This is a genomic window from Citrobacter sp. Igbk 14 (genome assembly GCF_028069825.1).
In the GTDB taxonomy this organism is placed as follows: Bacteria; Pseudomonadota; Gammaproteobacteria; order Enterobacterales; family Enterobacteriaceae; genus Citrobacter.
This window is the reverse complement of record NZ_JANEWM010000010.1, coordinates 1-57,671: the sequence shown is the minus strand read 5'-3', so window position 1 is coordinate 57,671 and position 57,671 is coordinate 1. Positions and strand designations below refer to the sequence as shown.

55 protein-coding genes, 1 other RNA gene and 1 other annotated feature (1 of these 57 running past the window's edge) are annotated in these 57,671 nt (G+C 51.0%); of the genes, 28 read left to right on the top strand and 28 right to left on the bottom strand.

Annotated features, from left to right (window positions below; translation table 11 throughout):
- From NNN64_RS05970 to lpp, 4 genes are all read left to right on the top strand, one after another.
- Positions 1 to 1,062 carry the 3' portion of an APC family permease gene (locus NNN64_RS05970; protein ID WP_271440787.1) on the top strand. It extends 282 nt beyond the left edge of the window, so 1,062 of the gene's 1,344 nt are visible here — the last part of the coding sequence; its start codon lies off the left edge, out of view; its stop codon occupies positions 1,060 to 1,062.
- Positions 1,063 to 1,276: 214 nt separating this feature from the next.
- Positions 1,277 to 1,471, top strand: coding sequence for a protein YnhH (gene ynhH / locus NNN64_RS05965; RefSeq protein ID WP_245163452.1), 195 nt, complete (start codon positions 1,277 to 1,279; stop codon positions 1,469 to 1,471).
- 7 nt (positions 1,472 to 1,478) lie between these two features.
- Positions 1,479 to 2,891 (top strand): pyruvate kinase PykF, encoded by a 1,413-nt coding sequence (gene pykF, locus NNN64_RS05960; protein WP_137383325.1) that lies wholly within the window; start codon positions 1,479 to 1,481, stop codon positions 2,889 to 2,891.
- A 308-nt stretch (positions 2,892 to 3,199) separates the two neighbouring features.
- Entirely contained in the window at positions 3,200 to 3,436 is a 237-nt protein-coding gene (gene lpp / locus NNN64_RS05955) for a murein lipoprotein Lpp (RefSeq protein ID WP_003029373.1), read from the top strand.
- A gap of 67 nt (positions 3,437 to 3,503) precedes the next feature.
- Here the strand turns inward: lpp and ldtE are convergent, their stop codons facing one another.
- From ldtE to NNN64_RS05915, 8 genes are all read right to left on the bottom strand, one after another.
- Complete coding sequence (ldtE, locus tag NNN64_RS05950; RefSeq protein WP_271440814.1) at positions 3,504 to 4,508, bottom strand: L,D-transpeptidase LdtE; 1,005 nt, start codon at positions 4,506 to 4,508, stop codon at positions 3,504 to 3,506.
- 123 nt (positions 4,509 to 4,631) lie between these two features.
- The gene (gene sufE / locus NNN64_RS05945; protein ID WP_271440786.1) at positions 4,632 to 5,048 is read right to left on the bottom strand and encodes a cysteine desulfuration protein SufE; all 417 of its coding nucleotides are present in this window, start codon (positions 5,046 to 5,048) and stop codon (positions 4,632 to 4,634) included.
- Positions 5,049 to 5,060: 12 nt separating this feature from the next.
- The gene (gene sufS, locus NNN64_RS05940; RefSeq protein WP_271440785.1) at positions 5,061 to 6,281 is read right to left on the bottom strand and encodes a cysteine desulfurase SufS; all 1,221 of its coding nucleotides are present in this window, start codon (positions 6,279 to 6,281) and stop codon (positions 5,061 to 5,063) included.
- On the bottom strand, positions 6,278 to 7,549 hold the full coding sequence (gene sufD / locus NNN64_RS05935) for a Fe-S cluster assembly protein SufD (protein ID WP_271440784.1): 1,272 nt from the start codon (positions 7,547 to 7,549) through the stop codon (positions 6,278 to 6,280). Before sufD ends, sufS begins: the two co-directional genes overlap by 4 nt.
- Positions 7,524 to 8,270, bottom strand: coding sequence for a Fe-S cluster assembly ATPase SufC (sufC, locus tag NNN64_RS05930; RefSeq protein ID WP_271440783.1), 747 nt, complete (start codon positions 8,268 to 8,270; stop codon positions 7,524 to 7,526). Before sufC ends, sufD begins: the two co-directional genes overlap by 26 nt.
- A 16-nt stretch (positions 8,271 to 8,286) precedes the next feature.
- Positions 8,287 to 9,774, bottom strand: a complete 1,488-nt coding sequence (sufB, locus tag NNN64_RS05925) for a Fe-S cluster assembly protein SufB (protein ID WP_271440782.1) — start codon at positions 9,772 to 9,774, stop codon at positions 8,287 to 8,289.
- 8 nt (positions 9,775 to 9,782) lie between these two features.
- Positions 9,783 to 10,151: a Fe-S cluster assembly scaffold SufA gene (gene sufA / locus NNN64_RS05920; protein WP_005120243.1), complete on the bottom strand. Its 369-nt coding sequence runs from the start codon at positions 10,149 to 10,151 to the stop codon at positions 9,783 to 9,785.
- A 491-nt stretch (positions 10,152 to 10,642) separates the two neighbouring features.
- Positions 10,643 to 11,518, bottom strand: a complete 876-nt coding sequence (locus NNN64_RS05915) for a LysR family transcriptional regulator (RefSeq protein WP_271440781.1) — start codon at positions 11,516 to 11,518, stop codon at positions 10,643 to 10,645.
- A gap of 122 nt (positions 11,519 to 11,640) precedes the next feature.
- Here NNN64_RS05915 and NNN64_RS05910 point away from each other — a divergent pair, with 122 nt between their 5' ends.
- Positions 11,641 to 12,492, top strand: coding sequence for a Vmh family MBL fold metallo-hydrolase (locus NNN64_RS05910; RefSeq protein ID WP_271440780.1), 852 nt, complete (start codon positions 11,641 to 11,643; stop codon positions 12,490 to 12,492).
- Between the two features lie 70 nt (positions 12,493 to 12,562).
- On the opposite strand, the gene NNN64_RS05905 is transcribed toward NNN64_RS05910, so the two are convergent.
- The 3 genes from NNN64_RS05905 to ydiJ all read right to left on the bottom strand — a co-directional run bounded on the left by NNN64_RS05905 (position 12,563) and on the right by ydiJ (position 16,292).
- On the bottom strand, positions 12,563 to 12,751 hold the full coding sequence (locus tag NNN64_RS05905) for a YdiH family protein (RefSeq protein ID WP_005120249.1): 189 nt from the start codon (positions 12,749 to 12,751) through the stop codon (positions 12,563 to 12,565).
- A gap of 77 nt (positions 12,752 to 12,828) precedes the next feature.
- Positions 12,829 to 13,239, bottom strand: a complete 411-nt coding sequence (gene menI / locus NNN64_RS05900) for a 1,4-dihydroxy-2-naphthoyl-CoA hydrolase (RefSeq protein WP_137383333.1) — start codon at positions 13,237 to 13,239, stop codon at positions 12,829 to 12,831.
- Positions 13,236 to 16,292, bottom strand: coding sequence for a D-2-hydroxyglutarate dehydrogenase YdiJ (gene ydiJ / locus NNN64_RS05895; protein WP_271440779.1), 3,057 nt, complete (start codon positions 16,290 to 16,292; stop codon positions 13,236 to 13,238). The genes menI and ydiJ overlap by 4 nt, the downstream gene beginning before the upstream one ends.
- Positions 16,293 to 16,505: 213 nt before the next feature.
- Here ydiJ and ydiK point away from each other — a divergent pair, with 213 nt between their 5' ends.
- From ydiK to NNN64_RS05850, 9 genes are all read left to right on the top strand, one after another.
- Positions 16,506 to 17,615: an AI-2E family transporter YdiK gene (ydiK, locus tag NNN64_RS05890; protein WP_271440778.1), complete on the top strand. Its 1,110-nt coding sequence runs from the start codon at positions 16,506 to 16,508 to the stop codon at positions 17,613 to 17,615.
- A 188-nt stretch (positions 17,616 to 17,803) separates the two neighbouring features.
- Positions 17,804 to 17,911, top strand: an RNA gene (gene rprA, locus NNN64_RS05885) — antisense sRNA RprA.
- Between the two features lie 192 nt (positions 17,912 to 18,103).
- Entirely contained in the window at positions 18,104 to 18,460 is a 357-nt protein-coding gene (locus NNN64_RS05880; protein ID WP_271440777.1) for a YdiL family protein, read from the top strand.
- Positions 18,461 to 18,606: 146 nt separating this feature from the next.
- The gene (locus tag NNN64_RS05875; RefSeq protein WP_271440776.1) at positions 18,607 to 19,827 is read left to right on the top strand and encodes an MFS transporter; all 1,221 of its coding nucleotides are present in this window, start codon (positions 18,607 to 18,609) and stop codon (positions 19,825 to 19,827) included.
- 242 nt (positions 19,828 to 20,069) lie between these two features.
- Positions 20,070 to 21,305 carry an MFS transporter gene (locus NNN64_RS05870; protein ID WP_202038793.1) on the top strand — a complete coding sequence of 412 codons (1,236 nt, stop codon included), beginning with the start codon at positions 20,070 to 20,072 and terminating at the stop codon, positions 21,303 to 21,305.
- Positions 21,306 to 21,325: 20 nt separating this feature from the next.
- Positions 21,326 to 22,192 (top strand): quinate/shikimate dehydrogenase, encoded by an 867-nt coding sequence (gene ydiB / locus NNN64_RS05865; protein ID WP_271440775.1) that lies wholly within the window; start codon positions 21,326 to 21,328, stop codon positions 22,190 to 22,192.
- A gap of 34 nt (positions 22,193 to 22,226) precedes the next feature.
- Positions 22,227 to 22,985, top strand: coding sequence for a type I 3-dehydroquinate dehydratase (aroD, locus tag NNN64_RS05860; protein WP_005120262.1), 759 nt, complete (start codon positions 22,227 to 22,229; stop codon positions 22,983 to 22,985).
- 156 nt (positions 22,986 to 23,141) lie between these two features.
- A complete protein-coding gene (locus NNN64_RS05855; RefSeq protein WP_271440774.1) occupies positions 23,142 to 24,737 on the top strand; it encodes an acyl CoA:acetate/3-ketoacid CoA transferase in 1,596 nt (531 codons plus the stop codon).
- 13 nt (positions 24,738 to 24,750) lie between these two features.
- Complete coding sequence (locus NNN64_RS05850) at positions 24,751 to 25,902, top strand: acyl-CoA dehydrogenase (RefSeq protein ID WP_271440773.1); 1,152 nt, start codon at positions 24,751 to 24,753, stop codon at positions 25,900 to 25,902.
- Between the two features lie 54 nt (positions 25,903 to 25,956).
- On the opposite strand, the gene NNN64_RS05845 is transcribed toward NNN64_RS05850, so the two are convergent.
- Positions 25,957 to 26,847, bottom strand: a complete 891-nt coding sequence (locus NNN64_RS05845) for an AraC family transcriptional regulator (protein ID WP_271440772.1) — start codon at positions 26,845 to 26,847, stop codon at positions 25,957 to 25,959.
- A gap of 509 nt (positions 26,848 to 27,356) precedes the next feature.
- Here NNN64_RS05845 and NNN64_RS05840 point away from each other — a divergent pair.
- From NNN64_RS05840 to fadK, 5 genes are all read left to right on the top strand, one after another.
- Entirely contained in the window at positions 27,357 to 28,121 is a 765-nt protein-coding gene (locus NNN64_RS05840) for an electron transfer flavoprotein (protein ID WP_271440771.1), read from the top strand.
- Between the two features lie 21 nt (positions 28,122 to 28,142).
- Positions 28,143 to 29,078: an electron transfer flavoprotein subunit alpha gene (locus NNN64_RS05835; protein WP_271440770.1), complete on the top strand. Its 936-nt coding sequence runs from the start codon at positions 28,143 to 28,145 to the stop codon at positions 29,076 to 29,078.
- Positions 29,079 to 29,135: 57 nt separating this feature from the next.
- The gene (locus NNN64_RS05830) at positions 29,136 to 30,425 is read left to right on the top strand and encodes an FAD-dependent oxidoreductase (protein ID WP_271440769.1); all 1,290 of its coding nucleotides are present in this window, start codon (positions 29,136 to 29,138) and stop codon (positions 30,423 to 30,425) included.
- Positions 30,422 to 30,715, top strand: coding sequence for a ferredoxin family protein (locus NNN64_RS05825; RefSeq protein ID WP_271440768.1), 294 nt, complete (start codon positions 30,422 to 30,424; stop codon positions 30,713 to 30,715). The genes NNN64_RS05830 and NNN64_RS05825 overlap by 4 nt, the downstream gene beginning before the upstream one ends.
- A gap of 81 nt (positions 30,716 to 30,796) precedes the next feature.
- Complete coding sequence (gene fadK / locus NNN64_RS05820; RefSeq protein ID WP_271440767.1) at positions 30,797 to 32,434, top strand: medium-chain fatty-acid--CoA ligase; 1,638 nt, start codon at positions 30,797 to 30,799, stop codon at positions 32,432 to 32,434.
- Between the two features lie 67 nt (positions 32,435 to 32,501).
- Here the strand turns inward: fadK and ppsA are convergent, their stop codons facing one another.
- The gene (ppsA, locus tag NNN64_RS05815; RefSeq protein ID WP_271440766.1) at positions 32,502 to 34,880 is read right to left on the bottom strand and encodes a phosphoenolpyruvate synthase; all 2,379 of its coding nucleotides are present in this window, start codon (positions 34,878 to 34,880) and stop codon (positions 32,502 to 32,504) included.
- A 329-nt stretch (positions 34,881 to 35,209) separates the two neighbouring features.
- Between ppsA and ppsR the strand changes: the two genes are divergently transcribed.
- The 8 genes from ppsR to NNN64_RS05775 all read left to right on the top strand — a co-directional run bounded on the left by ppsR (position 35,210) and on the right by NNN64_RS05775 (position 43,329).
- On the top strand, positions 35,210 to 36,043 hold the full coding sequence (ppsR, locus tag NNN64_RS05810; RefSeq protein ID WP_137383349.1) for a posphoenolpyruvate synthetase regulatory kinase/phosphorylase PpsR: 834 nt from the start codon (positions 35,210 to 35,212) through the stop codon (positions 36,041 to 36,043).
- 126 nt (positions 36,044 to 36,169) lie between these two features.
- The gene (gene aroH, locus NNN64_RS05805; protein ID WP_005120291.1) at positions 36,170 to 37,216 is read left to right on the top strand and encodes a 3-deoxy-7-phosphoheptulonate synthase AroH; all 1,047 of its coding nucleotides are present in this window, start codon (positions 36,170 to 36,172) and stop codon (positions 37,214 to 37,216) included.
- A 208-nt stretch (positions 37,217 to 37,424) separates the two neighbouring features.
- Positions 37,425 to 37,613: a hemin uptake protein HemP gene (hemP, locus tag NNN64_RS05800; protein ID WP_271440813.1), complete on the top strand. Its 189-nt coding sequence runs from the start codon at positions 37,425 to 37,427 to the stop codon at positions 37,611 to 37,613.
- A 72-nt stretch (positions 37,614 to 37,685) separates the two neighbouring features.
- Complete coding sequence (locus NNN64_RS05795; RefSeq protein WP_271440765.1) at positions 37,686 to 39,671, top strand: TonB-dependent hemoglobin/transferrin/lactoferrin family receptor; 1,986 nt, start codon at positions 37,686 to 37,688, stop codon at positions 39,669 to 39,671.
- Positions 39,672 to 39,718: 47 nt separating this feature from the next.
- Entirely contained in the window at positions 39,719 to 40,747 is a 1,029-nt protein-coding gene (gene chuS, locus NNN64_RS05790) for a hematinate-forming heme oxygenase ChuS (protein ID WP_271440764.1), read from the top strand.
- Positions 40,744 to 41,565 (top strand): heme/hemin ABC transporter substrate-binding protein, encoded by an 822-nt coding sequence (locus NNN64_RS05785; protein ID WP_271440763.1) that lies wholly within the window; start codon positions 40,744 to 40,746, stop codon positions 41,563 to 41,565. Before chuS ends, NNN64_RS05785 begins: the two co-directional genes overlap by 4 nt.
- On the top strand, positions 41,565 to 42,557 hold the full coding sequence (locus tag NNN64_RS05780) for a FecCD family ABC transporter permease (RefSeq protein ID WP_271440762.1): 993 nt from the start codon (positions 41,565 to 41,567) through the stop codon (positions 42,555 to 42,557). The genes NNN64_RS05785 and NNN64_RS05780 overlap by 1 nt, the downstream gene beginning before the upstream one ends.
- Positions 42,550 to 43,329, top strand: coding sequence for a heme ABC transporter ATP-binding protein (locus tag NNN64_RS05775; RefSeq protein WP_271440761.1), 780 nt, complete (start codon positions 42,550 to 42,552; stop codon positions 43,327 to 43,329). The genes NNN64_RS05780 and NNN64_RS05775 overlap by 8 nt, the downstream gene beginning before the upstream one ends.
- Here the strand turns inward: NNN64_RS05775 and selO are convergent.
- The 14 genes from selO to thrS all read right to left on the bottom strand — a co-directional run bounded on the left by selO (position 43,326) and on the right by thrS (position 56,118).
- Positions 43,326 to 44,768, bottom strand: coding sequence for a protein adenylyltransferase SelO (gene selO, locus NNN64_RS05770; RefSeq protein ID WP_271440760.1), 1,443 nt, complete (start codon positions 44,766 to 44,768; stop codon positions 43,326 to 43,328). The two genes, NNN64_RS05775 and selO, sit on opposite strands and share 4 nt — an antisense overlap.
- A 64-nt stretch (positions 44,769 to 44,832) precedes the next feature.
- Positions 44,833 to 45,543 (bottom strand): EAL domain-containing protein, encoded by a 711-nt coding sequence (locus NNN64_RS05765; RefSeq protein WP_271440759.1) that lies wholly within the window; start codon positions 45,541 to 45,543, stop codon positions 44,833 to 44,835.
- Positions 45,544 to 45,859: 316 nt separating this feature from the next.
- Complete coding sequence (locus NNN64_RS05760; protein ID WP_005120307.1) at positions 45,860 to 46,324, bottom strand: NlpC/P60 family protein; 465 nt, start codon at positions 46,322 to 46,324, stop codon at positions 45,860 to 45,862.
- 77 nt (positions 46,325 to 46,401) lie between these two features.
- Positions 46,402 to 47,151, bottom strand: a complete 750-nt coding sequence (btuD, locus tag NNN64_RS05755) for a vitamin B12 ABC transporter ATP-binding protein BtuD (protein ID WP_271440758.1) — start codon at positions 47,149 to 47,151, stop codon at positions 46,402 to 46,404.
- The gene (locus NNN64_RS05750; RefSeq protein WP_271440757.1) at positions 47,151 to 47,702 is read right to left on the bottom strand and encodes a glutathione peroxidase; all 552 of its coding nucleotides are present in this window, start codon (positions 47,700 to 47,702) and stop codon (positions 47,151 to 47,153) included. Before NNN64_RS05750 ends, btuD begins: the two co-directional genes overlap by 1 nt.
- A gap of 74 nt (positions 47,703 to 47,776) precedes the next feature.
- Entirely contained in the window at positions 47,777 to 48,757 is a 981-nt protein-coding gene (gene btuC / locus NNN64_RS05745; protein WP_271440756.1) for a vitamin B12 ABC transporter permease BtuC, read from the bottom strand.
- Positions 48,758 to 48,877: 120 nt separating this feature from the next.
- The gene (gene ihfA / locus NNN64_RS05740; protein ID WP_003030571.1) at positions 48,878 to 49,177 is read right to left on the bottom strand and encodes an integration host factor subunit alpha; all 300 of its coding nucleotides are present in this window, start codon (positions 49,175 to 49,177) and stop codon (positions 48,878 to 48,880) included.
- A gap of 4 nt (positions 49,178 to 49,181) precedes the next feature.
- Positions 49,182 to 51,569: a phenylalanine--tRNA ligase subunit beta gene (pheT, locus tag NNN64_RS05735; protein ID WP_271440755.1), complete on the bottom strand. Its 2,388-nt coding sequence runs from the start codon at positions 51,567 to 51,569 to the stop codon at positions 49,182 to 49,184.
- 15 nt (positions 51,570 to 51,584) lie between these two features.
- Positions 51,585 to 52,568, bottom strand: a complete 984-nt coding sequence (gene pheS, locus NNN64_RS05730) for a phenylalanine--tRNA ligase subunit alpha (protein ID WP_137383362.1) — start codon at positions 52,566 to 52,568, stop codon at positions 51,585 to 51,587.
- Positions 52,569 to 52,692: 124 nt separating this feature from the next.
- Positions 52,693 to 52,817: a sequence feature (Phe leader region), on the bottom strand.
- Positions 52,768 to 52,812, bottom strand: a complete 45-nt coding sequence (pheM, locus tag NNN64_RS05725; protein WP_001386830.1) for a pheST operon leader peptide PheM — start codon at positions 52,810 to 52,812, stop codon at positions 52,768 to 52,770. (Overlaps the previous feature by 45 nt.)
- A gap of 120 nt (positions 52,818 to 52,937) precedes the next feature.
- Positions 52,938 to 53,294, bottom strand: a complete 357-nt coding sequence (gene rplT / locus NNN64_RS05720; protein WP_003030578.1) for a 50S ribosomal protein L20 — start codon at positions 53,292 to 53,294, stop codon at positions 52,938 to 52,940.
- Positions 53,295 to 53,349: 55 nt separating this feature from the next.
- Positions 53,350 to 53,547, bottom strand: coding sequence for a 50S ribosomal protein L35 (gene rpmI / locus NNN64_RS05715; RefSeq protein ID WP_003030583.1), 198 nt, complete (start codon positions 53,545 to 53,547; stop codon positions 53,350 to 53,352).
- A gap of 96 nt (positions 53,548 to 53,643) precedes the next feature.
- Positions 53,644 to 54,186, bottom strand: a complete 543-nt coding sequence (infC, locus tag NNN64_RS05710; protein WP_048997935.1) for a translation initiation factor IF-3 — start codon at positions 54,184 to 54,186, stop codon at positions 53,644 to 53,646.
- 3 nt (positions 54,187 to 54,189) lie between these two features.
- A complete protein-coding gene (thrS, locus tag NNN64_RS05705; protein ID WP_271440754.1) occupies positions 54,190 to 56,118 on the bottom strand; it encodes a threonine--tRNA ligase in 1,929 nt (642 codons plus the stop codon).
- A 303-nt stretch (positions 56,119 to 56,421) separates the two neighbouring features.
- Between thrS and yniD the strand changes: the two genes are divergently transcribed.
- Positions 56,422 to 56,529: a small membrane protein YniD gene (gene yniD, locus NNN64_RS05700; RefSeq protein ID WP_003030590.1), complete on the top strand. Its 108-nt coding sequence runs from the start codon at positions 56,422 to 56,424 to the stop codon at positions 56,527 to 56,529.
- Between the two features lie 236 nt (positions 56,530 to 56,765).
- On the opposite strand, the gene NNN64_RS05695 is transcribed toward yniD, so the two are convergent.
- The gene (locus tag NNN64_RS05695; RefSeq protein ID WP_137383363.1) at positions 56,766 to 57,524 is read right to left on the bottom strand and encodes a DUF481 domain-containing protein; all 759 of its coding nucleotides are present in this window, start codon (positions 57,522 to 57,524) and stop codon (positions 56,766 to 56,768) included.
- Between the last annotated feature and the right edge of the window lie 147 nt (positions 57,525 to 57,671).

The window sequence follows — 57,671 nt, the reverse complement described above, 5'->3', positions numbered from 1 at the left end:
TATCTGTTATTCCCTACGCTGGTTGCCGTGCTGGGCGGTGTTGCTGTTCATGCCATACTTCCGCAAATACCGATTTGGGTGTGGCCGTTAATTTATGTGGCCATAGGAACGGGCATAAACTATTTGGGAATACAACAAACGGCTAAATTCGACAAGCTGCTGGTCTTTATTCAACTCGGTATTCTGGCCATTTTTGTGGTGCTGATTTTGCGTCTGCTGATGCTCGATAGCAGCCATGTGTCATTCTCTTTCAAACCCTTTTTTGACTCTCAGTGGTTTACGCCTGGCTTAATTGCTACCGCTATCTCTGTTGCGGCACTCAACTTCCTCGGGTTTGATGCCATCAGTACCTTAAGCGAAGAAAGCGAAGGCGGCGGAAAAGCGGTCAGTAAGGCAACTCTTCTCGCCCTGATCCTGGCCACCGTACTGTTTATTATTGTGGTGACGTTTGCCGCATTCGCCACCGGCAAAATAGACAGCTTTGCCGACGGCACTGAAACAAACGAAGCCTTCTTCACAATTGCAGGTGATGTTGGCGGTATCTGGCTTAAAGTCGCATTTTCTATCATCGTGGCGTTCGTTTGCGCGGTCGGCAATATCATTACGGCACAAACCGCCGTATCCCGCGTTCTGTTCTCTATGGGGCGCGACAAAATGTTGCCCACATTCCTGGCGCACGTACACAATAAAAGAAAAACACCTGACTATGCCATTCTGTTCACCGGGGCTGTGACACTCTTTCTTAGCTACCTGTTTTCCGGGAAAATTGAATCCATATCCACCCTTGTTAACTTCGGCGCGCTTTTCGCCTTCTTTGTGGTAAACCTGTGTGTCTTTGTGCTCTACAACGTAAAGATGAAAGAACATCGTCGCCTTTTCCCTCACGTGATCTCTCCTGTGCTGGGCATGGTCGTCATCGGTTATGTCTGTATGAATATGAACATTCACGCGCTGACGCTGGGGGGCATCTGGTCTGTAATCGGTCTGGCGATTCTGTGGTATCGGAAAGCGCATAAGCAGGACATCAATATCGATCTTGAGGGGCGAAAGCTGCTCGACTAAGTCGTCTGAATACTGAGTTTGCAACAGGTTATTTTTTCTTGTTGCGCAACACCGCCTGACGTTGGGCGGTGTTTTGTTAACCAACCTGAAACAATTTAATGCAGATTCTTTGTTAAACTGCACAGAACTCTTTTGAAACGCTGTTTCCATTTTCCTTTTTGATAATTTTCAGCGTATAATGCGCGCCAATTGTCTCTTGAATGGTTTCAGCACATTGACCTGTAAAACTCAACGACTACAAAACTCACCATCCCGTTGGGCTGAAACGCAAGCACACATTCCTCTGCACGCTTTATCGATGTCACCTATTCTTAGAGCGAGGCATCACAACTTTCGTAACTCAGGTTTAGCTTTCCATCCGTGCGCGATGGAAGCCAGATTTCCATATCCTTCTCAACTTAAAGACTAAGACTGTCATGAAAAAGACGAAAATTGTTTGCACCATCGGTCCGAAAACCGAATCCGAAGAGATGTTATCCAAAATGCTGGACGCGGGCATGAACGTCATGCGTCTGAACTTCTCCCACGGTGATTACGCAGAACACGGTCAGCGCATCAAGAATTTGCGCAACGTCATGAGCAAAACCGGTAAAAAAGCCGCGATTCTGCTCGATACCAAAGGTCCGGAAATCCGTACCATTAAGCTGGAAGGCGGCAACGACGTTTCTCTGAAAGCGGGCCAGACCTTCACGTTCACTACCGACAAATCTGTTGTGGGCAACAACGAAATCGTTGCTGTTACCTACGAAGGCTTCACTAAAGACCTGTCTGTCGGCAACACCGTACTGGTTGATGATGGCCTGATTGGCATGGAAGTTACCGCTATTGAAGGTAACAAAGTTATCTGTAAAGTGCTGAACAACGGCGATCTGGGTGAAAACAAAGGCGTTAACCTGCCAGGCGTTTCCATTGCCCTGCCAGCACTGGCTGAAAAAGACAAACAGGACCTGATCTTCGGTTGTGAGCAAGGCGTTGACTTCGTTGCGGCCTCCTTTATCCGTAAACGTTCTGACGTCGTTGAAATCCGTGAGCACCTGAAAGCACACGGCGGCGAAAACATCCAGATCATCTCCAAGATTGAAAACCAGGAAGGCCTGAACAACTTCGACGAAATCCTCGAAGCGTCCGACGGCATCATGGTTGCTCGTGGCGACATGGGCGTTGAGATCCCGGTTGAAGAAGTTATCTTCGCGCAGAAGATGATCATCGAGAAATGTATCCGTGCACGTAAGGTCGTTATCACTGCGACCCAGATGCTGGATTCCATGATCAAAAACCCACGTCCGACCCGCGCTGAAGCCGGCGACGTTGCGAACGCCATCCTCGATGGTACCGATGCCGTTATGCTGTCTGGCGAATCCGCGAAAGGTAAATACCCGCTGGAAGCTGTGACCATCATGGCCACCATCTGCGAACGTACCGACCGTGTGATGACCAGCCGCCTGGACTTCAATAATGACAGCCGTAAACTGCGCATCACTGAAGCGGTGTGCCGTGGTGCTGTTGAAACTGCAGAAAAACTGGATGCTCCGCTGATCGTCGTGGCAACCCAGGGCGGTAAATCTGCACGTGCTGTGCGTAAATACTTCCCGGATGCAACCATCCTGGCGTTGACCACCAATGAAACTACCGCTCGCCAGCTGGTGCTGAGCAAAGGTGTCGTTGCACAGGTTGTTAAAGAAATCACCTCTACTGATGATTTCTACCGTCTGGGCAAAGAAGTGGCTCTGGAAAGTGGTCTGGCACAGAAAGGTGACGTCGTTGTTATGGTTTCCGGCGCACTGGTTCCGAGCGGCACGACCAATACGGCATCTGTTCACGTGCTGTAATAATTCCATCGCGAATTAATTTGCTTAAAAAGCGCCCTTGCGGCGCTTTTTTTATTTTCTTGATAGCCACGATTAATAAAAAATCAAATCGGATTTCACTATCTAATCCGAGATTATCTAAGATGAATCCGATGGAAGCTTTCTGTTTTCTCTCGGGTTTTTAGCTGTTTTTGCACAATTCGATGCTTCTTTGAGCGAACGATCAAAAATAAGTGCATTCCCATCAAAAAAATATTCTCAACATAAAAAACTTTGTGTAATACTTGTAACGCTACATGGAGATTAACTCAATCTAGAGGGTATTAATAATGAATCGTACTAAACTGGTACTGGGCGCGGTAATCCTGGGTTCTACTCTGCTGGCAGGTTGCTCCAGCAACGCTAAAATCGATCAGCTGTCTTCTGACGTTCAGACTCTGAACGCTAAAGTTGACCAGCTGAGCAACGACGTGAACGCAATGCGTTCCGACGTTCAGGCTGCTAAAGATGACGCAGCTCGCGCTAACCAGCGTCTGGACAACGCAGCTACTAAATACCGCAAGTAATAGTATCTGTGTAATAAAAATGGCGCACATTGTGCGCCATTTTTTTTGCCCGTTATTTTCTTCCCTGTTACTGCGTTGTGCGCATCTGCGCATCCTCCCCTGGCGCACCGTTCTGCGCTGATTTCACTTCTGGTCCATTGGCAACGACAGGTGTCTGCCCGGCACTAACGGTCACGGGATAACCCGCACGACGATACAGAGCTCTCTCAACCAAACTGTTATCGACGGCCTTATTCTCTTTGAACTGATTAAAACCTACCGGTAATACATAGGGCATGGTCTGAACGTTTTGTTCCTCTTCCGGTGACAACGGCCTGTGCACCTCAACATAGCGCATACCATTTGGCTCAACGGAGTACTTTATCGGCTCGTTGATCACTCTGACAGGCGTACCAGGTCGCACCTGCTCGAACAACGCTTTGATATCCGGCGCGTTCATACGGATACAGCCAGAGCTTACGCGCAGGCCAACACTGTCAGGTGCACTGGTCCCATGGATAAGGTATTCACCATTTCCATGCGCCAGACGCAATGCAAAGCGTCCTAACGGGTTATTTGGCCCCGCAGGTACTACCGGCGGTAATGTTATGCCGCGCTCCAGAGAGCGCTTACGGATGCCCGGTGTAGGCGTCCAGGTCGGATTGGGTATTTTCTGCCCAACACGGGTTTCCATCACCGGTGTTTCCAGCCCCTGCAAACCAATGCCAATGGGGAATACCTGAACAATATTTTCTCCCGGCGGGAAGTAATACAAACGCAGTTCCGCCAGATTCACAATAATCCCTTCGCGTGGCACATCCGGTAGCAATAATTGCGAGGGAATGGTAATCAGGGTTCCAGGCTTGGGTACGGGGGCTATAGTGTTATTTGCTTCAAGGATCAGCATGGCAGCGGTGTCAAAACGCCGGGCTATCGCCTGGAGATTCTTATCGCCTTCCTGCACGGTGTAGGTTTGATTTTGCCCAACAAGACGGCTGTTCGCCGGAGGCAACGGATAATCGACCGCCCAAGCGGCCTGTATAGCGCTGTAAGCGCCGATCAGCATTAACGTAATAATAGACGCGCGTTTCATACTCACTCACCCCCCTGGCGTTATTGCCGGATGACGGCAAGCGTCCGATCCGGCCTACGAGTCATTGCGGTGCCTTTCACGGAATCATTCCAGTCAGTCTGAAAGATGACGTGTTTTATCAGTTTAGCTAAGAGTTGCGGCTTTGGTGCGGATCGCCCGTATCATCGCTTCCAGTCCTTGTGAACGGGAAGGTGTGAGATGTTGTGCGAGCGCCATTTTTTCGAACCACGGACGCACATCAAAATTCACAATATCCTGAGCCGTCATCCGGTCATACAAAATGAAGACGACGGCGATAAGTCCTTTCACAATTGCCGCATCACTGTCGCCCTGTAATTCAATAATACCTTCAGCATTCTGCCGCATAACAATCCATACCTGACTTTGACATCCCTGAATGCTATTTTCCGGGCAGCGATCGTCGGCATTTAATTCCGGCAGCCGCTGACCCAGTTCAATGATGTACAGGTATTTCTCTTCCCAATTAGCGCAACGCAGAAAATTACGCAACAGTTTTTCTTTATCCGGTAGCGCAGCCATAATGCCTCCCTGTTATCCCAACAAGTGATGAATACGCTTGAGTCCCGTCACCAGGCGATCCACTTCTTCATGGGTGTTATACATGGCAATGGAAGCCCGGCACATCGCGGGAACGTGATAATAAGCCATCAACGGCATCGCGCAGTGATGTCCCGTGCGCACGGCAATTCCATAGTTATCAAGAAAGCTACCAACGTCATACGCGTGATGCTTGCCCAGGTTAAAGGCGATCACGCCTAAACGGTTTTCCGGGCCGTAGAGCGTCAGATTAGGTACCTCCGCCAGTTGCTCCAGCGCATAACGCATCATGAACTGCTCATATTCACTGATTTCAGTAAGCCCCAGCGCGCTAACATATTCAATGGCCGCTCCCAGACCGATAATCCCTCCGGTGTTCGGCGTTCCGGCTTCAAAACGCCAGGGGGCTTTGGCCCACGTCGTTCCCTGGCTCAGACTGACGGTTGCTATCATCGAGCCACCGCCTTCCCACGGTGGCATTTCCTGCAGCAGCGACTCTCTGGCATACAGCACGCCAATGCCGGTGGGTCCATAAAGCTTATGTCCGGAGAAGACATAAAAGTCACAATCCAGTGCCTGCACGTCCACCGGGTGGTGCATGACCGCCTGCGCGCCATCTACCAGCACTTTTGCGCCGTACTGATGCGCCAGCTCAATCATCTCCGGCAGCGGGTTTTCCGTGCCCAGGACGTTCGATACGTGGGTAATGGCCAACAGTTGAGTACGGTCGTCAAACAGCGTCGGCAACGTTTCCAGTTGCAACGTCCCGTCGGCGTTCAGTGGAATAACTCGCAGTTCCGCACCTACACGGGCGCACAGCATCTGCCAGGGGACAATATTGGCGTGGTGTTCCATTTCACTGATGATGATGTTATCACCCGCCCGGACATTGCTACTGCCCCAGCTGTTCGCCACCAGGTTAATGCCCTCTGTCGTGCCGCGGACAAACACCAGTTCTTCGGCAGAACGTGCGTTAATAAACAATGACGCCAGCTTGCGTACATTCTCCATTTTTTCCGTCGCCTGGGCGCTGAGCGTATGAATACCCCGATGGACTGCCGCATAGCCATGCCGATAAAACTCAGCCTCGGCATCAATCACCTGGTTGGGCTTTTGCGCACTGGCAGCACTGTCGAGGTAAGCCAGCGGTAAGCCGTTGACCTCACGCGTCAGGACCGGAAAGTCCGCCCGTACTTTTTCAATGGGAAATGTCATGCTACGCCTCCCGGTAGGCGTTGGGCTATCCGCGCCAGTACCTGTTGTTTCAGCGTTTCATCGCTCAGGGCTTCCGTCAGCTCAGCGGCAAACGCGTAGAGAATCATCTGTTGGGCATCCTGCTGGCCAATCCCACGCGAACGCAGATAAAACATCTGTTCATCGTCGATCCGCCCTACCGTCGCCCCATGGCTGCATTTCACGTCATCAGCGTAGATTTCCAGTTGCGGCTTGGTGTCCACTTCTGCCAGTTTACCGAGCAGTAAATTATTGTTCGTCATCTGACCGTCAGTTTTAATGGCATGCTGCGCCACGTTAATCAGGCCATTAAACACCGCCCGGCCTTTATCGCTGACAATCGTTTTATGTAACTGGCGGCTGTTGCAATACCCCTTATTGTGTTCAAGCCAGGTTCGGGTATCGCAAACTTCATTTTTCACCGGCATCGCCAGGCTGTTAAGGCGCAGCGTGCTGTTCTCTCCATTAAGCTGGGTACTGGTGTTATGGCGTAATACCGCACCACCGAGTAAGAAGCTGTAACTCATCGCCGTCGCATCTGCCCCTAACTGGATATCGTTATGCGCGAAATGGTGGCTAACCGGATTCTCAAACGCCAGTTTGATATGGTGCAAATGGGCATTTGCCGCCACGTTCATCGTTAAGCGTGCGCCGGTAAAATGTCGATGCGTATTCAGGCTAACATAGTGCTCAATGACGGTAGCTTCTGCGCCTTCAGCCAGTTCAAGATGGTGGCGATAGTGCGCGGTATTCACCTCATCACCCGCCAGCCCCTGGGTGATGTGCATCAACAGCAGCGGTTTCGCTGGACGTTGATGTCGTTTGACCTGTATGTGCGTGACGCTGCGTGAAAGGCTTTCGGTCAGATGCAGGAACACCTCTGGTTGGATAGCCGCAGGGAGCGCCTGACGCGCATCATCAACGGTAATGTCAAAGCCGCTGCCGTCAATGCTGTCGCTAAGCGCCTCGCAGTACTGACCGTCAACAAACACCAGACGTAGGGCATCAATAGCGCAGCTCAGCGCGTCGCACTGTGCTGACGTTATTGCAGAAAAACGGCTGACAAACTGGCTGTTGGTTAACCCTTCCAGCGGCGTATATTTCCAGTCCTCATGTTTACGCGTCGGCAACCCCAGCCGCAACATCTGTTGCAGGTGTTGTTGCGCATGCTGTGAACGACGCTCACCCTGCGCTTCAAACAGATGGTGCCACTGCTGGAGCACGTTACTGCTGTTCACTAAGCCAGCCATACCCTTGCTCCTCCAGTTGTTTAACCAGCGTAAAATCACCGGACTTCACAATGCGCCCCTGGTAGAGAACGTGGACGTAATCGGGTTTGATATAGTCGAGGATTCGCTGGTAGTGGGTGACAATAACAAACGAACGCTTTCCGTCACGCAATGCGTTCACGCCATCTGCCACGATTTTCAGCGCATCGATATCCAGACCAGAGTCAGACTCATCAAGGATGCACAGCTGGGGTTCCAGCACCGCCATTTGCAGAATGTCATTACGTTTTTTCTCACCACCGGAGAAACCCACGTTCACCGAACGGGTGAGCAAATCTGCCGGCATCTTCAGCAATGCAATTTTCTCTTCCATCAGGTCCTGGAAGTCAAACCTGTCCAGCGACTCTTCGCCACGGTAGCCGCGCACCGCATTCAGTGCCGTTTGCAGGAAAAACTGATTGCTGACGCCGGGGATCTCCACTGGATACTGAAACGCCATAAAGATACCTTCACCAGCCCGGTCTTCCGGTGACAGTTCCAGCAAGTTCTTACCGTTAAATTCAACCGTCCCGCCCGTGACTTCATAATCTTCTCGTCCGGCGAGTGTCGCAGACAACGTACTTTTCCCGGAACCGTTCGGCCCCATAATGGCGTGTACTTCCCCGGGGCGAATCTCAAGACTCAGCCCACGCAGGATCGCCTTATCTTCCACACTGACCTGTAAATCTTTAATGCTTAACATGTGCTTTCCTTAAATTTTAGCCGACGCTGTGTTCAAGACTTATGGCGAGAAGTTTTTGCGCTTCCACAGCAAATTCCAGCGGCAGCTCAGAGAACACGTCTTTACAGAAGCCATTGACGATCATTGAGATAGCATCTTCTTCACTGATGCCACGTTGCAGGCAGTAGAACAGTTGGTCTTCACCAATGCGCGAGGTCGTCGCTTCGTGTTCAAGCTGAGCGCTGTTGTTACGGCACTCAACATACGGGAAGGTATGCGCCCCACAGTCCGCACCAATCAACATTGAGTCACATTGGGTGTAGTTACGGGCGTTAGTGGCGGTAGGCATAATTTTCACTAAGCCACGATAGCTGTTCTGGCTATGTCCGGCAGAAATTCCTTTCGAGATAATGGTCGATTTCGTGTTCTTGCCGATGTGAATCATTTTAGTGCCAGTATCAGCCTGCTGATGCCCGCTGGTCAGCGCAACGGAGTAGAATTCGCCGATCGAATTATCACCGCGCAGAATGCAGCTCGGGTATTTCCAGGTAATGGCTGAACCGGTCTCTGACTGCGTCCATGACATTTTGCTGTTTTCACCTTCACACAGCGCACGTTTGGTCACGAAATTCAGGATGCCGCCGGTATTGCCATCGCCGGGGAACCAGTTTTGTACCGTTGAATACTTCACCTCAGCATCTTTATGGATGATCACCTCAACCACCGCCGCATGCAGCTGGTAACTGTCACGTACCGGAGCCGAACAACCTTCGATATAGCTGACGTAACTCCCCTCATCCGCCACCAGAATCGTGCGTTCAAACTGTCCGGTTTTTTCTGCATTGATACGGAAATAAGTCGACAGTTCCATTGGGCAGCGCACACCTTTCGGCACATAAATAAACGTGCCGTCCGATGCCACCGCCGCATTCAGCGCGGCAAAGAAATTGTCATTCCCCGGGACGACGGTACCGAGGTATTTTTTTACCAGTTCAGGATGATCGTGAATGGCCTCGCCGAACGAGCAGAAAATAATACCCTGTTCCGCCAGCTTATCGCGGTAGGTCGTCGCGACTGACACCGAATCGAAAATGGCATCCACCGCCACTTCTTTTCCTTCACGGACCGGCACGCCAAGCTGCTCGAACGCGTCTTCAACCTCTTTGCTTAAAAACGCATTCGCGCCCGTTTGCTGAACAGCTCCCGGCTCAGAGGCGCAGGTTTCATCACAGTTACCGCAAGAAGGTGCAGAGTAATAGCTATAGTCCTGGTAGTTCAGTTTGTCATAGTGCGCTTTTAGCCAGTGTGGTTCTTCCATCGTCAGCCACGCGTTAAACGCATTCAGACGGAATTCCAGCATCCAATCAGGTTCATTTCGTTTTGCCGAAATTGCCCGGACAACCTCTTCGTTGATCCCTTTGGCCAGTTCATCGGTTTGCAGTTGGGTAAAGAACCCCTCTTTGTAATTGAGGTGCCCGCCAGCCCAGGTGTTGACATCGTCAGTTGCTTCAGTGTTACGAGACATAGTACCGCCTATACCCCAAAGCTTTCGCCACAGCCACATTCGTTCTGGGCTTTCGGGTTATGAAATTTAAATAACTGATTTAATCCTTCACGAACGAAATCGACTTCAGTTCCATCGATAAACGGCATCGCCTGTAACGGGACATAAAGTCTGGCGCCCTCGGTTTCAAATAGCAGATCGTCTTTCTCGGGTTGCTTGACGGTGTCCAGCACATAGCCGAATCCCGCGCATCCGGTTTGTTTCACGCCTAACCGCACGCCCAACATATCGGGTTGCCTTGCCACCAGTTCACGGATATGCGCCGCTGCCGCTGGCGTTAACGTCAGCCCGCGCCACGCAAAATCGTTGGGATTAAATGTTCCTGAATGCAATTCCATAGGGTTACCTCGAGTCATTAGCTTTCAAGCTATAACACCATGTTAGTGATAATGATTATCACTTCAACCCCTCAACAGCAGGGGCATTCGGGTTAACCGCCCTTTTTGACGACTTTTATTAAGCATAGACCCTGCGGCGAGGGTTAACAGGGATGGATTTTTTTGTTCAATACATTGATTAATAATAGATTATGAATATGTAATCGTTCCGGCAGGTCAAATGCTAAAAGATGTATAGATAATGTCTATTTAAAGGATAGGTGGGGATGACTACGGGGGAACAATGCGGTTCAAAACGCATGTGGGCCATAAAAAACCCTTAAGTCTGCATGCTGGCAGACTTAAGGGTTCCGGCCCCATCCGGCGCTTATCTCCGGCACTCACAATGGCTTAGCTCTTGAAGGGGCGATCAGAATAATCTCATACACTGATAAATTTTTTTTAACACAAATTGCGCTTTGACTATTTTATAAACACGCTCAATCACATAGTTAGCGCTGTGTCTCATTCAGTTCGTCCAGCAACAGCCGCAACCCCGCAGGCTGGTGATCGCGGGAAAGATATAAACCATAAATAGGCAGGCGTTTAGGCTGTAGTTGGGGGAGAAGTCGTATTAATCTCCCCTGCGCCAGCCCTTCTCTCGCCTCCTGCTCAGGAACCAACGCAATCCCCATCCCCGCCAGGGCGGATTCACATAGCAGTGACGAGATACCGGCGCTTAAATTCCCTTTAATGGCCACCGTGACGGCTTGCCCTTGCGCATCCAGAAAGTGCCATGGCTTTCCGGCAAATCCACTGTAATAAAGGCAATTATGCTGCGCAAGATCGTCGACGGTTTTTGGGATGCCATGCTGGTTAAGGTAATCCACGGAGGCACATAACACCGAGTCACAATCCCCTAAGCGCCGGGCAATCGTTCCGGGCTCGGGATTTTCCGTGATGCGGATCGCCACATCAATACGTTCCCCAACCAGGCTTACCGGTTGATTGTTGATCTCAACTTCAATGCGGAGTTCAGGATAGCGAGCAAGAAACGCGGGCAGCACCGGCGCCAGAATATGTATGGCAGTAAAATGTGCACACGCTACCCGTAGCGTGCCCGATGGGGTTTGCGCGAGCCCGGCGGCACCGATATCTCGCGAAAGCTGTGCCAGGGTGCGGGTTTTCACCAACGCTTCTTCGCCGGCAGGTGTGATTGTCAACCGTCGTGACGAACGATGGATAAGCCGCGCCCCGGTCCACTTTTCCATCTCATCCAGATAGCGACTGACCATCGGTCGGGAAAGCCCCAGCGCACGCGCGGCGGCACTCAAACTGCCTAAATCACAGATGTGGTTAAAAACGGTTGCCGCCATGACTCTGTCCATTGCATCCCATCCGATCGTTTTATGAAACTCAGCATGTCCTGATAAGGGAATTCTAACAGATCCGAATTTCCTTAAAATACAGGAACGATCAAAAGACAATGTCCTGCACAAGGTTCCCCGTTATGAAAATCAATACACTGGCTATGCTGTTACCCCTGTTTGCCTCTTCGGCATTTGCCGCTCCGCTACAGCTGGATGTCTATAATCCGCAGGAAAAGGCTATTTTCCCGGTCTCTTCTACGCTGGTGTCCGGCCCGAAAGAAGCCATTTTGTTTGATGCCCAATTCAGCACCAAAGACGGTGAAAAACTGGTGCAAATGATTCGCTCCAGCGGTAAGACGCTGAAAGCCATTGTGATCACGTCTGGCGATCCGGATTTCTATTTTGGCCTTGAGCCACTCGTCAAAGCCTTCCCAGGTGTCAACGTGCTGGCTACGCCGCACGTGGTGGATCATATCCGTGCCACCAAAGAAGCCAAATTACAGTTCTGGGGCCCACAGATGAAAGACGGTGCCCCCACTTCGCTCACTGTACCGCAGGCCATCACGCAAACACGCTTTACGGTTGATGGCGAAACGCTGGAGTTACGCCATCCTAATGACTATGCGGCATATGTCTGGATCCCCGCGAACCGCGCCATCATTGGCGGAACCGGTATCGCTTCAGGTATTCACGTCTGGACAGCGGACACGCAGTCATCGGCTGAGCGCATGGCATGGCGTAACGTGCTGAGCGAAATGCAGCAATTACATCCTGCCCTGGTGGTTCCAGGTCATTATATTGGCGAACGCCCGGCGGGTGATAACGCAATTCGCTTCACCCAGGATTACCTTCAGTCGTTTGAACAGGCGCTGGGCGCGAAAAAAGGTTCAGCCTACGTGATAAAAACAATGACCACAGCATGGCCTGGCCTTGCAGACGAAAGCTCTCTGGAACTGAGTGCGAAAGTGAATACCGGTGAGATGAAGTGGTAAACAAGGTTTAAGGCAAAAAATAACCCCGAACACGTGTGTCGGGGTTTTTATTACGACAGGCATACCGGAATCAATGAACGCCCAGGCGCCAGGCAAAATAGATTTCTTCTTTCAGTTCAGTCGAAGAGAGCGTTAATAAATCGGCAAACTCCAGCTCTAATTGTTTCAGTCTTTTCAGGTACTGAGCCGGTGAAAGATCGGTTTTATCACGACGTAAAAATTCTATTGCCAGTTGGGCTGGGTCTAATTGGGTAGACATATCATCCTCGCTTGTGTTCAGAACCTGCACAGTATAACACCATTACCTGCGCAGATAATGACCAAACTCAACATGCATCACAAAATAGCAGTCGTCAGTCGCGAGGTGCAGCATAACCGGCCCTGCTCATCGAAGATTTCGATTTGCCACACCTGATGACGTGAACCGGTATGCACAGGGCTGCACACCCCTCTGACAAGCCCTTCACGTGCAGAACGAACGTGGTTGGCGTTAATCTCAAGGCCCACCACTTTCTGATCGCCCTGCGTACACAGATATCCAGCCACCGAGCCAATGCTTTCAGCCAGCACGACAGACGCCCCGCCGTGCAACAAACCAAAGGGTTGTTTGGTGCGATGGTCCACGGGCATTGTGGCTTCCAGAGTATTGTCGCCGATATGCACAAAACGAATATCGAGCAGCCCTACCATATTTCCTTCACCCATGGCGTTGAGCGCCTCGAGTGTGACTTCACGTTTCCAGATCATCCTATAATCTCCAGTAATGCCTGTAATGGGTGGCGAACGCCCGTGCCTTCTACGCGTTTAACCTGGCTGCGACATGAATACCCGGCTGCCAGACAACGGTTACGCGGCAATCGTTGCATTGCCTGGTGCCATGATAACTCATAGATCCCTAAAGAGTTCTGGTGATTCTTCACTTCATGGCCATACGTACCCGCCATCCCGCAGCACCCCACGCTGACATTTTCCAGTTTGGCCCCAAACCGGGCAAAAATCGCGGCCCACTGCGCAGGTGCTCCCGGCAGAGCGGTCACTTCGGTACAGTGTCCGAAGAAGTACCACGGTTCACCACCAACAGCGACCGACGGTTGTGACGCCAGTACAGCCGATAACCACTCATTGACCAGTAAGACATGGAAATCACCGCGCTGCTCGCCGAGCGCCAGCTTGTATTCATCGCGATAACATAGCACCAGCGCCGGATCGACACCGACCATCGGGATATTCAGCTTTGCCACCCGGTTGAGGAATTCAGCGGTCTTTTTCGCCGTTTTCGCAAACCGGTTTAAAAAGCCCTTTATATGCTGCGCTTTACCGTTAGGCGAGAATGGCAACAGCACCGGCTGTAAACCCAATTTTTCTACCAGTCGGATGAAATCAGCCACTACCTGTGCATCGTAATAGCTGGTGAAAGGGTCCTGCACCACCAGCACCGTACGGGCTTTTTGTTCCTGGCTGAGAGCTTCAAGCTGTTCAAGCGTCATATTGGCCGAACGATGCCCGACCAACTGTCGTTGTAATGATGGCGCAGACAACAGCGGCAAATCCACCATGCCGATGTGTTTTTTAGCCAGATTTCGTACCAGCGGTTGATTGATGAAAAAGTTGAACGTTTTAGGTGCGCGCGCCATTAGCGGTGCATAACTCTCAACGGTGGCGACCATATGATCGCGGAGCGGGCGCAGATAGCGCGTGTGATACAGCTGCAGGAAGCGCGAGCGGAATTCCGGAACGTCAATTTTTATCGGGCACTGCGTCGAACACGCTTTACATGCCAGACACCCGGACATCGCCTCTTTCACTTCATGCGAGAAATCATACTCGCCCTTACGTGCATGCCAGCTGTTGCGGGTACGGGCGATTAGCGTACGTAAACTGGCACGTTTTTCTGGCAACTCTTTTTCCAGTTTCACGGGGTCGATCCCACGATCGGCCAACAGGCGTAACCATTCCCGTACCAGCGTTGCCCGCCCTTTTGGCGAGTGAATGCGATTGAGGCTAATTTTCATCGACGGACACATCGGGCTTTTCGCATCGAAGTTAAAGCATAACCCGTTGCCGTTACACTCCATTGCTCCACGCCACTCCTGTCGAACGGCCAGCGGGATTTGACGATCGTAAGTCCCACGTTTAACCGCATCCACTTTCATCATTGGCGCATCGATGGCTTCCGGAGGGCAAATTTTCCCCGGATTGAGCCGGTTTTGCGGATCAAACGCCGACTTCACTTTGCGCAGTTCGCGATACAGTTCCTCGCCAAAGAATGCCGGGCTGTACTCAGCACGGAAACCTTTCCCGTGTTCGCCCCACAGCAGGCCACCGTATTTTGCCGTCAGTGCCACCACATCATCAGAGATGCGTTTCATCAGCACTTCTTGCTGCGGATCGCACATATCCAGCGCGGGTCTGACGTGCAGTACCCCGGCATCCACGTGACCAAACATGCCATAGCTCAGGCCATGGCTATCGAGTAGCGCACGGAACTCGGCAATATAGTCGGCCAGGTGTTCCGGCGGTACGCAGGTATCTTCGGCAAACGGAATCGGCTTCGCAGAGCCTTTGGCATTACCCAGCAGACCAACGGCCTTTTTCCGCATGGCGTAGATGCGCTCTACGCCGGCCAGTTCGGTACACAGTTGCCAGCCAATCACACCGGCTTCCTGCCGGGCAATTAGCCCGTCCAGGCGTTCACACAGCGCACTGACCTGCGAATCAATTAATGCTTCATCGTCACCCGCAAACTCGACGATATTCAGCCCGAGCATCTCTTTATCCGGGACATCGGTAATCAATTCGCTGACGGAGTGCCAGACAATATCTTCCCGCGCCAGATTAAGCACTTTGGAATCAACGGTTTCGACCGACAGCGCACGCGCCTCTACCATCACCGGCGCATTACGCAATGCAGAGTCAAACGAATCGTATTTGACGTTGACCAATCGCCGAACTTTAGGCAGCGGCGTGATATCAAGGCGGGCTTCGGTGATAAATGCCAGCGTACCTTCAGACCCCGTAAGGATGCGGGTTAAATCAAACTCGGTCATCTCATCATTGAAGACGTGCCGCAGATCGTAACCGGTCAGGAAGCGATTAAGCTTGGGGAATTTATCAATGATCAGCCGTCGGTTATCGCGGCACCGTTCATACACCGTTTTATAGATACGCCCAATCGCCGTATTGTTTTTACCGAGCATTTCGGCAAACTCAACCGGCATCGGCTGGGTATCGAGAATATCCCCGCCCATCAATACCGCGCGGATACCCAGCACGTGATCGGAGGTTTTACCGTAGACCAACGAACCTTGCCCGGAAGCGTCGGTGTTGATCATTCCCCCCAACGTCGCCCGGTTACTGGTGGACAATTCAGGCGCAAAGAAATAGCCGTAGGGTTTCAGATATTGGTTAAGCTGATCTTTTATCACCCCCGCCTCTACCCGCACCCAACCTTCCTGCACATTGATTTCGATGATGCGGCTCATGTAACGGGACATATCAACAATAATGCCCTGATTAAGCGCCTGACCGTTGGTGCCTGTGCCGCCACCGCGAGGGGTAAAAATCAACGACGAAAAGAGCGGCTCTGACGCCAGGCGAGCGATAAGCGCCACATCAGCCGTCGAACGAGGAAACACCACGGCATCAGGCAGAAGCTGATAGATACTGTTATCCGTCGACATTGTCAGACGATCGGCATAGCTCGTTGCCGTATCGCCCGTGAACCCTTGCTGCTCCAGCGCCTGCAAAAAATTGAGCACCAGTTGAACGACACCTGGCGCCTGAGAAATTTGTGGAATCATTATAGTGACCCTTTCCTGCGGTCTGTGTTGTGAATTTAATCGTTTGCGTGTTGCTTTGTTTGTTGTATCACATTTTTTTCTAATACGCTCAGCAGATTTACAGGCAGAATCCGCCTGTTCAAAACCGCTGAAATTGCTCATCATTATAGAGTGTGATTAACGTGTTCACGTCGCGTCAACGTTCTGACGCAAAGACAAAGGTGAAAAGTATTTATGGTAAATTTCCGTCAGCCCAGGGATATTGCACAAGTGCTGCTATCGGTGCTGTTTTTAGCCATCATGATTGTGGCCTGTCTCTGGATTGTGCAACCCTTTATCCTCGGTTTTGCCTGGGCAGGTACGGTGGTCATTGCGACCTGGCCCATCCTGATACGTATACAAAAATTACTGTGGGGACGCCGTTCGCTTGCCGTGCTGGTGATGACCCTGTTGTTAGTTCTGTTATTCATTATTCCTATCGCTCTGTTGGTCAACAGCATCGTTGATGGCAGTGGTCCTCTGATTCATGCCGTTACCGCCGGTGATATGACGCTGCCGGATCTGGCATGGTTAAACAGTATTCCTCTGGTGGGTGCCAAACTCTATGGCGCATGGCACAGCCTGTTGGATATGGGCGGTTCGGCTATCATGGCTAAGGTTCGTCCCTATATCGGTACCACAACCACCTGGTTTGTTGGCCAGGCCGCGCATATTGGCCGCTTTATGATGCACTGTGGCTTGATGTTGCTATTCAGCGCACTGCTGTACTGGCGCGGTGAGCAGGTGGCGCTAGGTATTCGCCACTTCGCCTGCCGTCTTGCATCGAAACGCGGTGACGCTGCAATTCTGTTGGCAGCACAGGCCATTCGTGCGGTTGCATTAGGCGTGGTCGTCACGGCGCTGGTGCAGGCCGTCCTCGGTGGCATTGGTCTGGCGGTAACGGGGGTACCTTACGCTACACTACTGGCGGTGTTGATGATCCTCTCCTGTCTGGTGCAACTGGGGCCTTTACCGGTGCTGGTTCCAGCTATTATCTGGCTTTACTGGACAGGTGACTCTACCTGGGGCACGGTGCTACTTGTGTGGAGCGGTGTGGTCGGAACACTGGATAACGTTATTCGTCCCATGCTGATTCGTATGGGTGCTGATTTGCCATTGATCCTCATTCTTTCCGGGGTGATCGGTGGGTTGATTGCATTCGGTATGATTGGTCTGTTTATCGGCCCAGTGGTGCTGGCTGTTTCATGGCGCCTGTTCTCCGCATGGGTCAACGAAGCCCCTGCACCGGGCACCGACCCGGACCAAATCCTCGAAGAAATCGCTGAAATCGAAAGCAATAAGTAGTACAGCATCAGGCGGCAACATTGCCGCCTGATTGTTTAATATTGCTTATAATCGCATCACAGCTCCCCGAACCGAATCCAACGTCTGCTCTGTGTGAATACTCATTTATGTCGCAAATTCTTTACAGTTTTTAAACTATTGAGATGAATCTGATCGACGTGAAAAAGCAGCATGCCTACTATTACCCCAAGGCTTTAGATCAACACATTGATTTATAAGCATGGAAATCCCCTGAGTGAAATAACGAATTGCTGTGTGTAGTCTTTGCCCATCTCCCACGATGGGCTTTTTTTTTATCCTGAACTCTCCCCCTAACGACCTACATCGCATCAGCTAGCCCATTGCTTTATTTCACTCTCACACCAAATGCACCGACTTCACAGATTAATAACAAATAATATTGCACAAGATACTGTGACTCTCTTCAAGCCGAAATATCCACATTAATGTTATTACTATTCCACTGTCTTTTATGAAGTGATTAAATAATGAACGCATTAGAATTGCAGGCTATCCGCCATATTTTTGCTATGACGGTGGAAGAAAGCGCCGCGTATATCGCGCGGGATGGCGACATTGCCGCCTGGCAACAATGGGAAAGCGGTGAAAAAGAAATCCCGGAAAACATCGCGCGCATTTGTACAGAAATGAAAGCAAAGAGAAAGTTAAGAATTAACGCGATCATCGAAAAAATAAATAATCGTATCGGTAATAACACGATGCGTTTTTTCCCCGATCTGGTTTCTTTTCAGGCAGTTTATAGCCACGACAATTTTCTCGACTGGAAAATCTATCAATCGGCTGCTGTGGAACTCTATGCACACAACCTTGAGCGTTTGTGTTAAGCGGTTATAACGTCACCACTACGTTGCAACACGGGCACCCGACAATATGCCCTCGCTCACGCGCAGTCTGCATACTATTTGGGCTAACACGCCCTACGCGACACAGAACACAACATCCATTTAGCCTCTTCGCTGAGTAACACATTATGAAAAACACCTATTTCTCCACTGCGATAGGGCTGTACCTTAATTACCTGGTACACGGTATGGGGGTCATTCTAATGTCCCTCAATATGTCCTCACTTGAACAACAGTGGCAAACTAATGCAGCGGGGGTCTCGATTGTCATCTCCTCCCTTGGTATCGGTCGGTTAAGCGTTCTATTAGTTGCAGGCATGCTCTCCGATCGCTATGGCCGCAGACCGTTTATCATTTTTGGCATGATCTGCTACCTAATCTTCTTTTTTGGCATCATCAACACTCATAGCATTGTGATTGCCTACGCCTTTGGTTTTTTAGCGGGAATGGCAAACAGTTTTCTTGATGCCGGAACCTACCCCAGCCTGATGGAAGCCTTCCCCCGCTCGCCCAGCACCGCCAATATTCTGATTAAAGCCTTTGTGTCCAGCGGCCAGTTTCTGTTGCCGATGGTTATCAGCCTGCTGGTGTGGGCTGAACTCTGGTTTGGCTGGTCCTTCTTGCTGGCGGCGGGAATTATGGCAGTCAACGGCATATTTTTGTTTCGTTGCCGCTTTCCTGCACATCCTGGACCGAAGCATTCCATCACGCCATCATCCGTTTTACAGGAACCGATCCAACCAGAGCACCGTTGTTCCCTTCTCGATCTGGGGAGTTACACGTTGTATGGCTATATCTCGATGGCCACATTTTATCTGGTTAGCCAGTGGCTGGCACAGTATGGTCAGTTTGTCGCCGGTATGCCGTATACGTTATCTATCAAGCTGTTAAGTATTTACACCTGTGGTTCGCTGTTGTGCGTATTCATTACTGCTCCCCTGGCGAGAAAAGCGGGTCGTGCAACATCTCTGTTAATGCTGTACACCTTTATCTCCTTTGTCGCGCTGCTGGCGGTTTGCCTGCATCCAACAACATGGGTCGTGATTACATTCGCCTTTGTCATCGGATTCTCTTCAGCCGGTGGTGTCGTACAAATCGGTCTAACGCTAATGGCTGCTCGCTTTCCGCATGCGAAAGGTAAAGCTACCGGTATTTACTACAGCGCGGGCAGTATCGCGACCTTCACGATCCCACTGATTACCGCCAGGCTCTCCGAAACCAGCATTGCGCACATCATGTGGTTTGATGCAGGCATTGCTGCACTCGGCTTCCTGCTGGCACTGTTTATTGGTTATCGCAGCCGACTTGCAGCAAAGCGTCAGTTAAACATGGCTCCGCTCGCGCAATAGCGCGGATGCAATATTGTTCCCCTCTTCTGCAAAATAATTGGACGTATTTTTAAAATAACGGCAAAACGTCGGTCTGACGAATTAGATTTCACAGTTTGATATGCAATATACCTGGTAACTTAAACGCCATGCTATGTAGGTACAATAACTACTGCCTGGTATATTAATTACAAGGTCGCCGAAATTTAAACTACACCGACGAGCACAGAATAATTTTAAAATCCGCAAGGAGTTGTGAAAAAATGTCTCAGAAAAAGACCTTTAACACGCCATTTCTTCTGGCGATAACCTGTATTTATTTAAGTTATTTTTTACACGGTATTAGCGTCATCACACTGGCGCAAAACATGACCTCCCTGGCTGAAAAGTTTTCAACCGATAATGCAGGAATTGCCTATCTAATTTCCGGTATTGGTCTTGGTCGACTGGTCAGTATTTTATTCTTTGGCGTTCTATCAGATAAGTTCGGTCGCCGGGCTATCATTTTGTTAGGCGTTATTCTATATATGCTGTTCTTCTTCGGTATTCCCGCCAGCCCCAATCTGATGATTGCCTTTATTCTTGCTGTATGCGTTGGCGTAGCAAATTCAGCGCTGGATACCGGTGGTTATCCTGCGTTAATGGAATGTTTCCCTAAAGCATCCGGCTCGGCGGTTATTCTGGTTAAAGCCATGGTGTCGTTTGGCCAGATGATTTACCCCATCATCGTCAGTACCATGCTGCTCAACCATGTCTGGTACGGCTATGCGGTCATCATCCCGGGTGTCCTGTTCGTGGTCATCACCCTGATGCTGTTAAAAAGTCGCTTTCCCAGCCAGATGGTGGACGCGGGTCTCGCCAAAGATCTGCCACAGATGAACAGTAAACCCCTGGTCTGGTTGGAAGGTGTCGCTTCCGTGCTGTTTGGAGTTGCCGCATTCTCAACCTTTTATGTCATCGTGGTTTGGATGCCGAAATATGCCATGGCATTTGCTGGCATGGCAGAAACTGACGCCTTAAAAACCATCTCTTACTACAGCATGGGATCGCTGGTCTGCGTATTCATCTTTGCTGCCCTCCTGAAGAAAATGGTTCGCCCCATTTGGGCTAACGTTTTTAACGCCGGTTTGGCAAGCATTACCGCTGCGGTCATTTATTTGTATCCCTCTCCGCTGGTTTGTAACGCAGGATCGTTTCTGATTGGCTTCTCTGCTGCTGGCGGTATTTTACAGCTCGGTGTTTCGGTGATGTCGGAGTTTTTCCCGAAGAGCAAAGCCAAAGTCACCAGTGTTTATATGATGATGGGTGGTGTAGCCAACTTTATTATCCCACTGATCACCGGATACCTTTCTAACATCGGCCTGCAATACATCATCTTGCTGGACCTTGCATTTGCTCTGCTGGCATTCATCACCGCCATCATCGTCTTTATTCGCTATTACCGCGTATTTGATATCCCCAAAAACGATGTGCGGTTGGGCGAACGTTATTTTCAATAAATTGTTTGAAGGAGTATCAAATGGACGTAACTGCAAAATATGAACTGATTGGTCTGATGGCCTACCCTATCAGACACAGTCTGTCCCCTGAAATGCAAAATAAAGCATTAGAAAAAGCAGGGCTGCCTTTTACCTACATGGCATTTGAAGTCGATAACTCAACATTTGCTAATGCCATTGCCGGTTTAAAAGCGTTAAAAATGCGTGGTACCGGGGTTTCCATGCCCAATAAACAGCTGGCCTGTGAATATGTTGATGAATTGACGCCTGCCGCCAAACTGGTTGGCGCAATCAACACCATCGTTAATGATGATGGCTACCTGCGTGGCTACAACACCGACGGCACCGGCCATATTCGCGCGATTAAAGAAAGCGGCTTCGATATTAAAGGTAAAACCATGGTACTGTTGGGCGCGGGCGGCGCGTCTACAGCCATTGGCGCTCAGGCAGCCATTGAAGGCATCAAAGAAATTAAGATCTTTAACCGTAAAGATGAGTTCTTTGAAAAGGCGCAGGCATTCGCCAAACGTGTTAATGAAAACACCGACTGCGTTGTCACCGTTATCGACCTTGCCGATCGCCAGGCTTTTGCCGAGGCTCTCGCCAGCGCGGATATTTTGACCAACGGCACGAAAGTCGGCATGAAACCGCTGGATAACGAATCTATTGTGACCGACGTTTCCCTGCTTCGCCCGGAACTGCTGGTGACCGAATGTGTGTATAACCCGCATATGACCAAGTTGTTGCAACAGGCACAACATGCCGGTTGCAAAACGATTGATGGTTACGGCATGTTGTTGTGGCAAGGGGCTGAGCAGTTCAAGCTCTGGACCGGGAAAGATTTCCCGCTGGAGTATGTCAAACAGGTTATGGGTTTTACAGCCTGATGGGCAGTATTTGTGAATAGTTAAAGGGTAATCAATGAAAACCGTAACCGTAAGAAACCTCGTGATTGGCGAGGGTGCGCCGAAGATCATTGTCTCGCTGATGGGTAAAGACATCTCAACGGTAAAAAGCGAAGCACTGGCCTATCGCGAAGCGGATTTCGACATTCTGGAATGGCGTGTTGACCATTTCGCCGATGTCGCTTCCATTGACGCAGTACTGGAAGCCGCACGTGCGATCCGTGATGTGATGGCTGATAAACCGTTGCTGTTCACCTTCCGTAGTGCACAGGAAGGTGGTGAACAGGCACTGTCCGTCGAAAACTATATTGCATTAAATCGTGCAGCAGTGGACAGCGGTCTGGTGGATATGATCGACCTGGAGCTTTTCACCGGTGATGACCTGGTTAAAGCCACCGTCGAGCATGCACACGCGAAAAATGTCTTCGTTATTATGTCGAACCATGATTTTCACAAGACACCTGCAGCCGATGATATTGTCCAGCGACTGCGTAAAATGCAGGAACTTGGTGCAGATATTCCCAAAATCGCGTTGATGCCGCAAAGCAAAACGGATGTGCTGACATTGCTTAGCGCAACGCTGGAGATGCAGGAACGCTACGCCGACCGCCCTATTATTACCATGTCAATGGCGAAAACCGGTGTGATCTCACGACTGTCCGGTGAAGTCTTCGGTTCAGCGGCGACGTTTGGTGCGGTGAAAAAAGCCTCGGCCCCAGGACAAATCTCCGTAACCGATCTACGTACCGTTCTGACAATATTACACCAGGCTTAATAGCCGAATATTTTTAAATTGCAATAAATAACGCCCTGCCCCAGATATTCGTTTTACCACGAATATCTGGCAGACGATTAAATATTTTCAAATAACGCAAAACACTATTATCGAATATAGCGATAGGTATTCGCACGAATATAACCTGGAGTTTATATGAAACTTTCAAGACCAACACGTTTAGATGGTCGGGTACCGGTACTATCTGCAGCTGACGCAATTAATTATATTCCGGATGAAGCCACACTCTGCGTATTAGGCGCTGGCGGTGGGATACTTGAGGCCACAACATTAATTAATGCACTGGCCGAGAAATATAAAAATAGCCAATCCCCGCGTAATTTGTCGCTAATTAGCCCGACTGGACTGGGCGACCGCGCAGACCGGGGGATTAGTCCACTGGCTCAGGAAGGTTTAGTTAAATGGGCGTTGTGCGGCCATTGGGGGCAATCCCCACGTATATCCGACCTCGCGGAACAAAATAAAATTGCAGCCTACAACTATCCGCAAGGCGTATTAACTCAAACCCTGCGTGCCTCTGCGGCCCATCAGCCAGGTATTTTGAGTGATATCGGCATTGGCACGTTTGTCGATCCTCGCCAACAAGGTGGCAAACTCAATGAAGTGACCACCGAAGATCTGATCAAACTGGTAGAAATTGATAACAAAGAGTATCTCTACTACAAAGCCATTGCACCGAATATCGCCTTTATTCGTGCCACCACCTGTGACAGCGAAGGCTACGCCACCTTTGAAGACGAAGTTATGTATCTCGATGCGCTGGTCATCGCGCAGGCCGTGCATAACAACGGCGGCATCGTCATGATGCAGGTACAAAAAATGGTGAAGAAAGCCACACTGCACCCTAAAGCAGTGCGGATCCCTGGCTATCTGGTGGATATCGTCGTTATCGATCCTGAACAGACTCAGCTGTATGGCGGAGCGCCGGTTAACCGCTTTATTTCAGGCGATTTCATCCTTGATGACAGCCTGCAAACTGCCCTGCCGCTTAACCAACGTAAACTGGTAGCAAGACGTGCGCTGTTCGAAATGCGGAAAGGTGCAGTGGGTAACGTTGGCGTAGGAATTGCCGATGGTATTGGTCTCGTCGCGCGTGAAGAAGGCTGTGCCGATGACTTCATACTGACGGTTGAAACCGGGCCAATCGGCGGTATTACCTCGCAGGGCATCGCTTTTGGGGCCAACGTCAATACCCGCGCTATTCTGGATATGACCTCCCAGTTTGACTTCTACCATGGTGGCGGCCTGGATGTGTGCTATTTAAGCTTTGCCGAAGTCGATCAGCACGGCAACGTCGGTGTGCATAAATTTAATGGCAAGATCATGGGCACTGGCGGTTTTATTGATATCAGCGCCACCTCGAAGAAAATTATTTTCTGCGGCACCCTGACTGCCGGCAGTCTGAAAACAGATGTTGCCGACGGCAAATTGAATATCGTGCAGGAAGGTCGGGTGAAGAAATTCGTTAGCGAATTACCTGAAATCACCTTCAGTGGAAAAATTGCCCTCGAACGTGGACTGGATGTGCGTTACATCACCGAGCGCGCCGTATTTACGTTAAAAGAAGACGGTCTCCATTTAGTGGAAATTGCCCCGGGTGTTTCTTTACAAGAAGACATTTTGGACAAAATGGATTTCACTCCCGTTATTTCTCCAGACCTGAAACTGATGGACGAAAGATTATTTATCGATGCCACGATGGGTTTTGTTTTGCCCGACGCTGCCAATTAAAAGGAGTACCCTGATGGACTTTTCATTAACTGAAGAACAAGAGCTGCTGCTTGCCAGCATTCGGGAACTGATCACCAGTAATTTCCCGGAAGAATATTTCCGCACCTGTGATCAAACTTCCACCTACCCTAAAGAATTTATGCGCGCGCTTGCGGATAACGGCATTTCGATGCTGGGCGTGCCGGAAGAGTTCGGTGGCATTCCGGCAGATTACGTCACGCAAATGCTGGCACTGATGGAAGTCTCGAAATGTGGTGCGCCTGCCTTTCTGATCACTAACGGTCAGTGTATCCACAGTATGCGCCGTTTTGGCTCCGCGGAGCAGCTACGTAAAACAGCTGAAAGCACTATGGAGACAGGCGATCCAGCCTATGCGCTGGCGTTAACCGAACCGGGCGCTGGCTCAGATAACAACAGTGCCACCACCAGCTACATCCGCAAAAACGGCAAGGTGTACCTTAACGGGCAAAAAACCTTTATTACCGGTGCCAAAGAGTACCCGTATATGCTGGTCCTGGCTCGCGATCCCGAGCCGAAAGATCCGAAGAAAGCCTTTACCCTGTGGTGGGTGGATTCGAAGAAACCCGGCATCAAAGTTAATCCGCTGCATAAAATCGGCTGGCACATGTTAAGTACCTGCGAAGTCTATCTTGATGACGTTGAAGTTGACGAAAGTGATATGGTCGGCGAAGAAGGTATGGGCTTCCTCAACGTGATGTACAACTTCGAAATGGAGCGATTGATCAACGCAGCACGCAGCACCGGCTTTGCCGAATGCGCTTTCGAGGATGCCGCACGTTACGCCAACCAGCGTATCGCCTTTGGTAAACCGATTGGCCACAACCAGATGATCCAGGAAAAACTGGCGCTGATGGCGGTTAAAATCGAAAACATGCGCAATATGGTATTGAAAGTCGCCTGGCAGGCCGATCAGGAACAATCACTGCGTACCAGTGCGGCGCTGGCAAAACTGTACTGCGCCCGCACAGCGATGGAAGTTATCGACGACGCGATTCAGATAATGGGTGGTCTGGGTTATACCGATGAAGCCCGTGTATCCCGGTTCTGGCGCGATGTGCGCTGCGAACGCATTGGCGGTGGCACCGATGAAATCATGATCTACGTCGCCGGACGTCAGATCCTGAAAGATTATCAAAACAAGTAAGCCGTTCTGTCATCCGGATAGCGGATAAACGCTATCCGGACTTACGCCAGAAAATCAGACTTCCGGCTGCAGGCATTCCTGCTCGGTCAGATTATTTTTAAACTGCTTACGATAATCGCTGGGAGTACAGCCTACGTGTCGCTGAAAGAGTTTGGCAAAGTGATCAACATTTTCATACCCTACCCGCCACGAGATTTCCGCTAACGACGCTTCCGTATTCGTCAGCGAAAATTTTGCTTCCGTCATCCGCCGTTGAATAACATAATTAATCGGCGAAATACGATATTCTTTAGTGAATTCGTGACAGATATAACTCACACTGGCTCGAAATTTTTTAGACAACTGGTCAAGTGTGATTTTTTCGCGAAAGTTGTTATTCAAATACACCAGAACATCTTTAATTAACACGTCTTTTTTAATATACCCCTGCTCCGAACGATAAGCATTTTTAAAGTTTTCGTAATACAAGACGGTTAATGCATAGGCAAAGGCATCATAAGCTGAGGATGACAGATTATTTTTACACTGCGGTATCATAATACTCAGTTCATTAAAAATACTCTTAATAACCTCTTTTCCCTGGCCGACGCTGATGACCGGACACGAATGTAACTGCAACAACTGGTTATCCTGCCAACCATTGAAACGAAAACCGTACAGTGCGCAGGTGTAGGTAGTGGCAGGCGCGCTGCTATCCGAGGCGACGGCATGCAACCTCCCTTGTTCTATCACCACAATATCCCCAGCATGTGCGACGTACAGTGAAGAATCAATGATTAAGCGCGCGACACCTTTTTTGACATAGATTAGCTCTGTCTCATTGTCATGAACATGGTGACCAGACTCCCAGTTAGGATCATCACTGATGACAAATCGCGAAAATCTGGGGGTCTTCCCCTGCTCAAAAAGGGTTTCCATGGCATTATCAAAACATCGTTGATACATGACAGCCTCCACCTTTAGATGGTAAATATGCGGAAAATTAATAGTGTTAAATGATAACGATTAACCACGTTATACAACGATATTCTATCCAAGCGAAACAAAATTATTTGCGTCGTCTGCAAGATGACACTTCTTGCTCAAGAATGCTCTTAGCTTGCGTTATTTACGTTTTATACTAATTGAAAAGAATAAATGTTATTAATTCAACATTAACGATTTACATACCAGAAACAAACGCCGCCAGATATCGATTAAAAATATGATGCATTTCTCAATTACCCTCCCGACTCGGGTTTCCGTGGTGTAATTTTCTGTACACAATATTTACCCCTCGCTTAGAAACTGAGCATTCCCATTGCACATTTTTCTGCAAGATTGTTGGTAATGAAAACAGATTGCCCCGTCGAAAACAGGCCCCGCTCTGCCGCACACTATTTTCAGTCAAATTTTCCCTACTGCCGATAATGACGCGCACCGTCATCATCCGAACGTGACTCACTGGAGATGCCATGAAAATAATAACCTGCTTTAAGTTGGTGCCTGAAGAACAGGACATTGTTGTTACCCCAGAGCGCTCGCTTAACTTTGATCGGGCCGATGCCAAAATCAGTCAATTTGATCTGAATGCGATTGAAGCCGCCACACAACTTACCGCTGAAGGCGATGAGATTGTCGCCTTAACGGTGGGCGGCTCCTTGTTGCAAAATTCTAAAGTACGTAAAGACGTGCTATCCCGCGGTCCGGATAGCCTGTTTATGGTGCAGGATCCACAGCTGGAACATGCGCTGCCGCTCGATACTGCCCAGGCACTGGCTTGTGCGGCTAAAAACATTGAATTCGATCTGATGCTGTTCGGTGAAGGGTCCGGCGATGTCTACGCACAACAGGTCGGTTTACTGGTAGGCGAGCTCCTGCAGCTTCCTGTGATTAACGCGGTAAGCAGGATCCAACGTAATGGCGACCGCATACTGGTTGAGCGCACCCTTGAAGATGAAGTCGAAGTCATTGACCTGCCGCTCCCAGCAGTAATTTGCGTTACCTCAGATATTAATACACCGCGGATTCCGTCAATGAAAGCCATTCTTGGGGCCGGCAAAAAACCCGTCACCCCCTGGCAGGCCAGCGATATTGGCTGGACGCCAACGTCACCACTAGCGGAATTAGTCAGCCTCAGTGTTCCACCGCAGACAGAACGCAAGCACATCATTTTGGAAAATGACTCAGCAGAAGCCATTGCCGAACTGGCCGAACATCTGAAAAAAGCCCTGAACTAAGCCCAACGGAGAACAATCATCATGAGTAAATTAGCCAACGTATGGGTGTTTAGCGATAACGTAGAACGCTATGCGGAATTAATGACCGGCGCCCGCCAGTGGGGCGAGCAGGTACACCTTATTGTGCAGGGTAACGAACAGGCCGATCAGGTTAAAGCGCTGGGTGCCGATGACATCATCGTGCTCGAACACGCTTGTGGGCTGCAACGTGTTGAAAACTACGCCGAGACTGTCTCAGCCTTACTGCAAACACACACCGGTCTATTGCTGATGCCTGCGTCTAAACGCGCAAAATCACTGGGTGCGCGGTTGAGCATTCAACTCAATGCGGCGATGGTAAACGACGCCACATCGGTCACTCTCGATGCAGGTACGCTGTTTGCAGAACACCGTATGTATGGCGGTCTGGCCTTCGGTAAAGAAAAACTGAATAGCGCGCTGGCCATTATCACACTTGCCCCAGGCATGTTTGAACCAGTAGAAGCCAATCCTGCACACACATGCCCTGTCGTCTCAGCACCTTATATCACGCCACTTCATGAGATTGTTTGCCAGGAACGTCGAGCCAAATCCCTCAGCAGCGTGGATCTCAGCAAAGCCAAACGCGTGGTTGGCGTCGGCCGTGGCCTGGTGGCCGAGAGCGATCTGCAGATGGTACGCAATCTTGCCGCCGTTCTGGGTGCCGAAGTGGGTTGTTCACGCCCTATTGCCGAAGGTGAAAACTGGATGGAGCGCGAGCGCTATATTGGCGTTTCCGGCGTGCTGTTGAAATCAGATTTGTACCTGACACTGGGCATCTCAGGGCAAATTCAACATATGGTCGGCGGGAACGGCGCGAAGATCATAGTCGCCATCAATAAAGATAAAAAAGCCCCGATCTTCAACTACGCCGATTACGGTCTGGTTGGTGACATTTACAAAGTCGTCCCGGCCCTTATCGAACAGCTCAGTCGCTAACTGCCACATTTAACGCACATATCCCGCTGCATTCGCGGCGGGAAAGGAGCAAAGAACATGTCAGATGAAAAATTTGATGCCATTGTGGTCGGTGCTGGCGTGGCGGGTGCGGTAGCGGGTTACGTGATGGCCCAGGCCGGGCTGGACGTGCTGGTTATTGAGCGCGGAAACAGTGCTGGCAGCAAAAATATGACCGGAGGACGGCTCTACACACATAGCCTTGAGCATATTATGCCCGGCTTCGCAGAGGAAGCCCCTGTCGAACGGAAAGTGACTCGCGAAAAAATCTCTTTCCTTACCGAAGAAAGTGCTGTCACCCTTGATTTCCATCGTGAAAAAGACAACAGCCCAGCGCAGGACTCCTATACCGTATTGCGCAACAGACTCGATCCCTGGTTGATGGAAAAAGCCGAACAGGCCGGGGCTCAGTTTATTCCAGGCGTTCGCGTCGATTCCCTGATCCGAGAAGGTAATAAAGTCACTGGTGTGCAGGCGGGTGACGATATCCTGGAAGCCAATATCGTTATCCTTGCTGATGGCGTCAATTCTATGCTGGGCCGTTCACTGGGAATGGTACCGACCTCTTCGGCGCATCATTATGCCGTTGGCGTAAAAGAACTGATCGGCCTGCCACCAGCAGTCATTGCAGATCGTTTTAATCTATCAGGAAATGAAGGGGCCGCCTGGTTGTTTGCCGGTTCGCCATCTAATGGACTGATGGGCGGAGGTTTCCTGTACACCAACAAAGACTCCATCTCTCTAGGGCTGGTATGTGGTCTGGGCGATATCGAGCATGCGACAAAAAGCATTCCGCAAATGCTGGAAGATTTTAAACAACACCCAACTATTCGCCCACTGATCGCCGGCGGTGAGCTGCTGGAGTATTCCGCGCACATGGTTCCGGAAGGTGGCCTGGCGATGGTACCGAAGCTGGTTGATGACGGGGTGATGATCGTCGGCGACGCCGCCGGTTTTTGTCTGAACCTGGGCTACACCGTGCGTGGCATGGATTTGGCGATCGCTTCTGCAGAGGCTGCGGCCAAAACCGCCATTGCCGCGAAAGAACGTCAGGATTTCTCCGCCAGCAGCCTGATGGACTACAAACGCGCCCTTGAACAGGGTTGTGTAATACGTGATTTACAACATTTCCGTAAGATCCCCGCGCTAATGGAAAACCCCCGTTTGTTTACCCAATACCCGCGCATGGTGGCCGATATCATGAGCGATATGTTCACCGTTGATGGCAGCCCGAACCAGCCAATTCGCAAGACTATTTTGTCCCACGCGAAGCAGATTGGGCTGATGAACCTACTGAAAGACGGCATCAAGGGAGCAACCGCGCTATGAGTCAGGACAACACCGTAAATGTTGACGTCAAACTGGGCGTTAACAAATTCAATGTCGATGAGGGGCATCCGCACATCATCCTTGCCGAACATCCTGACATGAAAGAATTTCGCAAGCTGCTGAAAGCCTGTCCTGCTGGACTTTATAAGCAGGACGAAAGTGGAAATATTCATTTTGATTCCGCCGGCTGCCTGGAATGTGGTACCTGCCGGGTTCTGTGCGGTTCCACTATCCTCGAACAATGGGAATACCCGGTTGGGACATTTGGTGTGGATTTCCGTTACGGCTAACACGTATCGCCTGTTGTACGCCGGGTACAGCACGTCTGTTATCCGGCAGGACGTGTACCGAAATTATCCAGGAAATAACTCATGAGTGTCACATTAACGTTTAATGCCGAACGTCGGGAAGCTTATCGACAACAAGGATTTTGGGGGGATGCATCGCTGGGTGATTACTGGAGCCAAACCGCCCAGGCGATGCCGGATAAAATCGCGGTGGTCGATAACCACGGCGATTCATACACCTACGCCGCGCTCGACAGTGCAGCCAGCCGTCTGGCGACCTGGTTGTTAGCCTGCGGAATCCAGCCTGGTGACCGCATCGCCTTTCAATTGCCCGGCTGGTGTGAATTCACCCTTATCTATCTGGCCTGTCTGAAAACCGGGGCGGTTTCCGTACCACTACTTCCTGCCTGGCGCGAAGCCGAACTGGTATGGGTACTGAACAAATGCAAGGCAAAGATTTTTTTCGCTCCTACGCTGTTTAAACAAACCCGGCCGGTGGATCTGATCCTGCCCTTGCAAAACCAGTTGCCGCATCTGCAACAGATTGTTGCCGTCGATAAGCTGGCACCCGCGACAGACTCACAGGCACTCAGCCAGCTTCTGTTATCGCCACCATTAACCCAGCCAATTAGTGTGCATGCCGATGAACTGGCTGCGGTGCTGTTTACTTCCGGAACAGAGGGTATGCCCAAAGGGGTAATGCTGACCCACAATAACATCCTGGCCAGTGAACGCGCCTATTGTGCCCGTCTTAATCTCACCTGGCTGGATGTATTTTTAATGCCTGCGCCACTCGGCCATGCTACCGGTTTTTTACATGGCGTGACCGCGCCGTTTTTAATTGGCGCACGCAGCGTACTGCTGGATATTTTTACTCCCACTGCCTGCCTCGAATTGCTCGAACAACAGCGCTGTACCTGCGTACTCGGCGCTACACCGTTCGTCTATGACATGCTGTGTAGTGTGGAAAAACATCCCTACGATCTCTCGTCGTTACGCTTTTTCTTATGCGGCGGCACCACTATTCCGAAAAAAATAGCCCGCGATTGTCAGCAGCTCGGCATTAAACTGTTAAGCGTCTATGGCTCAACAGAAAGCTCGCCGCACGCGGTGGTCAATCTGGATGATTCACTTTCCCGCATGATGAACACCGACGGATATGCCGCTGCCGGCGTGGAAATTAAAGTCGTCGATGAGGCACGTAACACGTTGCCTGCGGGTATGGAAGGAGAAGAGGCATCCCGCGGACCCAATGTCTTTATGGGTTACCTTGATGAACCTGAACTGACCGCCCGAGCATTGGATAATGACGGCTGGTATTACAGCGGCGATTTGTGCCGAATGGACGATGCCGGATACATCAAAATCACCGGGCGTAAGAAAGATATTATTGTGCGCGGTGGAGAAAATATCAGTAGCCGCGAGGTCGAGGATATTCTGTTGCAGCATCCGCGTATCCATGATGCCTGCGTTGTGGCAATGCCTGACGATCGTTTAGGCGAAAGATCGTGTGCGTATGTGGTGCTAAAACCTCCGCACCATTCGCTGTCGCTGGAATCTGTCGTGGCCTTTTTTAGCCGTAAACGGGTAGCAAAATACAAGTACCCGGAGCACATCGTGGTTGTCGAGAAGTTACCGCGCACGGCGTCTGGCAAGATCCAAAAATTTCAGCTACGTCAGGATATTATTCAGCGTTTGAGCGTGGAGAGTATTACCGGATAAAGCGCCGGATGGCAATGCTAACGCATCTTATCCGGCCTACGTTGAATAGGCCGGATAAGGCATGATATTACTTGTTCAGTTCAGCCAGACTCAGCCAGGTTTGTACTACGGTGTCCGGGTTCAGCGACAGGCTGTCGATCCCCTCTTCCATCAGCCAAGCCGCGAAGTCTTCGTGGTCAGATGGGCCCTGACCACAAATACCAACGTATTTGCCCTGTTTCTTAGCAGCACGAATCGCCATCGACAACAGTGCTTTCACCGCATCGTTACGCTCATCAAACAGCTCAGAAACCACGCCAGAGTCACGGTCCAGACCCAGCGCCAGCTGTGTCATGTCGTTAGACCCGATAGAGAAGCCGTCGAAGTATTCGAGGAACTGTTCAGCCAGCAAGGCGTTGGATGGGATCTCACACATCATGATGATCTTCAGTCCATTCTCGCCGCGCTTCAGCCCCTGACGTGCCAGCTCTTCCACGACCGCCTTCGCCTGAGCAACGGTACGAACAAACGGTACCATTACTTCCACGTTAGTCAACCCCATGTCGTTACGGACACGTTTTACGGCATCACATTCCAGCGCAAAACAGTCACGGAAGCTATCCGCAACATAACGACCGGCGCCACGGAAGCCCAACATCGGGTTCTCTTCATGCGGTTCATAACGCTCACCGCCGACCAGGTTGGCATATTCGTTGGATTTAAAGTCCGACATGCGCACGATGACGCGTTTCGGATAAAACGCCGCGCCCAGCGTCGCGATCCCTTCAGTCAGGCGACCCACGTAGAACTCACGTGGTGAATCAAACCCTTTCATCATCGCGCGGATTTCGTTTTGCAGTTCCGGCGTTTGATCATCGAATTCCAGCAGTGCACGTGGGTGCACGCCAATCATACGGTTGATAATAAATTCGAGACGCGCCAGGCCGACACCTTCGTTTGGCAGACAAGCGAAGTCAAAAGCACGGTCCGGGTTACCGACGTTCATCATCACTTTCAACGGCAGATCCGGCATGGTTTCCACGCTGGAACTCTTCACGCTGAAGTCCAGCATGTCGGCATACACATAGCCGGTGTCGCCTTCCGCACAGGAGACAGTGACTTTCTCGCCGTCTTTCATGCGTTCGGTCGCATCGCCACAGCCAACAACCGCCGGAATGCCCAGTTCACGGGCAATAATCGCCGCGTGACAGGTACGACCGCCGCGGTTGGTGACGATCGCCGCCGCTTTTTTCATGATCGGTTCCCAGTCCGGGTCGGTCATGTCGGTAACCAGCACATCGCCGGGCTCAATGCGGTTCATTTCGCTGATGTCATGAATGACTTTTACCGGACCAGCACCGATGCGGTGACCGATGGCGCGACCTTCAGCAATAATTTTACCCTGCGCATGCAGCGTATAACGTTCCATCACCTGGCCACGAGAACGCACGGTTTCCGGGCGAGCCTGTACAATGAACAGCTTACCGGTATGACCGTCTTTAGCCCATTCGATGTCCATCGGACGACCGTAGTGCTTCTCGATTTGCACCGCCTGCTTCGCCAGTTCCTGCACTTCCTCGTTGGTCAGTGAGAAAATATCGCGTTGCACCTGCGGAACGTCTTCAATGGTAACCTGCTTGCCATGCTCCTGAGTCGGCGCATAAATCATGCGGATTTTCTTAGAGCCCATAGTACGACGCACGATGGACGGACGGTTGGCCGCCAGGGTCGGTTTGTGCACGTAGAATTCATCCGGGTTCACAGCACCCTGCACCACCATTTCACCCAGTCCCCACGCGGAGGTGATAAACACCACCTGATCGAAGCCGGATTCGGTATCAATGGAGAACATGACGCCGGAAGACGCCAGGTCAGAACGCACCATACGCTGAACGCCCGCAGACAGCGCTACGCCGCGGTGATCATAGCCCTGATGAACACGATAGGAGATTGCGCGGTCGTTAAACAGCGAGGCAAACACGTGTTTGACAGCGACCAGTACCGCATCAAACCCCTGGACGTTAAGGAACGTTTCCTGCTGGCCCGCAAATGACGCATCTGGCATATCTTCTGCGGTAGCGGAGGAACGCACGGCAAAAGAAGCATTGGCATCGTCCGCTGACAGCTGCGCGTAGGCATTGCGGACGGCATTTTCCAGTTCAGGCTGGAAAGGAGTGTCGATAATCCACTGGCGGATCTGTGCACCCGCTTTTGCAAGCTCGGTAACATCGTCGATATCCGTTTTATCCAGCAGCTCATAAATGCGCTGGTTTACGCCGCTTTGGTCCAGAAACTGGTTAAACGCATCGGCGGTCGTTGCAAAACCATTCGGTACGGAAACGCCCATACCTGAAAGGTTAGTAATCATTTCACCCAGGGAGGCATTTTTGCCCCCAACTCTGTCTACATCATTCATGCCGAGTTGGTTATACCAAAGCACCAGCGGTGACGAGCCATTGTTGGACATCGAACAATCCTTATATATGAACGAGGTTAGGAAACTCAATTTTGCGTAATTATCTTGGCATATTTACCTCAGCGAAAAAAACGGTGAATCGTTCAAGCAACTTTATTTTTTATTTTTTCAGATTCTTTCCGCATTTGCGCAAACCCGCGAACGGCACGGGATCACCACAAAATCAGTCGGTATAAACATTTGTTCCGAAAAATGAAATGTACTTTTCATTAAATATAAAAATAGCGTTTCATTTTATAAAATAGATACAGCAATATTCGCTTCTGACGAATTTTAATTTATGCTTTCAGAGAATTATGTCTGCCCCCAGGATGAGCAAAATGGATAATGCTGTTGATCGTCATGTATTTTATATTTCTGATGGCACCGCCATCACCGCAGAGGTATTGGGTCATGCGGTAATGTCGCAATTTCCGGTCACGATCAGCAGCATTACGCTGCCGTTTGTTGAAAATGAGAGTCGTGCTCGTGCGGTTAAAGACCAGATTGACGCCATTTATCAACAAACAGGTGTGCGTCCGCTGGTATTCTACTCCATCGTGTTGCCGGAAATTCGCTCGATCATTTTACAAAGTGAGGGTTTTTGCCAGGACATCGTCCAGGCACTGGTCGCCCCGCTGCAGCACGAGATGAAACTCGACCCCACACCGATAGCGCATCGCACGCACGGCCTGAATCCTGGCAACCTCAACAAGTATGATGCGCGTATTGCCGCCATTGATTATACCCTCGCGCACGACGACGGTATCTCGTTGCGCAACCTTGATCAGGCACAGGTGATCCTGCTTGGCGTTTCCCGCTGCGGAAAAACGCCTACCAGCTTATACCTGGCAATGCAGTTTGGTATCCGGGCCGCTAACTACCCCTTTATTGCCGATGATATGGATAATCTGGTACTGCCCGCCTCTCTGAAGCCGTTACAACACAAACTGTTTGGTCTGACGATTGACCCTGAACGCCTGACGGCCATCCGCGAAGAACGCCGTGAAAACAGCCGCTACGCCTCGCTGCGCCAGTGCCGAATGGAAGTTGCTGAAGTAGAGGCGCTGTACCGGAAAAATCAAATTCCGTGGTTGAACAGTACCAATTATTCAGTAGAAGAGATTGCCACCAAGATCCTCGACATCATGGGGCTGAATCGCCGCATGTACTAGAATGCTAGTGCATTGGTTCGATTTTTTGTTATTATGCTCGCCACCAGGCAGGATGAGTGTGATATTGTGATGTACATCACTTCCCGGTAGTCCTGCCGTTGAAGCAACAAATTTCTGAGATAAGTAATGAACAGAACCGATGAACTCCGTACTGCGCGTATTGACAACCTGGTCACTCCAGCAGAGCTTGCGCAACGGCATCCTGTTTCGTCCTCCGTCGCCCGCCATGTTACGGATTCCCGACGCCGGATAGAAAAAATTTTGAATGGTGAAGACCCTCGCTTGCTGGTCATCGTTGGCCCTTGCTCGATTCACGATCTCGATGCCGCCATGGAATACGCCACGCGTTTGCAGGCACTGCGTACTAAACACCAGGCGCGTCTGGAAATCGTGATGCGTACCTATTTTGAAAAACCGCGTACCGTCGTGGGCTGGAAAGGCCTCATTTCCGACCCGGATTTGAATGGCAGCTATCGCGTAAATCATGGTATTGAGCTGGCACGCAAACTGCTGTTACAGGTCAACGAACTGGGTGTCCCGACAGCCACTGAATTCCTCGATATGGTGACAGGTCAGTTTATTGCCGATCTGATCAGTTGGGGCGCAATTGGTGCACGCACCACAGAGAGCCAAATTCACCGTGAAATGGCTTCCGCGCTCTCCTGTCCCGTCGGGTTCAAAAACGGCACAGATGGCAATACACGTATCGCCGTCGATGCTATTCGCGCGTCACGCGCCAGCCACATGTTCCTCTCTCCGGATAAAACCGGGCAGATGACTATCTATCAGACCAGCGGCAACCCCTACGGTCATATCATCATGCGCGGTGGTAAAAAGCCGAACTACTCTGCCGAAGATATTGCCGCTGCCTGCGATACGCTGCATGAATTCTCTCTGCCGGAGCATCTGGTGGTGGATTTCAGCCATGGCAATTGCCAGAAGCAGCATCGCCGTCAGTTAGAAGTGTGCGATGACGTCTGTCAGCAGATTCGCAATGGTTCGACGGCAATAGCCGGGATCATGGCGGAAAGTTTCTTACGCGAAGGTACGCAAAAAATCGTCAGCGGCCAGCCACTGGTTTATGGTCAGTCAATCACCGATCCCTGCCTGAACTGGGAAGATACGGAACTGCTGGTCGAAAAACTCGCCGCGGCGGTAGACAGTCGATTCTAAAATCATGCCGGGTGGCGGTTTCGCCTGACCCGACCTACGGTTCGTGCCCCTCCAGGCCCGGTCAGCGTAATGCTACCGGGCTTTTTTAATGCAGCACAATCACGCAAATTTTATCCCGTCACAATTATTTCACAAAAAGGCTTGATGCAAATTCTCAGTTTATTGATAATGATTATCATTGTTACATTGATTGTCATTTTTAAACACTATGTCACGTATGGATAACACTACAGCAACGCCTGCAAAAGAAAAAACACCGCCTTCTGTCACGCCTGACGAACGTCGGATTGACAGTAAAAGCCTGCTGGGAAATGAAGGACGAGTGATCATAGAACATGATGGTCAGCACTACCTGCTGCGCCAGACACATGCCGGTAAACTCATTCTGACTAAATAAATACCTATTACGCCAGCCACCCAGGTGATACCCAGGCAGCCAGCGCTTTCGATTTTCTAATGGAGAGTTGCTATGCCACACCTGCACACAACATCGCTGCGCCCATCGCTTTTGGCGCTGGCGATCGTAAGTCACCTTCCCGTCGCCGCCTATGCGGCGGCTGAAGATATGACTGTCACCGCCACCGGCAATGCCCGCAGCGCCTTTGAAGCGCCAATGATGGTCAGCGTGATTGATGCAACCGCGCCGGAAAACCAGACTGCCAGTTCAGCGGCAGATCTGTTACGTAAAGTGCCTGGACTTACCCTTGATGGTACGGGACGAACCAACGGTCAGGACGTCAATCTGCGCGGCTATGACCGCCGCGGAGTGCTGGTGCTGGTAGACGGCGTACGTCAGGGAACCGACACCGGACACCTGAACAGTACATTTCTGGATCCGGCGCTCATTAAACGTATCGAAGTGGTACGAGGCCCTTCGGCTCTGCTGTATGGCAGCGGTGCGCTCGGCGGGGTAATCGCCTATGACACAGCGGACGCTAAAGACTTACTTGAAGCGGGTAAAAACAGCGGTTACCGCGTGTTCGGTACTGCTGCCTCGGGCGATCATAGCCTCGGCATGGGGGCCAGCGCGTTTGGTCGAACCGACACGCTGGACGGTCTGCTCGCCTGGTCAACTCGCGATCGCGGTGACTTACGCCAGAGCGACGGTACCACCGCGCCGAACGATGAAGCAATAAACAATATGCTGGCAAAAGGTAGCTGGAAAATTGACAGCGCCCAGACTCTGGCAGGCTCGCTACGTTATTACAACAATGATGCACGTGAGCCCAAAAATCCGCAAACCAGCGCAGCAGATACCAGTAACAACCCGATGACCGATCGCTCAACGATCCAGCGTGACGCGCAGTTGATCTACACACTCGCCCCCGCGGACAATGACTGGCTGAACGCTGATGCTCGTGTTTACTGGTCCGAGGCTCGCATTAATGCCCAGAATCCGGATGCGACTAATGAGTTTCGCAAACAAACGACCAAAGGCGGAAAAATTGATAACCGCAGCCGGTTGTTTACCGACTCTTTTGCTTCTCACCTGTTAACTTACGGGGGGGAGTACTATCGCCAGGAACAACGCCCCGGCGGTGCGACGACCGGTTTCCCTGAGGCAAAAATTGATTTCAGCTCCGGCTGGCTACAGGATGAAATCACCCTACGAGATCTGCCCGTAACATTGCTGGGTGGTACACGCTATGACTCATATCGCGGTAGCAGCGATGGTTACGCGGATGTCGATGCCGACAAATGGTCGTCCCGCGCAGGAATGACCGTCACGCCGGCCGACTGGCTGATGCTGTTCGGGTCCTGGGCTCAGGCTTTCCGCGCGCCGACAATGGGCGAGATGTACAACGATGCAAAACACTTCTCCATCGGCCGTTTTTACACCAACTATTGGGTACCCAACCCTAATCTGCGTCCGGAAACCAACGAAACGCAGGAGTATGGCTTCGGTTTGCGCTTTGACGATTTGCTGATGGCAAGCGATGCGCTCGAATTTAAAGCCAGCTATTTCGATACCAAAGCGAAAGATTACATCTCCACCAGCGTCAATTTTGCTGCCGCGACGACCATGTCCTATAACGTACCCAATGCCAAAATCTGGGGCTGGGACGTGATGGCGAAGTACTCCGCCGATCTGTTCAGTTTAGACATGGCCTACAACCGTACACGAGGCAAAGATACCGACACCGGTGAATACATTTCCAGCATTAACCCGGATACCGTCACCAGCAAACTGAACATACCCGTAGCACACAGCGGTTTCTCAGTCGGCTGGATAGGTACGTTTGCGGACCGCTCAACCCATATCAGCAGCAGCTACACCAAACAGCCCGGCTATGCAGTAAACGACTTTTACGTGAGCTATCAGGGTCAACAGGCGCTGAAAGGTATGACCACCACGCTGGTACTGGGTAACGCTTTTGACAAAGAGTACTGGTCTCCGCAAGGCATTCCGCAAGATGGCCGTAACGGCAAAATTTTCGTGAGTTATCAGTGGTAATCACCCTGCCCCGACGAGCCGGGGCAGCAATCTGGAAGGAAGAGGCAATGAATCACTACACACGCTGGCTGGAACTGAAAAAAGAACATACTGGAAAATATGCCCGTGACATCGCAGGGTTGATGAACATTAGCGAAGCTGAACTGACCTTCGCACGCGTCGGTCATGACGCGTGGCGTTTACGCGGCGAAGTGCGCGAGATCCTGGGCGCTCTGGAAGCCGTAGGCGAAACAAAATGCATTTGCCGTAATGAATATGCGGTGCATGAACAAACAGGCGCCTTTACCAACCAACACCTTAACGGTCATGCCGGGCTGGTACTGAACCCACACGCCCTCGATTTACGTCTGTTCCTGAACCAGTGGGCCAGCGCCTTCCATATCAGCGAAACCACCGCCCGTGGCGAACGTCAAAGTATCCAATTTTTCGACCATCAGGGTGATGCGCTGCTGAAGGTTTATGTCACGGAGAATACCGATATTACCGCATGGGGTTCGCTGCTGACCCGTTTCATCTTTGCAGAAAACCCGCCGCTGACGCTGCAAACTGTCGAACCCGTCGTTCCCGCCGTTAACGTAGACGCTGCGACAGTGGACAAAGAGTGGCGCGCCATGACCGATGTTCATCAGTTCTTCGGCCTACTGAAGCGCCATAATCTGACCCGCCAACATGCATTTAATCTGGTAGGTGACGACCTGGCCTGTAAAGTCAGTAATGGCGCGTTGGCACAGTTACTCGAAACCACACAACAAGATGGCAACGAAATCATGGTATTTGTGGGTAATCGCGGCTGCGTGCAGATCTTTACCGGCGTGGTAGAAAAACTGGTGCCGATGAAAGGCTGGCTAAATATTTTCAACCCGAGCTTTACCCTGCATCTGCTGGAAGAGCGCGTAGCCGAAACGTGGGTAACACGTAAACCGACCGCCGATGGTCACGTGACCAGCCTGGAGTTGTTTGCCTCAGATGGCACGCAAATCGCCCAGCTTTATGGACAGCGTACGGAAGGTGAACCGGAGCAGGCACAATGGCGAGCGCAGATCGATGCCTTAACGCCAAAAGGACTGGCCGCATGAAAAAACTGCTGGTCCTGATTGCGTTGCTCCCCGTCACGGCGCTGGCAGCTCCTGAGGAAAGGGTTGTGGCGCTCGGTGGCGACGTCACCGAAATTGTGTATGCGCTGGATGCGCAATCATCCCTTGTGGCACGTGACAGCACCAGCCAGTGGCCTGAAGCGGCAAACACGCTACCGGATGTTGGTTATTTACGCCAACTCAACGCCGAAGGGATCCTGGCTACCCGCCCAACGCTGGTGCTAGCAAGCGCACAAGCGCAGCCTTCTCTGGCGCTAAAACAGCTTGAGCAGAGCAACGTCAGGGTTGTCACGATCCCGGCGAGTAACGATCTTAACGTGATTGATGAAAAAATTCGCGTCATCGCCAAAGCCACCCATCGGGAGACTGACGGTGAAACGCTGCGCACCCGCTTACGTCAGGAAATGACGGCATTGCCGTCATCTGAACTTAACAAACGCGTGCTGTTTATTCTCAATCATGGCGGGATGACCGCGATGGCGGCGGGCCAGCATACCGGAGCCGATGCCGCTATTCGCGCGGCCGGCTTACGTAACGCAATGCAGGGTTTTAGCCGTTACCAGCCGTTATCACAAGAAGGCGTAATAGCCAGCCAGCCCGACCTGGTGGTGATCTCACGGGATGGTATTCAGGCCGTTGGTGGTGAAGCTAACCTGTGGGCACTGCCTGGACTTGCGCAAACGCCTGCCGGGCGCAATAAGCAGGTACTGCAGATTGATGATATGGCATTACTGGGCTTTAGCGTTCGCACGCCACAGGCCATTTTGCAGCTACGCGCCAAAGCGGAGCAATTGCCCTGATGACCCGACGGATCACCTGCTCGTTATGGACGCTGGCCTTTATGCTGGGTGTCATGACGATACTGGCGACCGGTTTTGGCGCGTTGCGCCTGCCGGTAAGCCTGCTCTGGCAGGACGGAGATGACGCATTGCGTCAAATCTGGCTCACCATTCGGCTACCGCGCGTTCTGCTGGCGCTGGTGATTGGCGGCTCGCTGGCACTGGCAGGTTGCGTCATGCAGGGATTGTTTCGCAACCCGCTTGCCGACCCAGGGCTACTGGGCATTAGCAGCGGTGCGGCCTGCGCCGTCGCCCTGTGGGTGGTGTTGCCGGTCTCATTACCTGCGTTACTCATGTTGTATGCGCCAATGATGGCGGCATTTCTCGGTGCACTGGCTGCCACCGTGGTGATTTTTATCCTCAGCCAACAGCGCGACGGTTCGCTATCGCGTCTGTTATTGGTCGGAATTGCCATCAACGCGCTCTGCGGGGCAGCGGTTGGCGTGCTGTCGTGGATCAGCAATGATGCGCAGCTGCGCCAGCTATCACTTTGGGGAATGGGCAGCTTGGGTTCTGCGCAGTGGTCAACACTACTGGCCGTCACCTCGCTAATGCTCCCAACAGTACTGGTTATCTGGCGCCTGGCTGCGGCACTGAACCTGTTACAACTGGGTGAGGAGGAGGCGCATTATCTCGGCGTTGATGTCCGGACGATCCAGCGTATTTTGTTGTTGTGCAGCGCATTACTCGTGGCCGCTGCTGTAGCGGTCAGCGGAGTCATTGGGTTCATCGGTTTGGTTGTTCCGCATTTAATGCGTATGTGGCTCGGATCAGACCATCGGGCCGTGATCCCCGGTTCTGTTCTGGCTGGCGCATTTTTACTACTGATTGCCGATACTCTCGCCCGCACCGCCGTTGCGCCTGCGGAAATGCCCGTTGGTCTGCTGACCAGTATTCTCGGTGCGCCATGGTTTTTATGGCTTATTTTTCGTCAGCGAGGAGCGCATGGCTGAACATTTTATTGCCGAAGGACTTCACTATCGCCTTGCTGACCGCTCAGTAATTGACGACGTATCACTCAAACTCGCTAAAGGCGAACTGGTCGCCTTAATCGGGCCGAATGGTGCGGGAAAATCCACCCTGCTACGTCTGTTGACCGGCTTTCTTAAACCGACTGCCGGGCACTGTTTGTTAGATGGCAAATCACTGGCTGACTGGAGTACACAGTCGCTGTCGCGCCATCGCGCGGTTATGCGTCAGCAAACGCAGGTAGGTTTTGACTGGCAGACAGAAGCCGTCATCGCGATGGGCCGCACACCCTGGACCCAACAGCAGGAACCCCGACTTATCGCTCAGGTAATGGAAATGACCGGATGCACACCGTTGGCGGGCCGGCAATACGCCGCGCTTTCCGGTGGCGAACAACAACGCGTTCAGCTAGCCCGTGCGCTGGCACAACTTTGGTGCAACGGCGCGCCTCACGGCTGGTTATTCCTTGATGAACCCACCTCTGCGCTGGATCTTTACCACCAGCAGCACCTGTTACGCTTGCTGAAGACGCTAACCGCTTCGGGAGAGCTGCATGTGTGCATTGTGCTTCACGATCTCAATCTGGCAGCACTGTGGGCTGACCGGATCATACTGCTCCATCAAGGAAGCATTGTGTCTCAAGGGAGACCCGACGCCGTGTTACAGGCTGATGATCTGATGCACTGGTATGGTGCTCAGGTTCACGTTGGCCAACACCCGGCCAACGCATCCCCACAAGTTTTTCTCGCACCTTAGCTGGAACAACTTACCTCCAGCCGTTTACCCCAGTCAGGTGGACGGCTGATATAATCATCATCCCGATCGATAAACGGCGTACGTAACGCAGCGTGTAACCGATGTAGTTCGGTATAATCACCCTGCTCTGCCTGGCTTATTGCCCGCTGAGCCAGCCAGTTACGTAGCACCATAGCCGGATTCGCCGTCTTCATCTGCGCTTGTCTGACAACATCAGCTACATTGTCTTGTTGCAGGCGCGTGCGGTAACGTGTGAACCAGTCGTCGAATGCCGCACGGTCAATAAACTCATCGCGCAGTGGGGACAAGGCACTGTGTTGTTCCGTTTGGCTGAGCATGCGGAACGTTCGCGTGTAGTCGCTACCTTCCCGCGCCATCAGGCTAAACAGTTCGCTAAGGATTTCGTTATCGTTTTTCTGCTCGCTAAAGAAACCCAGTTTTTGCCGCATGCGTTGCCCATAGCGGGTGAGCAAGGCCAGTTGATAACCGTCCAGCGCATCATTGAGCACATCAACCGGGATGAATGGCGACAGCGTCTGCGCCAGACGTTGTAGGTTCCACAACGCCGCAGCAGGCTGATTATCAAAACTATAGCGCCCCTGATGATCGGAGTGGTTGCAGATAAAATCTGGCACGTAATCATCAAGGAAACCGAAGGGACCATAATCCATCGTCAGGCCAAGAATCGACATGTTGTCCGTGTTCATCACCCCATGCGCAAAGCCTACGGCTTGCCAGTCGGCCATTAACACCGCGGTGCGCGTAACAACATCCGTAAACCACAACTGATACTTATCCGCCTCTTCCTGCCATTGTGGCCAGTAATGACGGATCGCAAAGTCAGCAAGCTGGCGTACTTTTTCCGGTTCACGACGATAATAAAAGTGCTCAAAATGACCGAAACGCATATGGCTTTGTGCCACGCGAATAAGCATCGCGCCTGCTTCAGTGGTCTCTCGCTGCACCGGAGTCTCGCTGGTGACAATCGACAAGGCCCGGGTTGTGGGTATCCCCAAATAATGCATGGCTTCACTGGCCAGGCTCTCTCTAATCGTCGAGCGCAGCACGGCGCGCCCATCCCCCATGCGGGAATAAGGCGTTAATCCAGCGCCTTTCAGATGCCAGTCAAGGGTTGTGCCATCTGCAAGCAATTGCTCACCCAGCAGAATCCCTCGTCCATCGCCGAGTTGCCCGGCCCAGACACCGAACTGATGCCCGCTGTAGACTTGTGCCAATGGCGACATCCCAGGTAGTAGCGATTCGCCCCCCCATACACCTGCCCCACCAGAAACATCAAACAACGCATCTGGAATACCCAATTGCGCAGCCAGAGCATCGTTATGCCAGATGATGTGCGCGTTTTTCAGGGGGGTGGGCGAAAGAGCGGTATAGGTTGCTGGTAATTCATCACGCCAGCGAGTAGTAAAAGACAGGGTCATAGGGCCTCCTGTCTCTAGTGTAGACTGTTAATAGCCTGTTAAACACCAGCAAATAAAAGGGTTATCATTTTACCAGTGAAATGATCTTTGTAGGTGATACCGCCGGCCACAGTCCTCCTTGCATAGCGCTGAATCCCAAAGGCAATACCCGCGCCAGCATCTCCTGTGTATCAATACCGCTAATGATGATTGATTCACAACTGGGGGATAATTGTGCCAGAATAGCCCGCATAAACGGCTCAAACGAAATATGTGTAATCCTTTGTTGAACAAAGTTTTTATCCAGCACGACACGTTTGAACAGACCATCAAAAATTGCCCGCGTGGATATGCCCCCGGCACCGTAGTTTGTCAGTATTAATGGGAACCGCGCAGCCAGAGCCGCCAGTGTGGGATTTTCTTTGCCACTGTTTAACTCCGGATAACTTTCATTAATCGTCAGTTCAATAAATGAAAATCGTTCAACACGTGAAGCATATTCTGCGTCTGATAATAAAGTATTAGCAACCGCTGGCGTTAAATTAATCCAGGCCGGAATTTTGCGTTGAATAAAAAAGTGTTGGCACGTTTCGATTAATTCCAGCTTCTCGGCAAATAAACGACATTGCTCGTCGTCTGACATCCGGGGCATAACCAGCTCTGTTGGCATGCGTACGTTGCCATCCGGGCTGACAAAGTTTGTAACAATATCGACGAACTCAAGGTCACCTTTTTCACTTCGTGCAGGAAGAAAAGAGAACTCTGAATGATAAAGATAATCCAGTGAAACAATCATTGTGCCAGCCCCTCTGCATGGGTGTAATCCGGCATCCTGTAGCAAAGGATGGAAAAATACGTTGCTGCTGATACAAATAGAGGCCCTTTCATTTTTCCCTTTTTAGCCAGTAAATCGAATCCTTTTTTTTTAGCTTATCCTGATTATAAACGAATATCCAGCTTTGCACTTTTTAATATCTCGGGATAAATCATATTTTTAGCAAGATACGCTCTTAACGTTTGGGGTTATTGACCGACAAACAGCAGAAGTGAAAGTTGACATTTAAAATGAGGATGACGAGACAACCGCGCGCCGATCTCGTCGTCCGTAATGATTAAATTCGACGTGCCTGCCAAAAGTTTTTACGCCAGTAGACGTTATCCAGCGAAGAACGCATCACTCCGCGACTGGTTGAAGCATGGATAAATTGATTATTGGTATCGTAAATTCCGACATGCAGACCACTTTCACCGGAACCCGTTTTAAAGAAAACCAGATCGCCGGGTAGCAAATCATCTTTATCGATCTCGGTACCAATCTTTGATTGAGTACGTGTGTCCCGCGGTAATTGAAGATCGAATTGGTCACGCATCGTCATCAACACAAATCCCGAACAATCCACCCCGCTACGGCTCATACCGCCATAGCGATAGGGGGTGCCATGCCAGGTTTGCAACTGATCGTTAAGACCCGCGATAACGGCGATAGAGTCCGACAGTCGGGCATTCGGCGCAGGAGCTCGATGGCTGCTGCACCCCGCCAAAAACAATGCTGTGATGAAAAGGAGCCAAAAGCGCATTCAGGACGAATCCTCTGATTTTTATTTTTGTGTCAATTTAGCGTGGAAATTATGTGATTTTCAAGAACCCATTTAACTTAAGTGGTTGATATGAGCATTCTGTGGCCTTCAATATCCAGGCGGCGGAAATTTACACCGTAGGCCAACGACAGATTGGCTGGCGTCAGCACCACATCACGCGCACCGCTCGCCAGCAGCTTTCCGCGCTTGAGCAACCACGCCTTGTGCGCATGGCGTAGCGTATGGTTAAGATCATGGCTGCTCATCACAATGGCGATTCCCTGCTGACACAGCTGGCTCAACAACCTGTCCAGCGCGTTTTGTTGCGCCACGTCCAGGCTATTCATCGGCTCATCCAGCAACAAAAGTTGCCCATGCGGATTAGACTGTGGACTCATTTGCAGGATGACGGCCGCCAGACGCACACGTTGCCATTCCCCCCCTGACAGCTGATTTACACCACGTCCCAGTTTATCGCCCAGCCCAAGCGCATCAGCCACCTCCTGCAGCAGGTCTGTTCGGGCTTTATCAGGCTGATGCAGCGTCAGAAAATGCCAGACCGGCATCGCAAATGGCGGATTTTGCTGTTGCGCAAGATAAGCACGATACTGCGCCAGCTTCGCTGCCGGCCAGTCTCCGAGCGGTGTATCACCAAAGGTGATGCTTCCCTCTCCCGTCGTCAGTCCCGCCATTCGCGCCAACAACGTACTTTTCCCCGCGCCGTTGGGGCCCACTAAATGCAGGATCTCTCCTGCTTTAATTTCACCAGATAGCGGGCCGAGTCGGGTAGATTCCGCAACATCCTGTAGTAGCATTAATCGGGACATTAGTTGGCCAATGCAGTCTTTATAGCGTGTACAAGAATCGGGTCCTCAGGCGTCATATCAGGAGAATAACGCTGCAGCACCTGCCCATCCCGACCGACTAAGAACTTCTCAAAGTTCCACAGAATATCGTCCGGGTAGAGCGGTGCCCGCCCTTTACTCGCCATACGCGCATAAAATCCGCTATCCGCCGGTGCAACCGCTGTGGGTGCCGCATCAATCAGCTTCTGATACAACGGATGGCGGGCTTCGCCATTGACATCAATCTTACTGAACATCGGGAAGGTAACGCCCCAGGTGGTGCTGCAATACGTCTTAATCTCGTCTTCGCTGCCGGGCTCCTGCCCCAGAAACTGGTTGCAGGGAAATCCCAGAACGGTGAAACCCTGCCCATGCCAGGCTTTCTGCAGGTTTTCCAGTTGCTCATACTGCGGCGTTAACCCACATTTTGAGGCTACGTTGACAATTAACAGTACATTTCCGGCATACGCCTGCAATGAGGTCGCCTCGCCGTCGATGGTTGTCACTTCCGTATTAAAAAGCGTGTTTTGCATAGCATCTCCAGACCAACAGGTGAATAGTGGGATGACCCTGTTCAGCTTTTAAGCATAGACCGAACCTGCGCTTTCTAGCGCGCAGCTTTTAACAATAACCAGATAAATACCGGTGCGCCCATCGTGGCCGTCACCACGCCAATGGGTAATTCAGCCGATGCCAGTACCAGACGTGCGACAACATCAGCAAACAGTAGTGCAATTGCCCCCGCCAGCGCACACCCAGGGAGTAAAACGCGGTGGTCGGTTAATCCACACAGTCGCAGAATATGGGGGATTACCAGCCCGATAAAACCAATTGCCCCCGCCAGCGCCACGCTTACGCCGACCATCCATCCTGTGGCAACCACCAGCAGGTTGCGCCAGAACCATAGGGGCAGTCCCAGCTGGCGCGCGGAGGTTTCGCCCAGCGCCAGCATATTCATCGGCAGCGACTGGCAACAAATCCACACCAGCACCGGAATCAATGCCACCATGAGCCAGGCCTGATGCCAGTCTACGCCGCCGAAGCCCCCCATCATCCAGTACATCAACTGTCGAAGGTCAAAAGAGGTGGAAAAATAGATAGCCCAGGTCATCAGCGCGCTGCAGATAATCCCCAGCGCCACGCCTGCCAACAGCAAACGACTGGTCGATAAATGTCGACGGGCAAAACGAAGAAGAATGAGAGTGATAATCAGCGCACCAGCAATGGCGCATAGGCCCAATGCCCAGCCGGGTAATTGCCCTTGCCCCAACAGCACAGCCGCAATAAGCCCTACCCCCGCGCCATTAGACACACCGAGTAAGCCAGGCTCCGCGAGCGGATTTTCAAACAGCGCCTGCATCACCGCGCCAGCCAGGGCCAGTGCGGCACCTACCAGCAATACGGCAAGTGTCCGGGGAAGTCGAATTTGCCAGACAAACAGATCACCGCGAGCGCTAAACCAATCGCCGGGAGCAATCCACTGTTCTCCTGCGCATAAACTTATCATTGTTGCCAGCAGCATCAGCACTGACAGAGACAGTATCCAGCGCACGTTTCGTCGCTGCTGTTGATGGGCGAAAGTCAGCATGTTTTCCATTCTGCTGAAAAAAGATGGTGAGATTCTACGGTGCTGATTCAGTAGTGAAAAGGAAAAAGGCCGCATAGCGGCCTTTTTAGTTATACGCGTCATACTTTGCGTATCGTTAAATCACTCTTCTTTGGGCGTTGCGTTTTCAACCCGGCTTTTTAACTTCTGCCCGGGTCTGAAGGTCACCACGCGCCGTGCTGTAATGGGAATATCTTCGCCCGTTTTCGGGTTACGTCCCGGACGTTGATTCTTATCACGCAGATCGAAGTTACCAAAACCAGAGAGTTTTACCTGCTCACCATTTTCCAGAGCACGACGGATCTCTTCGAAAAACAGCTCGACCAGTTCTTTGGCATCCCGCTTGCTAAGCCCAAGCTTATCAAACAGATATTCTGACATTTCAGCTTTTGTAAGCGCCATAGGTTCAATCCCTCAATGATGCCTGGAATCGCTCTTTTAATGCCTCTACACATTTGGCGACGGTAGCGGCAATCTCCTCTTCTTCAAGTGTACGGCTGGTATCCTGAAGGATCAGGCTGATAGCGAGGCTCTTATAACCCTCCGCAACACCCTTACCGCGGTACACGTCAAACAAGTTTACGCCAACTACCTGATTTACGCCAACTTTCTTACATTCGGATAAAATATCCGCTGCGGGAACGTTTTCTGCCACAACAACAGCGATGTCACGGCGGTTCGCCGGGAAGCGAGAAACTTCACGCGCCTGAGGCACCACGCGGTCTGCGAGCTTATTCCACTCCAGTTCGAACACCAGAGTGCGACCGTTCAGATCCAGTTTACGTTCCAGTTCAGGATGAACAACCCCAATGAAACCAATACGTTCACCTTTCAGATAAATCGCCGCAGACTGACCCGGATGCAGGGCCGGATTCGCTTCAGCTTTGAACTGGATGTCCGCCAGTTTGCCGGTCAGGTCGAGAACCGCTTCCAGATCGCCCTTCAGATCATAGAAATCAACCGTCTCTTTCGTCAGATTCCAGTGTTCATCATGACGGTTGCCGCAGATCACGCCCGCCAGCATCAGATCCTGACGGATCCCAAGGTTAGCCTGCGTATCTGGTACAAAACGCAAACCCGTTTCAAAAATACGCACACGGTTTTGCTGACGGTTTTGGTTATAAACCACCGTTGACAGCAAACCGGTCCACAGAGACAGACGCATTGCTGACATATCGATAGAGATTGGGCTTGGCAGCAGCAGCGCCTCTTCTCCCGGATGCAACAGCGACTGGACTTTAGGATCAACAAAGCTGTAGGTGATAACTTCCTGGTAGCCTTTGTCATTCAGCATGGTTTTAACACGTTTCAGCGAGAGATCCGCTTCACGATGCTCACCCATGATGAGTCCTGCCTGAATTGGGGTATTCGGGATATTGTCGTAACCGTATACGCGGGCAATTTCTTCGACCAGATCTTCTTCAATCTCCATATCGAAACGCCAGCTCGGCGCGACAGCCTTCCACTCGCTCTGGCCTTCAGTCACTTCACAGCCCAGACGACGCAGAATATCGCTCACCTGCTCATCGGCAATAGGGTGGCCGATCAGGCGATCCAGTTTGCTACGACGCAGCGTAATAGTGGCACGCTTCGGCAACGTCGCTTCGTTGGTCACATCAATCACTGGGCCGGCTTCGCCGCCACAGATATCAATCAGCAGACGCGTTGCACGTTCCATTGCTTTGTACTGCAGCGCAGGATCGACACCACGCTCATAGCGGTGAGAAGCATCGGTGTGCAGGCCGTGACGGCGCGCGCGACCGATAATAGACAGCGGACTGAAGAACGCGCATTCCAGCAGAACGTTTTGCGTTTCATCGTTCACACCAGAGTGCTCGCCACCAAAGATCCCCCCCATGGCCAGCGCTTTGTTGTGGTCAGCAATCACCAGCGTATCCGCACTCAGTTTTGCTTCACTGCCGTCGAGCAGGACCAGGGTTTCCCCTTCTTTTGCCATACGCACGACAATTCCGCCTTCAATGCGATCTTTGTCGAATGCGTGCATCGGCTGGCCCAGTTCGAGCAGCACATAGTTAGTCACGTCAACCACTGCATCGATGGAACGAATACCGCAACGGCGCAGTTTCTCTTTCATCCACAGTGGCGTAGGCGCTTTCACGTTGATACCTTTCACCACACGACCCAAATAGCGTGGGCACGCGTCAGCAGCATCGACCTGAATAGGCAGTACATCGTTAATGGTCGCCGCTACCGGGGTGATTTCCGGTTCAACCAGCGGAGCTTTGTTCAGCACAGCCACATCGCGCGCAACACCGATAATGCCTAAGCAGTCGGCACGGTTCGGCGTAACGCTGATTTCAATGGTGTTATCGTTGAGTTTCAGATATTCACGGATGTCGGTGCCAATCGGCGCATCGGCAGGCAGTTCAATAATACCGTTATGATCGTCGGAAATACCCAGCTCAGAAAACGAGCACAGCATGCCTTCAGACGGCTCACCACGCAGTTTCGCCGCTTTGATTTTAAAATCACCCGGCAGAACGGCACCAATGGTCGCTACCGCAACTTTCAGTCCCTGGCGGCAGTTCGGCGCACCACAGACGATATCCAGCAGGCGATCGCCGCCGACATTCACTTTGGTGACGCGCAGTTTGTCAGCGTTCGGGTGCTGACCGCACTCAACTACTTCACCGACAACAACACCGTTAAATTCACCGGCAACGGCTTCCACACCATCAACTTCCAGGCCCGCCATCGTAATTTGGTTTGACAGCGCATCGCTATCAATTGCTGGGTTAACCCATTCGCGTAACCACAGTTCACTGAATTTCATTGTATTACCCTGCCTTTATTTAAACTGTTTGAGGAAACGCAGATCGTTTTCGAAGAAAGAACGCAGATCGGTAACGCCATAACGCAACATGGTCAGACGCTCCATCCCCATGCCGAAGGCAAAACCGGAGTAAATTTCTGGATCGATACCGACGTTACGCAGCACGTTCGGGTGAACCATACCGCAGCCCAGTACTTCCAGCCATTTTCCGTTTTTACCCATGACGTCAACTTCCGCAGAAGGTTCAGTGAACGGGAAATAAGAAGGACGGAAACGAACCTGCAGGTCTTCTTCAAAGAAGTTACGCAGGAAATCGTGCAGCGTACCTTTCAGGTTGGTGAAGTTGATATTGGTATCAACGATCAGGCCTTCCATCTGATGGAACATCGGGGTGTGCGTCTGATCGTAGTCGTTACGATATACACGGCCCGGCGCAATGATACGGATCGGCGGCTGTTTTTCTTTCATGGTGCGGATCTGCACACCGGAGGTCTGCGTACGCAGCAGACGCGTTGCGTCAAACCAGAAGGTATCGTGGTCGGCACGCGCCGGGTGATGGCCAGGAATATTCAGCGCGTCAAAGTTATGATAATCGTCCTCAATTTCTGGACCTGTTGCCACGGTAAAGCCCAGCTCACCGAAGAAACTTTCAATCCTGTCGATAGTACGCGTTACCGGGTGCAGTCCACCATTTTCGATACGGCGTCCCGGCAGGGAGATATCGATAGTTTCTTCAGCCAGGCGCGCGTTCAGTGCTGCATTTTCTAATTCGGCTTTACGCGCGTTCAGCGCTTGCTGTACCTGCTCTTTGGCTTCGTTGATTACCGCACCTGCTGCCGGGCGCTCTTCTGGTGGCAGCTCGCGCAGGGTTGTCATCTGAAGGGTCAAGTGCCCTTTCTTGCCCAAATATTCGACGCGGACATTGTCTAACGCGGCAACATCTGAAGCCTGGTTAATGGCGGCCGTTGCACTGGCAACCAGCTCTGCGAGATGTGACATGGTTTTCCTCGTTATGTTGCGATATTCACTAGCCGCTCGTATATACGCAAAATCATTCAAGTTGTATCAAGGCGGCAAAAGAGCGAATGCAGCCAACACAGAGACAACTTGAAGGATGACGCGTATAAAAAAAGCCTCCACCAGGGAGGCTTTTAGGCGCTGTTTTCCGTTTCTTCTTTCACGCGCAAGCCTCCTGAGTTCAGGTGCTAAAGTAAAAGAAGAAGCGGAAAATAGCAGCATTCATGCTTGCGTTACCTTGTGTGGTAAAAACCGGACAACCTTTATTGAAAAGGCTTACGGATAAATTGTCAACCAATTGATTGAACTACAAATAAAAGAGAGGGAGCCAGGCTCCCTCTTTTCACCGGCTTATGCCAGAGCTGCTTTCGCTTTTTCGACCAGAGCGGTGAACGCTACTTTGTCGAATACTGCGATGTCAGCCAGGATCTTACGGTCGATTTCAACAGAGGCTTTTTTCAGGCCGTTGATGAATTTGCTGTAAGAAATACCGTTCTGACGTGCTGCTGCGTTGATACGCGCAATCCACAGTTGACGGAACTGACGCTTTTTCTGACGACGGTCACGATAAGCGTACTGACCAGCTTTGATAACAGCCTGGAAGGCAACGCGGTATACGCGAGAACGCGCACCGTAGTAGCCTTTAGCTTGTTTCAAAATTTTCTTGTGACGTGCACGGGCAACTACACCACGTTTTACGCGAGCCATATGTGCTCTCCTGTCTCTATATTCTTAGTAAAAAAATGAATTAAACGTTAACGGCTTATGCGTACGGCAAGCACGCGATAACCAGACCCAGATCGCCTTTAGACACGAGGCCTTTTGGACGCAGGTGACGTTTACGCTTAGTAGATTTTTTGGTCAGAATATGACGCAGGTTTGCGTGCTTACGCTTAAATCCACCACCACCGGTTTTTTTGAAACGCTTAGCAGCACCGCGTACGGTCTTAATTTTTGGCATTTTAATAACTTCCACTTCGCATTGTTAATAAACGAAACGTAGGCGAACAACGGCTGTGGAACCCGCAGGCTCCACAGACATTGCTACTTGAAGGCCTTACTGTTTCTTCTTAGGAGCGAGCACCATGATCATCTGACGGCCTTCGATCTTCGTTGGGAAGGATTCGACTACTGCCAGTTCACTCAGATCGTCACGGACGCGGTTGAGCACTTCCATACCGATCTGTTGGTGGGCCATCTCACGACCGCGAAAACGCAGCGTGATCTTAGCCTTATCGCCATCTTCCAGAAAGCGTACCAGGCTGCGGAGTTTTACCTGGTAATCGCCATCGTCGGTGCCAGGACGGAATTTAATTTCCTTAACCTGGATAACTTTTTGCTTTTTCTTCTGTTCCTTAGAAGACTTACTCTTTTCATAAAGGAACTTGCCGTAGTCCATAATACGACAAACTGGCGGTTCGGCGTTAGGGCTGATTTCAACTAAATCTACTCCAGCTTCTTCAGCCTTTTCGATCGCTTCTCTCAGACTCACAATACCCAAAGCTTCGCCTTCCAGACCTGTTAAGCGAACTTCCAGGGCGCGAATCTCGCCATTGATACGATTCGGACGTGCCGTTTGAACTCGTTTTCCGCCTTTAATACCTTATTCCTCCAGTTGTTGAAGACTGCGGCTGCGAATCTCTTGTTGCAGCTTCTCAATCACTTCATTTACGTCCAGGCTGCCCAAGTCTTTGCCACGACGGGTGCGCACGGCAACTTTGCCTGCTTCTACCTCTTTGTCGCCACAGACCAACATGTAAGGGACACGACGTAAAGTGTGCTCGCGGATTTTAAAGCCTATCTTCTCATTTCTCAAGTCTGCTTTTACACGAATACCCGCATTTTGTAGTTTCTGCGTTAATTCGTTGACGTATTCAGACTGAGAATCGGTAATGTTCATGACCACAACCTGAACCGGCGCAAGCCAGGTCGGGAAGAAGCCGGCGAACTCTTCAGTCAGGATACCGATGAAACGTTCCATAGACCCAAGAATTGCGCGGTGAATCATAACCGGCACCTGACGTTCGTTGTTTTCGCCAACATAAGAGGCGCTTAAACGGGACGGCAGGGAGAAGTCCAGCTGTACAGTACCGCACTGCCATGCACGATCGAGGCAGTCATACAGGGTAAATTCAATTTTCGGACCGTAGAACGCGCCCTCACCCAGTTGGAATTCAAACGGGATGTTATTTTCTTCCAGCGCAACGGCCAGGTCAGCTTCAGCACGGTCCCACATTTCATCGCTGCCGATACGTTTTTCGGGGCGAGTGGACAGTTTGACGACGATTTTCTCGAAGCCAAAAGTGCTGTACATATCGTAGACCATACGAATGCAAGCGTTAACTTCATCACGAATCTGCTCTTCAGTACAGAAGATATGTGCATCATCCTGAGTAAAGCCACGTACACGCATCAGACCGTGCAGCGCACCTGACGGCTCGTTACGGTGACAGCTACCAAATTCAGCCATACGCAACGGCAGATCACGATAGGATTTCAGACCCTGGTTAAAGATCTGAACGTGGCCCGGGCAGTTCATGGGTTTAATGCAGTATTCACGGTTCTCAGACGAGGTAGTGAACATCGCATCTTTGTAGTTGTCCCAGTGACCTGTTTTTTCCCACAGCACACGGTCCATCATGAACGGACCTTTAACTTCCTGATACTGATATTCTTTCAGTTTCGAGCGAACAAAAACTTCCAGCTCGCGGAAGATAGTCCAGCCATCGTTATGCCAGAACACCATACCCGGTGCTTCTTCCTGCATATGATACAGGTCAAGCTGCTTACCGATTTTGCGATGGTCACGCTTGGCTGCTTCTTCCAGACGTTGCAGGTATGCATTCAGGGCTTTTTTGTCGGCCCATGCAGTACCATAAATACGTTGCAGCATCTTGTTGTTGCTGTCGCCGCGCCAGTATGCCCCTGCGGTCTTCATCAGTTTGAAGTGATGACAGAAACGCATGTTCGGCACGTGCGGACCACGGCACATATCGACGTATTCTTCATGATGGTACAAGCCAGGCTTGTCATCATGGGCAATGTTTTCATCAAGAATAGAGACTTTATAGGTCTCACCACGCTTCACGAAGGTTTCGCGCGCTTCGTACCAGCTGACTTTCTTCTTAATGACATCGTAGTTTTTCTCAGCGAGCTCGTGCATCCGCTTCTCGAGCGCGTCGACATCTTCCTGGGTTAACGTACGGTCAAGATCGATATCGTAGTAAAAACCGTTGTCAACAACCGGTCCGATCGCCATTTTGGTGTTCGGCCAAAGTTGTTTGATCGCATGCCCTAACAGGTGCGCACAAGAGTGACGAATGATCTCCAGACCTTCTTCATCCTTCGCGGTGATAATGGAAAGTTTCGCATCATCTTCAATCAGATCGGAAGCATCAACCAGCTCACCGTTAACACGGCCAGCAATAGTCGCTTTCGCCAGACCTGGACCGATGTCCAGCGCAACATCCATGGGGCTTACAGCGTGGTCGTAATGGCGTTGGCTGCCATCAGGAAGAGTAATAACAGGCATGTTATATCCTTATTTGCAGTGGTGCCCCACACGTAAGAGCACATACAAAGATTCAATATTTAAAATTATCAAAAAGGTCTGGGCTGATTCCCGCTTCACTCTGCGAAATATGTCACAGGTCACCTGACAGGCAACGCTGGACCTACGCCCGTTTTTTGATAACACCGTTTGACAGTGTACACGGCATTACGAGCCGATCAAAGCTGCAATCAATGCGCTTTCCATGATGTAAATCAATTCACGGACACCCTTCTATCTTTGTTACACTAAGTCGAATGGTCTGACCTGGGCAGGAAAAGAACAATGCCAACAAATCGTTTTGCCAAAAAACACTGGAAGATGGTTGTAATACTGCTGGTTATTTGTGCGGCAATGCTGATGCTACGCTGGGCAGCCATGATCTGGGGTTAAACGTCAGAAGCACTATGCCAACCTGAGCAAATATATTCTACAGACTGTTAATTGTGTTTAATTATGACGGTAATGCTGAAATGCCATTTTCAGGACAGCCTATTTATTCATTAAATTGAAAGCGTCTAAAAATGCGGGATGTCAGAAAAGCGTCAAAAATAAAGCGCGGTTAGGATAATAAAAGTACTTAACGTTAATTTATAAAAGCCGGACCATTTAACTGGCCCGGCTAACTATTACATCCGATAGCCGAGCGAAACCGTCGTGCGGCGATCGGTATGCTCCGGCGCGGTTGCCGGCGGTTCGGAGTTCCAAGTCACGTTGTACGCAACCTTCAATCCAAAGTGTTCGTTGATAGCAACATTCAAGGCCGTTTCAGAATTCAGCGTTGTATCATCGGCACCAAATACCGACACACCCTGCGTAAACTTGGTGTTGTCCGTCATCTGCCACGCATAAGCCCCGGACGCATAACCTAACGGCTGTGTTTCAGTGGTGCCATCAGTGTGCTCGTCATAACGTACACCAGGACCGAATTCAAAGCGGAAGCTGTGCACCGGTCCATTAAGAAACTGGCGACCATAACCGGCCGTTAGCACATCACGCTCACGATATCCGTTATAACGGTCTGTTAACCAACTGGCCTGACCAAAGAGATAGTCATAGTCAGTCATGTTGTAACGACTACGACCACCTACAGCATATTTCTCAGATGAACGTTCATCATTTGAGGAGGTGTTGCTGGCATTTCCCCACAGAGACCACGCCGTAGATTGACCATACCAGGTCATGGTGGTGTCTGCGGTTAAAGAAGAACTTTTTGTGTTGCCTGACTGGGCAAGATATCCCGCGTTCAGGTTACCTTCAAAGGGTTTTTTCGCGCTGGAAGGGTCATCCATGACAGTAAAAACGGAATCATCGGCGGCGGCATGCATTGACGCAAACACGCACCCCGTCAGCAATACTGCTGCGGGCACTGTCTTCAAAAGCTTCATTTATAAAGAGTCCGTACAACAAAAAAAGAGACCATAACGGTCTCGGAAACTTTCATGTGGATCAATGACAAAAGACCCTTGAAAGGTAACAAATTATAAAAAGACTCGAATAACATAGCAATAAATTCTTATTTCATTTTTTGAATA

What these genes read in the sequence shown, in the direction of transcription:
- ldtE (WP_271440814.1), bottom strand. Translation starts at nt 4,508, where the DNA reads ATGAAACGCGCGTCTATTATTACGTTAATGCTGATCGGCGCTTACAGC.
- NNN64_RS05825 (WP_271440768.1), top strand. Translation starts at nt 30,422, where the DNA reads ATGAGTCAGGACAACACCGTAAATGTTGACGTCAAACTGGGCGTTAAC.
- NNN64_RS05750 (WP_271440757.1), bottom strand. Translation starts at nt 47,702, where the DNA reads ATGCAAAACACGCTTTTTAATACGGAAGTGACAACCATCGACGGCGAG.
- sufE (WP_271440786.1), bottom strand. Translation starts at nt 5,048, where the DNA reads ATGGCTGCGCTACCGGATAAAGAAAAACTGTTGCGTAATTTTCTGCGT.
- aroD (WP_005120262.1), top strand. Translation starts at nt 22,227, where the DNA reads ATGAAAACCGTAACCGTAAGAAACCTCGTGATTGGCGAGGGTGCGCCG.
- sufS (WP_271440785.1), bottom strand. Translation starts at nt 6,281, where the DNA reads ATGACATTTCCCATTGAAAAAGTACGGGCGGACTTTCCGGTCCTGACG.
- ihfA (WP_003030571.1), bottom strand. Translation starts at nt 49,177, where the DNA reads ATGGCGCTTACAAAAGCTGAAATGTCAGAATATCTGTTTGATAAGCTT.
- NNN64_RS05695 (WP_137383363.1), bottom strand. Translation starts at nt 57,524, where the DNA reads ATGAAGCTTTTGAAGACAGTGCCCGCAGCAGTATTGCTGACGGGGTGC.
- NNN64_RS05855 (WP_271440774.1), top strand. Translation starts at nt 23,142, where the DNA reads ATGAAACTTTCAAGACCAACACGTTTAGATGGTCGGGTACCGGTACTA.
- NNN64_RS05780 (WP_271440762.1), top strand. Translation starts at nt 41,565, where the DNA reads ATGACCCGACGGATCACCTGCTCGTTATGGACGCTGGCCTTTATGCTG.
- menI (WP_137383333.1), bottom strand. Translation starts at nt 13,239, where the DNA reads ATGATCTGGAAACGTGAAGTCACACTCGAGGCGCTCAACGCCATGGGT.
- hemP (WP_271440813.1), top strand. Translation starts at nt 37,425, where the DNA reads ATGTCACGTATGGATAACACTACAGCAACGCCTGCAAAAGAAAAAACA.
- btuC (WP_271440756.1), bottom strand. Translation starts at nt 48,757, where the DNA reads ATGCTGACTTTCGCCCATCAACAGCAGCGACGAAACGTGCGCTGGATA.
- sufD (WP_271440784.1), bottom strand. Translation starts at nt 7,549, where the DNA reads ATGGCTGGCTTAGTGAACAGCAGTAACGTGCTCCAGCAGTGGCACCAT.
- thrS (WP_271440754.1), bottom strand. Translation starts at nt 56,118, where the DNA reads ATGCCTGTTATTACTCTTCCTGATGGCAGCCAACGCCATTACGACCAC.
- ppsR (WP_137383349.1), top strand. Translation starts at nt 35,210, where the DNA reads ATGGATAATGCTGTTGATCGTCATGTATTTTATATTTCTGATGGCACC.
- NNN64_RS05775 (WP_271440761.1), top strand. Translation starts at nt 42,550, where the DNA reads ATGGCTGAACATTTTATTGCCGAAGGACTTCACTATCGCCTTGCTGAC.
- sufA (WP_005120243.1), bottom strand. Translation starts at nt 10,151, where the DNA reads ATGGAATTGCATTCAGGAACATTTAATCCCAACGATTTTGCGTGGCGC.
- NNN64_RS05910 (WP_271440780.1), top strand. Translation starts at nt 11,641, where the DNA reads ATGAAAATCAATACACTGGCTATGCTGTTACCCCTGTTTGCCTCTTCG.
- NNN64_RS05845 (WP_271440772.1), bottom strand. Translation starts at nt 26,847, where the DNA reads ATGTATCAACGATGTTTTGATAATGCCATGGAAACCCTTTTTGAGCAG.
- pykF (WP_137383325.1), top strand. Translation starts at nt 1,479, where the DNA reads ATGAAAAAGACGAAAATTGTTTGCACCATCGGTCCGAAAACCGAATCC.
- aroH (WP_005120291.1), top strand. Translation starts at nt 36,170, where the DNA reads ATGAACAGAACCGATGAACTCCGTACTGCGCGTATTGACAACCTGGTC.
- ydiJ (WP_271440779.1), bottom strand. Translation starts at nt 16,292, where the DNA reads ATGATTCCACAAATTTCTCAGGCGCCAGGTGTCGTTCAACTGGTGCTC.
- ppsA (WP_271440766.1), bottom strand. Translation starts at nt 34,880, where the DNA reads ATGTCCAACAATGGCTCGTCACCGCTGGTGCTTTGGTATAACCAACTC.
- NNN64_RS05760 (WP_005120307.1), bottom strand. Translation starts at nt 46,324, where the DNA reads ATGCGCTTTTGGCTCCTTTTCATCACAGCATTGTTTTTGGCGGGGTGC.
- NNN64_RS05840 (WP_271440771.1), top strand. Translation starts at nt 27,357, where the DNA reads ATGAAAATAATAACCTGCTTTAAGTTGGTGCCTGAAGAACAGGACATT.
- btuD (WP_271440758.1), bottom strand. Translation starts at nt 47,151, where the DNA reads ATGTCCCGATTAATGCTACTACAGGATGTTGCGGAATCTACCCGACTC.
- NNN64_RS05785 (WP_271440763.1), top strand. Translation starts at nt 40,744, where the DNA reads ATGAAAAAACTGCTGGTCCTGATTGCGTTGCTCCCCGTCACGGCGCTG.
- ydiB (WP_271440775.1), top strand. Translation starts at nt 21,326, where the DNA reads ATGGACGTAACTGCAAAATATGAACTGATTGGTCTGATGGCCTACCCT.
- ydiK (WP_271440778.1), top strand. Translation starts at nt 16,506, where the DNA reads ATGGTAAATTTCCGTCAGCCCAGGGATATTGCACAAGTGCTGCTATCG.
- chuS (WP_271440764.1), top strand. Translation starts at nt 39,719, where the DNA reads ATGAATCACTACACACGCTGGCTGGAACTGAAAAAAGAACATACTGGA.
- NNN64_RS05830 (WP_271440769.1), top strand. Translation starts at nt 29,136, where the DNA reads ATGTCAGATGAAAAATTTGATGCCATTGTGGTCGGTGCTGGCGTGGCG.
- NNN64_RS05765 (WP_271440759.1), bottom strand. Translation starts at nt 45,543, where the DNA reads ATGATTGTTTCACTGGATTATCTTTATCATTCAGAGTTCTCTTTTCTT.
- yniD (WP_003030590.1), top strand. Translation starts at nt 56,422, where the DNA reads ATGCCAACAAATCGTTTTGCCAAAAAACACTGGAAGATGGTTGTAATA.
- lpp (WP_003029373.1), top strand. Translation starts at nt 3,200, where the DNA reads ATGAATCGTACTAAACTGGTACTGGGCGCGGTAATCCTGGGTTCTACT.
- rplT (WP_003030578.1), bottom strand. Translation starts at nt 53,294, where the DNA reads ATGGCTCGCGTAAAACGTGGTGTAGTTGCCCGTGCACGTCACAAGAAA.
- pheT (WP_271440755.1), bottom strand. Translation starts at nt 51,569, where the DNA reads ATGAAATTCAGTGAACTGTGGTTACGCGAATGGGTTAACCCAGCAATT.
- NNN64_RS05875 (WP_271440776.1), top strand. Translation starts at nt 18,607, where the DNA reads ATGAAAAACACCTATTTCTCCACTGCGATAGGGCTGTACCTTAATTAC.
- NNN64_RS05850 (WP_271440773.1), top strand. Translation starts at nt 24,751, where the DNA reads ATGGACTTTTCATTAACTGAAGAACAAGAGCTGCTGCTTGCCAGCATT.
- pheS (WP_137383362.1), bottom strand. Translation starts at nt 52,568, where the DNA reads ATGTCACATCTCGCAGAGCTGGTTGCCAGTGCAACGGCCGCCATTAAC.
- NNN64_RS05870 (WP_202038793.1), top strand. Translation starts at nt 20,070, where the DNA reads ATGTCTCAGAAAAAGACCTTTAACACGCCATTTCTTCTGGCGATAACC.
- NNN64_RS05915 (WP_271440781.1), bottom strand. Translation starts at nt 11,518, where the DNA reads ATGGACAGAGTCATGGCGGCAACCGTTTTTAACCACATCTGTGATTTA.
- NNN64_RS05905 (WP_005120249.1), bottom strand. Translation starts at nt 12,751, where the DNA reads ATGTCTACCCAATTAGACCCAGCCCAACTGGCAATAGAATTTTTACGT.
- rpmI (WP_003030583.1), bottom strand. Translation starts at nt 53,547, where the DNA reads ATGCCAAAAATTAAGACCGTACGCGGTGCTGCTAAGCGTTTCAAAAAA.
- sufB (WP_271440782.1), bottom strand. Translation starts at nt 9,774, where the DNA reads ATGTCTCGTAACACTGAAGCAACTGACGATGTCAACACCTGGGCTGGC.
- sufC (WP_271440783.1), bottom strand. Translation starts at nt 8,270, where the DNA reads ATGTTAAGCATTAAAGATTTACAGGTCAGTGTGGAAGATAAGGCGATC.
- NNN64_RS05795 (WP_271440765.1), top strand. Translation starts at nt 37,686, where the DNA reads ATGCCACACCTGCACACAACATCGCTGCGCCCATCGCTTTTGGCGCTG.
- selO (WP_271440760.1), bottom strand. Translation starts at nt 44,768, where the DNA reads ATGACCCTGTCTTTTACTACTCGCTGGCGTGATGAATTACCAGCAACC.
- fadK (WP_271440767.1), top strand. Translation starts at nt 30,797, where the DNA reads ATGAGTGTCACATTAACGTTTAATGCCGAACGTCGGGAAGCTTATCGA.
- NNN64_RS05880 (WP_271440777.1), top strand. Translation starts at nt 18,104, where the DNA reads ATGAACGCATTAGAATTGCAGGCTATCCGCCATATTTTTGCTATGACG.
- NNN64_RS05835 (WP_271440770.1), top strand. Translation starts at nt 28,143, where the DNA reads ATGAGTAAATTAGCCAACGTATGGGTGTTTAGCGATAACGTAGAACGC.